The sequence below is a fragment of the Roseofilum sp. KMC-1 genome (assembly GCF_057802075.1).
The window spans coordinates 1-57,098 of record NZ_CM173605.1 but is presented as its reverse complement, the minus strand read 5'-3'; the positions used below and the strand labels follow the sequence as shown (position 1 = coordinate 57,098).

Genomic DNA, 57,098 nt, shown 5'->3' with positions numbered 1-57,098 from the left:
CAATTTAAGCAAGTTTTAATCAACGTGAAAATTGTGAATCTGATTGATCTTAAAGTTCATTCACATCTTGTAACCTAACTTAGGGATTCTGGTCAACCGATGTCTGATTTTCGCCACAAAGCTTAACATTTAGTCACGACGAATCAGAAATTCATCGAACTTCACAACTTCAGACTCTGGGTTACGAGTATCAAAAATATAGCTGCTAATGGTTCCCTCTCCTGTATCTAAAAGACTAAATACCGTTAAATCATTACTGGCAATATAAGGTAAAAATCGATCCCGATCCTGAATCGGATTGAGATTGGGAATAATCGCCTCTAACCCATTTGGATCGCCCACAGGTGCATATTCTGGCTGATAGGCTGGGGGAACATAACGGCGAGATTTCTCCATATAAGCGCCGTAAGTATTACCCACATTAGAAGTTTCTAAAAAGTTCATTCCCTTGGGGCTGATAAACCGGTTCCAGAGATGGGAATGGCCATATAATACTAGGTCAACCTTCGCTTCTTCTAATAAAGGAATCACATCTTGGATCAGATAATCCTTTTCTTGGGGATATTCATAGCGAATCACCAAAGAATTCCCCATCCTATCTTTATCTATAATTTGCACCGGATCGGTATAAGCCGGTACAATATTTTCCCCTAGGGAATGGGGGGGATGGTGAAACATGACTATTTTATATTTGGCCTGTTGAAATTCTGGAGAATTAAGCTCTTTTTTTAACCATTCATATTGGGGAGTCCCCGGAGTAATGGGTTCAAAAATATGTTGCCCATAGCCCCAATTTTGAGGTTGATTTAAGTCCTGATCGCGCTCCCGGAAGCGTCCTTGAGTATTAGCGGATAAATTCGGCGATCGCCACATATTCGTAATCTGGGGAACCACCAAGCGAATATCGCCAAAACTCACGGCATAATAGCGCCCATTTCCTGGACTTTCTGGTAAACTAAAAATCTGTTGGTAAGTATCGCTATTAAAGCTGTGGTCTTTAATCCAAGCCTCTTTGATATTCGGGTCACCACTGGGATTAATTTGATCCGCTTGCCGTTCATAATCAGCTTCTGCCACTCTCCGAGGATAGGAACCATCAAATTGGTGATTTAATCCTTGTTCTTCAGACCATTTTCCCATAATTTCATGATTGCCCAAAGCAGGAAATAAAGGCGCATTTTGGATTAAAGCAGCTCCTGTATAGGTCGTTTTTTTGCCCTCTTTTTCCAACTCGTAATTCGCCCGTCCTTGCAGCACTGGAAAAAAAGCATTTCCCCGGCGATCGTCAAACCATTCAGAAGCGCGATCGGGAATATTCACCAAATCTCCAGCCAAGAAAATAGCATCAACCGATCCCACCAGTTCCCCGACTTTCTGGATATTTGCCGCAGTCATGGGCTTAAGCTGGTGGTCTGAGGTGAGTAATATTTTTAAGGGTATTCCCGGTTGAGGACTTGGAGCTAAGGTAAAGCGATCGCTCCTAAGTTCTTGACGATTATCATGGACACTAAGGACTTCATAGGGCAATTTTTCCCCAGGCATTAATCCCGTAATTTCCCCTTCATGTCGCCAAATATCTCGGAGTACCGGTAACTCCCCTGGTTGCTCCAGCACCGTTTCTCGAAGATGGGATAACTTATCCTCGCGGGTGCGGGTTAACTTCGTCGTTGTTGCCATGACTTGATGCTCTAAGTTTTCCCCATAAATGACGCGATGTTCATATCCCGGAAACGGGGTAAACCAAACGACTCGCACTGTATTTTCAGTGGGGAATTGCAAAAAGGGATCGGTTAATAGATATTCAGGAAACATAAAAACTGGAGGAGAGATGAATATACCACTGAGCCAACCTAAAACCATTAACACTAACGTGCTAATCAACAGAATTTTACCGTTATTCCACCGCCTGTTTCGAGTCATTGGTTCAAAATGATAGAAATGGTTAGTCAGTTACAAACACTTCGCCCTCATCCCCTAACCCCTTCTCCCACAGGAGAAGAGGAAAAGTCCCTCTCCCGTGGGAGAGGGATTGAGGGAGAGGGCAAAATTTAATCGATCAAGCGATCGCCCAACCGAAACTGTACAATCTGGGCAATCTCCTCTAGCGCTCGTTCCCGCTCTACCTGGCAATTGTGACTTAACCGTGCTTCAAAAGCCTGTAAAATCCTATCCTTGGTCTGTCCCTTCACCGCCATAATAAACGGAAAGCCAAACTTCTGTTTATACGCTTGATTCAAAGCCACAAACCGATCGTACTCCTGGGCACTCAATCGATCTAATCCGGCTCCTGCTTGTTCAGCGATCGAATCGGGAGCCATTTTGAGCCGACTCCCCAAATCAGGATGCGATCGAATAAGCGCCATTTTTTCCCCATCGCTCAATTCCAGCATCTGGGAGATCAAGCTTTGATACAGATGTTCCCCATCTCGAAAAGGCCGCTGATGCCAAGTTTGAGCGGCGATCGTTGGAGTATCTTCAAATAAGCTACCCAAAGCCTCCACAAAATCCTCCTGACTCATTTGGTTAATTTGCGCGATCGTATAGGTCATCTTTTCACTCCCTGATGCTGAACCTTATCACTTCATCGGCAATTAGCTCCCCCGATAGATCGTATAAGACCAAGGAGAAACCAACAAAGGCACATGATAATGGCTATGAGGATTAGATACCCCAAACTGAATGGGAACTTGATCTAAGAATACGGGTTCCGGTAAATTGACCATCACCCGCTGAAAATAATCACCGACAAAAAAAATTAATTCGTAATTGCCAACTTCCAACTCTCCATCGTCCAATAAAGGAACATTGGTTCGGCCTTGCTCGTTGGTTTTGGTCTGTTTGAGCAGAGTTTTAATCGGCGACTTGCGATCGACTGCCCATAACTCCAATACCATCCCCACAGCAGGAGATCCTTGTGCTGTATCTAATACATGAGTTGTTAATTGACCGACCATATCCTTATCCTGACTCCATTTCCTGGGTTACTCAATCTTCCGTTCATTTTGCCTGTCTCCGTTAAGATAAACAAGGACGATCTACACAAACTAAGAGAATGGCTTCTAAAACTCCCGTTCAGGTCGGAAGCGGTCGGAAATCTTGGGATTTCAATCGCTTGATCGATACTCTAAACACCTTTGAAGTTTTTCCGATTCTCAGTAGTCTTCAACGTGGGTTACGAACCCTTACTGGTCAACCTCAACTGCCAAAAGGACGAGCTATGGGTACAATTCTAGTTGTTGGAGCGACTGGTGGAGTGGGAAAACGGGTGATTCGCCGTTTAGGAGAACGCCAGATCCCCGTCCGCGCTCTGGTACGCGATGCTCAACGAGCCAAGTCTATTTTAGGTAAAGGCATTGAATTATTTGAAGCGGATTTAACTATTCCAGAAACTCTGAAGCCGGAAATGATGCAAGATGTGATTTCTGTAATTTGCTGTTCCGGTACTCGCGTGCAACCCGTCGAGGGCGATACCCCCAACCGCGAAAAGTATTATCAAGGGGTGAAGTTCTATCTGCCAGAAGTGGTGGATAGTCCGGAAATGGTGGAATATAACGGCATGAAAAATCTGATCCGCAAGGTTGGGCCCTATTTAGGCCAGGCTAATGAGCGCATGATTTTTGATTTTACCAATCCTTCACCGAGTTTAAGAACGACTTGGGGCGTAATTGATGATGTGGTGATGGGGGGAGTCAGTGCGAGCCAGTTACGCATTACTCCCAACTGTGGTTTATTTACCGGAGAGGTTTCTACCGCTAATTCTGGGGGTTTTGTGTCCATTCGCACCAAAAACTTTGAACCTTGCCTGAATCTGGCTAGATACGAGGGGATCAGTCTGCGAGTGCAAGGGGATGGTAAGCGTTATAAGTTTATTCTCCGCAATGAGGCGCGATGGGATGGCATTAGTTATTGCTATTCCTTTGATACGCTCAATAATAGTTGGATGACGGTGGATATTCCGTTCGATCGCCTGATTCCTGTATTTCGCGCCAAAACCCTACCCAGCGCTCCCCCATTTGACCCCAGTCAGACCTATGCCATTCAACTGATGCTCAGTAAGTTTGAGTATGATGGAGAACTCAATCCTCGCTTTTCTCCAGGGGGTTTTGGTCTGGAAATTGGCTCCATTCGCGCCTATGGAGGGCCGCCGTTACCCAAATTTGTGCAGATTAGTTCGGCTGGGGTGACTCGTCCGGGAAGACCGGGGTTAAATTTGGAGGAGGAACCGCCCGCAGTAAGGCTTAACGAGCAACTTGGGGGGATTTTAACCTGGAAGTTGCGGGGCGAGGATGCCATTCGCGAAAGTGGGATTCCCTATACGATTATTCGCCCCTGTGCCTTGACAGAAGCACCAGGGGGTAATAGCTTAGAAGTCTCCCAAGGGGATACGATTCGCGGCCAAGTCAGTCGTGAGGATATTGCCGAATTGTCTATTCAGATGTTGTCCCAACCGCAAGCTTGTAATTTAACCTTTGAGGTGAGAGCTAAGGAGGGTGAAGACATCCAGGATTGGGATCGAGTGCTGCTGGGTTTAAGTCAAGGGAAGTAAGCAGGATGAATGGTGAATGGGAATTTCAATGATAAATTGGGTTCCCTCCCCTAGGGTAGATTGGCAGAAGATTTGACCGGCATGGGTTTGGGTAATAATTTGATGGCTGATGGCTAAACCCATACCGGTTCCTTGGCCGATGGGTTTGGTGGTGAAGAAGGGGTTAAAAATATTGTTGAGGATGGTTTCAGGAATTCCTGCGCCGTTGTCGGAGATGGTGATTTTTATCCAGTCGGAGTTGATTCTCTTGGTGGAGATGATGATCTCATTGCTTTTATCAGAGGGGTGTTCTTCTAGGGCATCGATGGCGTTGGCGAGAATGTTCATGAAGACTTGGTTGAGCTGTCCGGGATAGCATTCGATTAGGGGGAGGTTGCTATAGTTGCGGGTGACTTGGATTTCTGGGCGATTGGGTTGTTCTTTGAGGCGATGCTGGAGGATCATGAGGGTGCTATCGATGCCTTCATGGATATCGACTTCTTTAAAGTCGGCTTGATCCATACGGGAGAAGGTACGCAGGGAGAGGACGATTTCACAGATGCGTTCTGTGCCAATTTTGATGGATTTGAGGATTTTGGGTAGGTCTTCTTGGACAAATTCTAGATCGTGGCGATCGGCATAGTCTAGGATAGCTTCTTGAGGATCGGGATAGTGTTGTTGATAGAGATGAATCATTCCGAGTAAGCCTTGAAAATAGTCTTCAATATGGCTTAAATTGCCGTAAATAAAGCTAACGGGATTGTTGATTTCGTGGGCGACTCCGGCGACTAATTGACCCAAACTGGACATTTTTTCAGCTTGAATGAGTTGGGCTTGGGTGCGTTTGAGTTCGTTTAAGGTTTGTTCTAACTGGCGCTTTTGTTCGACTTCGGCTTGGGAGTTTCTGAGTTCAACAATGACTTGCCTAAGTAAGGATTCTTTTTTCTGGTTGGTTTCTTCGAGTTCTAGACAGTTTTTTTCCGATCGCTGTAATTTCTTCCGCAATATTCGGTTTTCTTTTTCTAGTTGTGCAATGTATTCTCCCCTGTCTAGGCTGTCTAGGGCTTGCGAGATCATGCTATTCTTCCCCCAGGAGTAAAGTAATAAATGTTTCATTATGAAAATAGGAGATGCCCTGCTGTTCTAAGGGTGCAATTTCACCATTGGTATAGAAACCACAGGAAGATAAGGTTTGAGTTAGACTGTTTTGAGTTAAATTATACTCTTCAACTGTGCGACTGCCTAGGATTTGTCGCCGACTGGCACAGGAAAAGAAGATAGCTGTACTGGGTGTTTTTCCTGGATAGTTGGCGATCGCTTCTTGCATGGACGCTTGAGAGGCTGAAAGAATATTATCACGGGTTGCTTCTGTAATTTGCACGATCGCCTGTTCGGGGATGTCGCCAAAGAAGGTTATGCTTCCTAAAGTGGGATCGCAGGAGCCACTAGGCGCTCGCATGTAAGAATACTGCCGTGTGGGGTCAAATACCATGAGGGGGTATTCGGAGGAGGGGGGACTCTCTCCTAAGTAGCGAGAGTAAAAGTCTAGGGCGGGCTGATTATCGATTTGATAAACAATATTATCTTTGACTTGGGTGACTTGACCGATTTTGCCAATGGGGTTCCAACCACTGGCTAATCCATGGGAAAAGAGCAGGGGCCCGGAAAAGAGCAAAATGGGAATGGCATCACTATAGACTTCATTCTTATAAAACTGATAACTTTGCTTAAAGCGCCATTGATCGGCAGTGAGGCCACCAAAAAGGGGTACTTTCTTGTCTAATTGTTGATTGAGGCGATCAACTAATTTAACGGCACTGATGGAGGTGAGTCCTTCAGGTAGGGTAATGCAGAGTTTAATGGGTTCGGTTACACCTAGGGTTGCTTGGGCGATCGCCTCTTCTAGGGCTTTGTCCAAGTTTTCCGAGATGTTTCGGCCTATTCCGGCCCGGATTTGCAGGCGATCGCAGCAAAATAACATGAGTACCAGGGAATCTTGTTGAAATCCGAGAACTGAAGACATTTCTCCATCGGTTGTGCCGCCAATTAATTCGATTTCCGGATAGGCAGCACCGATTTTTTGCATGATTTCCGGGTGATCGAAGTCAATCGCGGCTAACAGAATTCCTGCTTGTGGTTTTGCTCCGGATAAGGCCTGATCGCATTGATGGAGAACTTCTGCAATGGCTGACTCTGTGTCTGGATCGTTGCTATGGCCGACTACGGTTTTGAACATAGATCACTTCCCAAGAAAAGTGGATATTTTATATGATTCAACTCTCAAATCTCGATCGGATAACCCAGGGGGCGATCGCTTCAGTTTAGCCCAGGTCATTCTAGGGGTTAAGGGCTTTCTCTTTCAGACCAAAGTTAAACTACTGAAAGTTATTGAGTGTTGATTTTACCCTATATCCTAATCAGGCTTGACCTAGACTGTCAACTTTTGGGGATCGAGATAAAGCGGTACTTATTAACAATTATTAATAATCAATTAATCATGATGATTGATGATGTGGGTCAGGTCTTGACAAGCGCGATCGACTTCTGACCAAAATACCCAAGAGAAAATCAAGAGGACAATAATCGGAAGGGGAATAAAGAGTAGAGTTTCCAGCCCCATATCTTCCGAGAACAAAGTAGCAACTAGAAACAGGAGTGAAATGCTGCACCAGGAAGATCCCCAAAAGAGCAGAAAGGCACTGACGATCGGATGTAAACTGAGGGTAATATGAACGGCAGTACCATCGGGTAAGGGTTCAAATCGACCGCGAATTTGGGGTAAAAAGGAATTGCGATAGTCAATGACTCGCCGAATGTTAAAGCCATCTGGGGAAATCGTACCGCAATAGGGAGCATGATCTGGCGATCGCCTCCATTCCCAGATTTTGGGTGCTTCAATATGAGCTTCTAGGCGATGGATAATTTCTATTACGGAGTCTGATGTTTTCAGGGTCAGGCGATGGTAAGGTAAGATTCTCATGATAGATGGGGTAATGAGCCTGTTTTAGGCGATCGTACTCAAAATAAAGAAACCGGGTTTTTATGACTGAATCTTTGCCGATTCTATCATTGTAAAAACTCGGTTTCTAAGCCACAAACTCTATCAGAGGTACTGCTATTGTAGAGTTTGAGTTAAATGGGCGAGGCGATCGCAGCAATATCATTTTCGCCGATAAAGGAGTTCATGCGTTGATAAAATCGGGCATTGGTGAGGGGGGCATTGTCTTGCGCTTCCCAGTTATCTTTGAGCAGACAAGAAGCGGGTTGAATGTTTAAGGTTTCTGGGGGGCGATAGGGGAGTTTTTCAATCAATCCGTTGATCAAGTCACCTAAGTGAATGGGGGAATAAAAATGATGTTTGATTTGGACTCGCGCCAGGTTGGCGTTGATGAGTTTAGTGGGATCGAGTTCGGCGGTAAATCCGCCTAAGTTGGTATCGGATAAAATTGCGCCCAGGCAAAGAATACAATCGGCATTTTCGACGCGATCGCGGACTGTATCTCGGCTTAAGGCTCCCACATAGTTGCCGATAAATTGGGGATGCATTTCGGAAATTGCTGATTTACCGAGCATGGTGGTGGCAACGGGATAGCCGGTTTTTTCGACGAGCTGGTAGAGTTGAGATTGAATGCCGTATCGATGGAGTTCTACACCGGCTAAGATAATGGGAGCTTGGGCGTTTTGTAGGAGTTCGATGGCTTCGGCGATCGCCTCTTTTAGGGCTTCGGGTTGGCTCTGGAGTACCGATAGGGAGGGCTTCCGCAGGGGTAATACGCAGGGTTGATCGACTAAATCTGCGGGAATTTCGATGTATACGGGGCGTTTATACTGGAGGCAAGCGGCGATCGCCCGATCGATCTGAGTAATGGCATCATCGGGGGTTAAGGTGACTGCGGCAACCGTGACGTTTTCGAGGATCGAACGTTGCAAAGTATAGTCTCCAGTGGTGTGATGCATCAGTAAGGCATTTTGTTCTGCGGAGGTTTTGGGCGCACCGCTAATGGCAATGACGGGCACTTGTTCCGCATAGGCTCCTGCTAGAGCATTGACTATACTCAATCCTCCCACACCGTAAGTGACGCAAAGGGCGCTGACTCCATTTAACCGGGCGTAAGCATCCGCCGCATAGCCAGCGTTTAATTCGTTACAAGTTCCGATCAGATCCATGGAGCTTTCCACAATGTGATCCATGAATCTCAGTACATAATCACCCGGTACGCCAAAAATATGTCGAACACCGATGGATTCAAGTTTCTTGACTAAGTATTTTCCCACACTAACGGCAGTGGATTGGACGGGATACAGTCCGGATTCTGGCATTAAACTCATCAGACTCTCCTCATCAATAGGGTGTTATTATGGCTCTCTTGGTTAAAGTATCGTGAATTTTTATTAAAAAGAGTTGCTTAAAATACAAAATTATGCATTTAAAGACAACGATCACCCCAAGCACCATCTTGTATTATGATGAGAGCCATGGTCACGCAAGGAAGAGAGAAGTTGTTGTTTACTCGGTTCAGACAATCTCAGCGTTTAGGGAAATTTTTGACGATCGCCCTGGTTTGTTGTCTCATGGCGATCGCCTGTAGTCCTCAGTCTAATAATACACAAACTCCGACTAAGGAGAATCCACGGGTAATTTTAGGCACTACTCTTAAACCCCGCACCCTCGATCCCGCCGATGCCTATGAAGTTCCTTCTCTCAATGTCCTCTACAATGTGGGCGATCGCCTCTATACTTACCAAGATGGAACGTCAGATTTAGCACCACAGTTAGCCACAGAATTACCGAGTGTAAGCGGCGATCGGCTCACTTATATCATCCCCTTGCGTCAAGGCGTTATGTTCCACGATGGCACACCCTTCAACGCTGAAGCCATGGCATTTTCCCTCAAGCGGTTTATGGAAAACCAGGGCAAACCCTCCTTTTTACTCTCCGATATCGTGGAATCCATCGAAGCCACCGGAGAATATGAACTCACCATCAAACTCAAGCAACCCTTTGCCGGTTTTACGGCTCTGCTTGCCTTTAGCGGACTTTGCCCCATTTCTCCCCAATCTTATCAAATCGGGAGCGGTCAATTTCAGCCCGATACCTTTGTGGGAACTGGCCCCTATAAGGTAGCTGAAGTTACATCAGATACGATCCGCTTAGAACCCTTTACCGACTATTGGGGAGATGTCCCCCAAAATGAAGGCATTGATATTCAATGGTTTTCCTCTCCTGCTAACTTATTTAACGCCTTTCGGACTGGAGCCATTGACGTAACCCTAGGCACTTTAGACAGCAATCAAATTGAGAGTTTAGAGAAAGAAATTGACACAAAGGGATGGCGAGAAATTGCCGCCGAAGGGAATACATTGAACTATATTATTGTTAATGTTAAATCCGATCCGCTTAATCAATTACCCGTTCGCCAAGCCTTAGCTGCAATCACCGATCGCCCCACGATGAACAATCGCGTCCTTCAAGGACAAGCAGAACCGGCGTATACCTTAATACCGAAAACTTTTGCCGCTTCAGAGCCGATATTTCAAAAAGTCTATGGTGATGGTAACGTGGAACTAGCGAAAAAATTGTTAACTGAAGCCGGTTATTCCGTCGATAAACCGGCAGTTGTAGAGATTTGGTATCCCTCCAGCTCCACTAAGCGGGGACTGATTGCTAGTACCCTGAAGGCGATCGCCGATACGGAACTCGAAGGGATCTTACAAATACAACCCAACTCCGTCGAATCCACCACTGCCTTCCAAAACCTAGATAAAGGCGTTTATCCCACCTTCATGCTCGACTGGTACGCCGATTTTCTCGATCCCGATAACTACGTGCAACCCTTCCTCGAATGTACCGAAGGCTCAGAAACCGAGGGTTGTAAAGCCGGAGCAAGTCAATATCATGGCTCCTTTTATTATAATGCCCGCGTCAATGACTTGATCAAGCAACAACGGCAAGAACAAGATCCAGAAAAACGGCGCTTATTGCTAGTAGAAATTCAAGAGATATTAGCCGAAGAAGTCCCCTATATTCCCCTCTGGTTTGACAAAGATTATGTATTCGCCCAGCAAAATATTGAAGGGGTGATGATTGAAGCTAATCAATCTATTCTCTATAGCAAAATCACGCGAGTTGAGAGTTAGGGAAAATTTGCCTCTTGCCCTATGAAAACCGATACCCTCTTTTACAAAATATTCCAAGAATTTCCCCAATTCTTCTTTGAACTCTGCGGACTTCCTCCATCTAGAGCCAACCAGTACACTTTTACCTCCGTAGAAGTCAAACAACTCGCCTTTCGCCTCGATGGGCTGTTTCTTCCCAGTAGCAATAACCCCGATCTTCCCTTCTATATCACCGAGGTTCAATTTCAACCCGATGAGGATTTGTATTATCGTTTATTTAGCGAAGTTTTCCTCTATCTGAGACAATATAAACCGCCCCATCCCTGGGAAGTTGTGGTCATTTATCCAAGCCGGAATACGGAACCCGATAGCGATTTACACTTTGCTAATGCGCTCCAACTTCCCGAAGTCACCCGCATTTACCTGGATGAACTAACCCAAAATTCATTAGGGTTAGGGGTGGTTAAACTGATTATTGAAAAGGAAAGTACAGCCCCAGAAAAAGCCAAAACTCTGATTGCACGAGCGAAATCAGAGTTAACGCAACAACAGGTACAACAGAACCTGATTGATTTGATCGAGACTATAATAGTCTATAAGTTACCGACCAAAACGAGGGAGGAAATTGAAGCGATGTTAGGACTGAGCGATATTCGACAAACCAAGGTTTACCAAGAAGCTTTCCAGGAAGGAGAGCAGCGCGGAGAGCAGCGCGGGGAACAGAAAGCTAGACTGAAGGCAATTCCTCGGATGGCAAGTTATGGATTATCTCCAGAAGTTATCGCCCAATTATTGGAACTTCCGGTGGAAACGGTGACTGAAGTGCTAGAGAATTTGGATAAAGATAATCAGTGATGGGGAACTGTTAAACCTCACAGATATGAAGCAATAGAAGGAGGAAATAGTCCACTACTTTCTGATCGAATAGATCCTAGAGAGTCACTTCCAATTCAGCCGCAAAATCGGGTACAGGAAACGAATCGCGGTATAATCCATCCAGTTTGCCAGGATTCGCCGTTTCAGAATAGTTATGAATTTGACCGCTTTTACCCGGATGAAAGAGCGCCAAGGATGGGCAGGATTAATCGTTGAAATGTCCTGCTTATCTTGGGTTTGGCTGATTGGAGTATGGACGCTGTTGTGTAATGCGGTAGTGTTACATCAGGGTACATTTGAGACTTTACTCCAATTTTCGGCGATCGCCCTCATTTTAGCGGTTGTCGGTTTTTTCCTCAGTTTCCAGGCAGTGATTCCTGACTCCTTCCCCCTAGCACAAGATAGCGCAGAACCCTCCAAACCTCAGCTTGGCAAAGATTTGGCTCTTCCTTTGGCTATAGCGGTAATTTTAGTCATTATTTATGGCATAACTGATAATTTTGTCCTCTTTTGGAGTTTATCCACGTTAGGATTAGGCGTTGCCTACGGGCAAATCCTCAGTAAAGATCCAGAAAAGTTTGTCTTAAAATTACCCAAAATTGTCTCCTGGGAATGGCTGCTTGGATTAGCCGCTCTCGCCATTATTGCTACGGCGATCGTACACCGCACCCATGGGGATGATGCCTTTTATCTCAACCTGATGGTAGCTGCTTTAGATCGTCCCGATCGCCCCCTAATGGTTCATGATGCGATGCATGGGTTGCCCAATTTGCCCCTGCTTTTACCGGTTTATCGGGTGCATTCTGTCGAACTTCTAGCCGCAGTGATTAGCCAAATTACTGGTATTTCCCATCTTTGGGTGCGGAATTTCTGGCAACCTCTGGCGATCGCTCCCCTAGTCATTTTTGCCTCTGCCCTCTTTTTCCGGGTAATTACTCCCCGAAACTGGTTAAGCGTCACTACTGTTACCACTTTCTTACTGATCGTTTTCACTGCAAGTGCTGCTGGCTTAGGCAATTTCTCCTTAGCTCGTCTGCAACAGGGTAAACCCCTCTTTGTGGCTATCTTGGTTCCCTTGATTATTGTCTATACTCTCCGGTATCTAACTGCACCGAGTGCTTGGAAATGGACGATCCTCAGTTTAGCCAATATTGCCGCCGTTGGCTGTAGCTCCACCGCTCTCTATGCTGCTCCTCTAACCGTATTGCTCGCAACTTGTGGATACTGGACTCCTACTCAAAAAGCCACCTGGCGATCGGTATCGGTTTTGACCACTGCGGCTTATCCGTTGGCGATCGCCCTCCTCTTCATCACTCAAGTCAAAACTTCCTCCCCCAACATGAGCGATCCCAACTTTGAGGCGATCGTTAATAACGACTTCGAGCTACAACTCAATCATGGCATGGGAGGATACATTTTTTGGGTAGCCACTCTAGCAACTTGGGCAGTCTTAAGCGATCTAAATATGCGCCGATTTCTCCTCGGCATAATCTTCGCCTTTATGCTCATCTTCATGAATCCCTTCCTGCAAGAATTTTTGGCAGTCAACCTCACCGGAATCCCCACCTTTCGCCGCCTCTGGTGGGTGATTCCCCGCCATCTTCTCCTCGGCATCTTACTCAGTTTTCCGCTCCTGACTTATCCTTTTTCAAAACATCAAAAACAAATAAAACTCACCTTTTATGCTTTAGTTTCCACCGCATTAATTGTCCTCTCTACCGCCCTTGCCCCTAACTCCTCCTCTCCTCAAATCGACTTTAACCGCATTCAATATCGCTTTCCTCCCCAACCCAAAATCCCCCAAGAAAAACTCGATCTCATTAACCGCATCCAAGCTAAAGTTCCCCCCGGAAGCTATGTCTTAGCACCCGCTTCCCCTGTCGGTGAAGAAGTTGCAGGAGATGAATTAGCCCGATGGATAATTGTGCTTCGCACTCCCCTATATCCCATTGTCGTCACCGAAAGCTATCTACAAGTCACCAATTTCTTTCCCGAAGCAGAAGCCAATCAGCGCCGCATTCTCTCCCAATACATTAGTGGTATAAATCGTCCCCCCAACGCTCCCCAGGTTTTACAATCTGCCATTTCTGAATTATCTATCAAAGCCGTTATTGTTCCCCTTACGAATCCCTGGGAACCGGAAATTAATGCCATTCTCTCCTCATTAGGCTTTCAGGTAAGCATTATCGATCATTATGCCCTTTGGATTTTATAATTCCCTGTTGGTAGTTTGTACTTTATGATTTAGTACACTTGACAATTAGTTCGATTTTTTGTATCATTTTACTCATATAAATATAATACCATAAGAGTCTATCATGAGTAATTTAAGTAGATTCGGTGATATTGATATACTTCACTCATCTTGTCCAACGCTAGTTAATCAGTTTTGGCAGTTAGAAGCAGATGCCGGTTTCCAGCGTAAACTGTTCATTGACTTTGCACACCAAAATCCTAATGCATTTAGCTGTTTTGCAGATTTTGATGCTAAAAAAGCCCAGAGGCAATTGAGTAAAGTTTGGACAACTATTGCTTTGTTGACTTTTAATCTGGCTTTACTCTATAAATATTTATCTTTTCTTTAATTGAAAGTAAACTTAGATAGTTGTGTATACCCTTTTGTAGATAGATGAAGTATAGTAAGAAAAAAGTTAAAAATGAGTAAATACACTCTTAACTCAATCGATATCTATCAAAAAATTATCGACTTATGTCTGCTAGAGATGTTTTCCATGAAGCGGTTAAACGGGCATTGATAAAAGATCGCTGGCAAGTTACACATGACCCGCTAGAATTGGAATGGGAAGAAGTTAAAGTCAAAATTGACTTGGCGGCAGAGCGCCTCATTGCTGCGGAGCGAGAAAACGAAAAAATTGCGGTCGAGATTAAGAGTTTTATCAGCTCTTCTGCGATCAGCGATTTTCATACGGCATTGGGGCAATTTTTGAATTACCAGATTATGTTAGAAGTAAACGAGCCTAAACGGGAGCTTTATCTCGCCGTTCCAGTTGAGGCGTACAGCAGTTTTTTTCAGAGTCGTTTTGCCCAAGTGGTTGTTGAGAAACATCAGATTAAGCTTTTGGTTTACGATCCAGTTTATGAGGAAGTTGTACGATGGATAAAGTAGAATACTATCGCGCCTGTATTCAAGAGCTACTGACGAAACATAGTCATTACAGCCATGATACGGGAGATGTGGAGAGCTTGCTCTGTTTCGATGTCGAGCGCGATCGCTATCAACTGATGCGCCTGGGGTGGAAACACTTGACGCGGGTTTACCACACAGTGTTACATTTTGATATTCGAGATGGGCAAATCTGGTTACAGCAGAACACCACGGATAGTGATGTGGGTGAAGAGTTGGTGGCAATGGGAGTGCCAAAACAAGATATTGTTTTAGGGTTACAGCCACCCTATAAGCGCCCCTATACGGGTTATGGTGTGGAGCGCGATCGCGTAGCGTCTCCAGAGGAGAACCGCCATCAATATACCTGATAGCAAAGAACTATGCAACAATGCCCCGTTTGTCAAGAAACTCTCCAACCCAGGCGATCGCCAGGATTATTATACTGCCAGCAGTGCGATATCTGGGTTTCCGATTTCAGCGCTGATGTCGCACTGCACTCAGAAACCATTATTGAAGAAAATCGTGCCCAAGGCTTAAAACAACTGCGCCTGAATAATTTTAACACAATTCTCGATATTTTACAAACCTATAGCCCCTTAGAAAATCAGCGCCTTTGTGATGTTGGATGTGCCTATGGATGGTTTCTAGAAGCAGCCCAAAAACGAGGAATAGAAGCCATGGGAATTGAACCCGAAGAAGCCGTTGCCATCCAGGGAATTGCCCAAGGATTGAACATTAAAATTGGCTACTTTCCCGACTGTTTAGACAACTCAGAACGCTATGATATCATTTCCTTTAACGATTCCCTCGAACATTTACCCGATTTACCCAGAATTTTCCAAGCCTGTTCTCATCACCTCAACCCTGATGGAAAACTAATTATTAACATCCCCAACAGTCAAGGCGTTTTCTTCAAAATAGCCGAAAAACTTGCCCAACTCGGATATTCTAAACCCTGGGATAGACTGTGGCAGAAAAACTATCCATTTCCCCATCTCATTTATGTCAATCCCCAGAACTTAGAAGACTATGTAACTGCCTATGGCTTTAAGCTTCTCCATAGTCAAACCCTAGAAACCCTTCAAATCAAAGGACTTTGGCAACGGTTACGCATGGATAAAAGCTCTGGGTGGCTGATGTCCGCTATACTTTATATCGGGTTGCTTATCCTCTACCCTCTGATTCATCAATGTCCCTCTGATATCCTCTTCCAGATTTATCAAAAAGAATCATAGATGTTTATTCAACTCGATCCCAATTTTTTAGCCCAAATTGCCACCGATAACGATCGCATCCCCACCCTATACTATTCTAAAATTGATTTAGTTAGATCCATCTTTTGGATGCGACTTAGACTGATCTATTCTGCTTTACAATATCTCCATATAAAAAGAGAAACCTGCTTAGACTTTGGTGGCGGTGGAGGTATTTTCTTACCTACATTAGCCGATGATTTCGATCGCGTCTTCTTCTTAGATCTCGAAGATCGCGAAGCGCGTCAAGTCATCCATCACTACGATCTCTCTAATATTCAGATTATTAAACAAGATGTCAGTCAAGTCAACCTACCCCATGAATCCTTTGATGCCATCATTGCTGCTGATGTTCTCGAACACTTCCAAGACTTATCCATCCCCACAACCCCTCTAAAATCCTGGCTCAAACCCACAGGCGTTTTAATCACTTCTTTACCGACAGAAAACTGGATTTATCAAGGATTACGCGCCATTTTTAATATCGAAAAACCCCCCGATCATTATCATACCGGATACGAAGTCGAAACCTATCTAGAATCCCAAGGCTTTTATCCCATTCGCCGTCAATTTGTGCCCCTCATCTGGAATCTCTTTCCCTTGTTTTTAATTACCGTTTGGAAACTTAAATCTTCCCAAAAATGACCTTACAAATCATCACTTACTTAATCGCTTGTGTCTTCAGCATCAGTCTAGGGCAACTCCTGTTTAAATTAGCTGCTAACTTTAGTAATACCCACTCTCCCCAAGGGCTGACACTGATGAGCTATTTAAGCAATCCCTATCTGTGGAGCGCCCTGATCATTTATGGCTCGGCTACCCTATTTTGGATGTGGTTGTTGCGATTTATTCCACTCAATCAAGCTTACCCGTTTATGGCATTGGCATTTGTGATTGTTCCCCTATTGAGTAGCCTTTTTTTAGGTGAAAAAGTGGATGCTCGCTATCTGGTGGGAGTTGCCCTAATTATGTCCGGTTTGATTATGATGAATTATCAATAACAGAGGGGAATTGAATTGAGTTCAAAGCCGCTAATTGCTGTGATTATTCCCTGTTACCGAGTGCGCCAACATATCCAGTCTGTGTTATCGGAAATTGGCGCAGCAGTGGATAAAATCTACCTGGTGGATGATGGTTGCCCGGAAAATACGGGGGAGTTTGTAGAAAAAAATAGTCAAGATTGCCGAGTTCAAGTCCTCTACCATCGCCAAAATCAAGGAGTTGGCGGTGCAGTGATTACGGGATATCAACAGGCACTTCTAGACGGAGCCAGCATTTTGATTAAGCTAGATGGGGATGGGCAAATGAATCCCCGTTTTATCCCCCAATTGATTGCGCCCATTCTTTCAGGAGAAGCGGATTATACGAAAGGGAATCGCTTTTATCATCCGGAACACCTGCAAGGGATGCCGATGATTCGGGTATTGGGCAATGCGGGTTTATCGTTTTTAACGAAGTTATCTTCTGGATATTGGGATTTATTCGATCCCACGAATGGCTATACCGCGATTCATCATGCGGTGTTAGAACTGATTCCTTTGCGGAAACTGAGTAAACGGTTTTTCTTTGAGTCGGATTTACTGTTTCGTCTGAATACAGTGCAAGCGGTGGTGATGGATATTCCGATGGCTTCCCAATATGGAGATGAGCAAAGTAATCTGAAGATTATGAAGATTTTTTTGCCGTTTTTATGGGGAAATTGCCGTAATTTGATCAAGCGAATTTTTTATAATTATTATCTGAGAAGTTTTTCGATCGCCTCCCTAGAGCTGTTGCTAGGGTTACCTTTCTTGGGCTTTGGCGTTATTTTCGGGGGGGTGTCTTGGCTGAATAGTTTTACTACGGGAGAAACGGCAACTGCGGGAACAGTGATGTTAGCGGCTCTGCCGATTATTCTGGGTTTTCAATTGCTGTTATCGTTTATTAATTACGATATTTCGATTATGCCTCGCATCCCCTTGCAACGGAAGTTAAGGAGAACTAACAGTTGAAATGCCCTCTCCCTTAATCCCTCTCCCACAGAAGAGGGACTTTAGCTAATCATCGTGGTGGCTGATGATAATTGTTAATTGTTAATTGTTCATTATTTACGGGCCGTCTAATACGGCATCTTGGATATCTTGACGACTGAGGGAATATTTAAATCCCCGTTGAATATCGCTGCCGTCATTTCCTTCTTTTAAATAACAGACAATGAGCTGTTCGGTTTCTAAATAAATTTCGGCTTCCCAACTGTCATGTTTTAACCGCCAACAATGGAGTTCTTCTTTATCTTGTTCACCCCCAAGTTGAGATAGCCATTGTTCAATTTGTGGGAGGGGATGGTTGTATAGGGGAGTGTCGGGAGTAGGAAGGGGCATAGACAGAAAAAGAAGATCGAGAGGGTAAATTTATGGAGATGGAGGTAGGGATAGGGTGGGTGAAATCAGTTCGGGATGCAACCAGGCGATCGCGATCGCCAATCCTAAACATACCACAAACGTCAGTCCCAGAATAAATAGGGCAAACAGTTCCCCCGATGAGAGGGGGCGATCGCGCGAATCAAGGTAAGCTGAAGAGCGATAATCATGGGGGGAATTCCCGGAGCGCAAATCCACAGGAGGACGCACTACATAGAATCGAGAATAACCCATGGCGCGATCGTAGATTCCCCGGCGCTCTGGATTGCTTAACACTGCATAGGCTTCATTTAGCTCATGAAAGCGCCGGGTTGCCACATCTGGATCTAAATCCGTCGTATCTGGATGATAGCGCTTACTCAACTCCCGATAGGCTCGGCGAATTTCCAAAGCAGAAGCCAAAGGATGAACCCCTAATCGGGTATAGTGGGTGGATGAAACCGTCTGCTGATGTCGATCGGAAGAACTCGAAGAAGGATGATTCACGGATGAGGGTTTAGGTCACAACACTGAAGAACTTTAACGGATTTTAAATCATTTTACAGCCCTTCCCTTTCTTCGGGCGATCGCCAAGGAACTTTGACGAGTATTTATCGTCTGCCCTAGGCTATTATCCAAGGTATTCAGAATGCAACTTGACCCCAATTATGGTAAGTAAAATTTTTTCGTTGGCTAGGCAATTGAGAAAATCGCGGCGCTTATCTCGGTGGATATGGGTATTTTTGGCCACAGTAAGTTTAACAATTCTTGCCCAACCTTCTTTACCCCCCAGTATTGCCCAGAATGCTCGGATTACCGAAGCGACGATCGCCGAAATTGTGGACAGACAAGTATTAGTTAATCGTCGTCTCGTGGCTCCAAACGACAAAGCCAGATTAGGGGAACGGATTCAAACTACTGGAGCGAGAGTAGAACTCAAAGTTAATACGGGGGCGATCGCCCGTTTAGGAAGCAATTCCGCCTTAGTTCTGGGCAGTCAATGCTTGCAACTGCAACAGGGACAGATATTAGTCAGTGGAGCGAGTAGCGCTTGTACTCCCAATGTTGATTCAAACATACGGGAAGCGACTTATCTCCTAGAGAGACTAGACAATAACCAAACCCGTTATGCCGTTTTAGAAGGAGAAATTGAAATCAGCAATCCTCAAGTTCCCAATTTAGCCCCAGTTTCCGTGCAGCAGGGGCAAGACATCATCATTGAATCAGATGGTCGTTTTAATCCCGTTCAACCCCTCTCTTCTAGCGGTTATGCAGAGATTCTCAACGGAGAATTGATGAGGGATTTTTCCACCCCATTACCCAATCTGATTGCCATTAAACAAACCTTTGAAACCCTATATCCCGATCAAACTTTTCCCCCCTATCTCTCCCAACTGATTGTCGATAAATCGTTCCGTTGTCCCTCTAACTTTGTCGCCGCTTCTGCACCAGTAGAAACCCAACAAAATTGGACAACTCAACTGAGTTTAGCCCGCCTAACTTCAGCCCGGCAAGGGGGATTACTGATTCAACTCAAGGTGTTAGATAAACCTCTGACTCGATATGCCAATGCTGTTTATCAGATTTATGCTTTACGGGAACAGAGTTGGGTTCCCTTGTATACTAGCATGGGGGCTAGATTAATTAATAATCAGAATGGGACTTTACCCCCAATGTCCGAAACTATTCCGGTTGAAGCTCTGCGACTGCAAGCATTAGGGGAAAAGGTCAATATAGAGAATTTGGAGTTAAAAGCGGTGGTGAAAATTCGCTACGACTTATCGATGGAACAACGAGATCTTAACCTAGAGATCGAGCAAATAAAAGCTTATCCAGACATTCCCATTAGTCATTGTTTATCCTAGGAGTCAGTTGGCGATCCGCTTCGAGTTGGTTACGCCGACGGTTAATCCGTTTTTGGGCAATTTTCCAAGCGCCAAAAGAACAGACAGAACTCAAGAGTAAAGCAATGAGAAAGGGATGGGGTAATTGCAATTCTAGTTTTTGGCTATTGGGTAAAGACCAGGGTTGGGTGATTAAACCGGAACTGGAAGCAACGATCGCCCCCGCAGCGATACCCACACCCACGGCTTGAATTTGGTCTTGGAGGTCTTGATCGCTTTTCGCTTGCTCGATTTCCGCCGTCGCTCTAATGGTGTTAATCAAATCGCTAAACAAATCCTTCCCCGGTTCTAAATATTCTAAATACCGCTCAACTTTTTGGAGATAGCGAGGGTAGGTTTTATCGGCGAGAGTTGACCAGACCTCTAGTTTATTTCCAGCAGCGATTAAATGCCCTAAAGCCGTTTGGAAATTCTGAATATTGGTTTTAATCGTTGTGTGGTGCGCCTTGAGATCGCGTAAACAGCAGTGATAATAGAGCAGCTCTTGGGGGACAGATTGGATCAGACTATCTAAATCCTTGAGGCGTTGGCTAGGGTTTTTTTGATTAATTTGGGAAAATTCTTGTATTTTACATTCAAGTTTGCTATAATAATCTTTGCCATTTTTATAGGCTTCCTTCGCGTCGCGGTAAGTGGCGTTTATTTTACTATAGCTCCACAGTAAACCCCTAAACATCGGCGCATTTTTGGAAAATTTATCGCTATCAAACTGAGTCGGTTTAGCTAAGAGAATCCACAGGGTTAAACCAGGAGCTTCAAACCAAAAACCCGGACAATTAAACAGGGTAAATTCTCCCCGAAATTCGGGATTGAGGTTAGTCTTATCACAGAGAGCAGTAGCCCATTTTTTTGCTTCTTCGCTGCTAGGACTTTTGAGCAAAGGCAAATAGTTTTCTTCGCCATAAAGAACCAAAACCTTGCCTAAATCTGCGGTAATTCCAGTGATTAACCGGTTAGGCTGAAAAACAGTCAGAGCGGGGATATCTAGCTCGGTGTCGCGGTTTTCAGGATTGAGCGTCAGCGTCAGGCAATAAGTATCATTGAGCAAATAGGGTTCGATTTCTCCGGTTAATTTGAAGCCTGGGGATGTGGGAATTTGACTCAGTTTAATCTCTGTTTGCTGAGGGGTTAAACATTCTCCAGTGATTGTTTCTTCCTTTTCTGGTTTATACTGATAGTTGCCTTGAGCGTCGGCGGTGTAGGAAACCAGTTGAGACTTAAGGTTTTTCAATTCGGGAAAGGGATAAACATCGCTCAATTTTACGAGGCTTTCCCACAGTTGAATACCCTGATTTTTGGTTGTTTCCAGGGAATCACCTAAGCCTTGTTTTAGGTGGAAAGCGTAAAGGGTAAGAGTGATATTTTTCACGATATTTTTTATGACTGGGTTCAGAAGCATCTGCATCAGGTAGGGGGTATTAAACCCATTTTTGGCGCATCTTTGAGAGGCATCTACTCAAGACAGTTGTAGCAGAGGTTTAATTTTTTTTAGGAGTTCGGGAATACTCAATTCTAACGTCAGCCATACCCGATCGATATCAACTCCTTCATAATCATGGATTAGCTTATAAGGTTTATTTCGGAGCATAAATAACTTGGGCAGAACTCAAAATATTAGCTTTTCTAATGGGATTAAAACTCTTTTCAATCACCTGCTTTTCTACTAAATCAACATCGCGATTGAAACAAGCAGCCAACTCCTGTTCCATTACAACTAAATCCAAGATTGTCCAAGGACTATCGGCGGCAAAAGACACCAAAATATCAATATCGCTTTGGGCATTAAAATCTTCCCGCAACACTGAACCAAACAAAGCGAATTCTGTCACCTGCCACTTGTGACAAAATGCGGTGATTTCTGCCATTGATAGCTGAATCTGTTGAGTACCAATCATGTGCAATAAACAGTTTGTATCAAGTTGGGTAGCTAAGATTAAGGCTTGGGAGTCGGCGGTGGGGACTGCGGTGGGGGCGACGTATTGCGTCTTTTGGCATTATCCCACAACTCCTTAACCGTAGAGCCTGTGGTATTGGGTTTAGCTCCCCCAATCCCCATTTCTTTGGTTGGACCTAACAGAGGATTCTCGGCGGTTAGGGTGGCGAGTTGTTCCCGATAGGCTTGGTTGAGGGGTTCACGGTCGGCGAGCCAGTTTTCAATGGCTTGAGCGTTTTTCTCGTCATCATCCCCCAGTTGCAATTCGTCCAAGTCTTGCCGATAAGGGGCGAAGAATTGGTCAAAGTCCCCACTCAAGAGGATTTTAAAGGCTTCGATTTTGTCTCTGTCCCGTGCCATTTTTTGTTCTCCTTGTCCAACCACACAGAACGCCGCCCAGTGATAGGGGGACTCGTAGGGGGGGAAATCTGCCCCTTCTTTATTTTGCCTGTTTTGGAAAACTTTAGCCAGCGTTTTTCGCCAATAGTCATCTAGGAGGGGGGATTTTTGCACCCAGTCATAAAATCCGGCGTTGCTGGTTTCTCGGAGCCACTTTTGCGCCGCTTGCAAGGCTTGGGCGAGTTGGCCCGGTTGTTGTTGCAGCAGTTCATAGGTTTTAATCAGCAGCAGGGCGGTAGAGGCTTCATTCACAGACCAGAGGCTCATTAGGACCCTGGGACTCCCCGCCAGGATGAAACCACTGGCGATGCTGATATATTCGTCGGTTCGATCGAGGGCGACTTGTCCGGTTTCGCAGGCGGAGAGGGTGACAAGGCTGCAATTGCTGAGGTTCAGCTTGGCGATGATTTCTTCTAGGGTGAGAACGCCATCAGCCAGGAGTAAACCGGAGTCTAGGGGGGAGTTGGGGTTAAAGCTGCCGTGACAGGAGAAGAATAGATGATGGGTTTGGGAGAGGTTTTTGTTGAGGAAGGTGGCAAGGCGGGCGTTTTCTCTGGTGAGGATTTCGCGGTGGGGGTGGGGGAAGATGTTGCGGATGGTTTCTACTCCGATTTCTGCCCAGGCGAGGTCGTTGGTAGGGTTTTGGATGGCCAAAAGGCGGTTAAAGTTCAAGCGGGGGCGGCTTTGGGCTTGTTGCAGCAGTTGGCAGTTGGGGGCATAGGCGACTCCCTTGGGGAAGAGGTCTTGGAGGAAACCCTCACCCCCAGCCCCTCTCCCAAGTGGGGAGAGGGGAGAATTGGGGAAATTAGCCCCCTTCTCCCCATCTGGGAGAAGGGGGTTGGGGGATGAGGGAAGATGAACAGGTAAGGCATGGAGGGGGAACAGGTGCAGGAACAGGTGAGGGATGAGGATGAGTTTTTGGCAGTTGGGGAAGTTTTGCCGTAGGTTTTGCAGGATTTCATCGAGATGCAGGATTTTGGCCAGTTCCTCCAGGCGTTGGGCTAGGGTATTGCGCCATTGGTCTTTGTTGGTGCGATAGTCGGTGAGGTAGGCGTTTCCCCAGTCGCCTAGTTGCTTTAAGTCTTCCTCAGAAGATGTCCAGAGTTGGATCCCCCCTGCCCCCCTTGATAAGGGGGGTTCTGATTCTCCCCCTTGACTCGGTTCCGATACAGCAGATATCACAGGGGTTTCTTGTTCCCCCCCTTGACAAGGGGGGGCTAGGGGGGGATCGGGCATTAGGGTAAACGTGAGGAATTTATCCCCCAAGATATACCATTCCAAAATGGCGGTTTCCTCATCCAGTAACTCTTGCATCCCTTGGAAATGCAGGGGTTTGTAGGGTTCGAGTTGTTGTTTTTCTTGCCGGAGTTGCTTGATGTCGGTATAGTCCGGGTTCTTCCCTTGTTGCAGGCGGCGTTCTGCTTGGGCAATGGCGATTTTGAGTTCATCCAACTGTTGGCGGATGTTTTCGGGAATCACGCCGCCGGGATATGCGTCACGGGTGGCCATGAGTTCGACCAAGTTCCGGGCTTTGCTGCGGTCTGCGTATTCAATCGCATCCTGGTATCGACCTAATTCTAGGCAAACTTCCACCATGCCGCGATAAACTCGGTTCCATTCTTCATTAAAGTTGCGTTTATAGCCCTCACTATCTGCGCCAATTTCACCCCGGAGATATTCCACCTGGTCTAGGGCTTCTTGGAAACTCTGGTAGGCTTTCTCTAGGGCTTGTTGGGTCTGGGTGGAACTGTTCCCAGTTAGGCGAGATTGAGCTTGGTAGGCAAAACCAAAGTTATTTAGGGTTCCTGCTAAGTCGCGGGCTAACTCCAACCGCCGCCGAATCTCTGCTGCTTCATCGTAGGCGGCGATCGCACTTTCGAGATTGGCGGCGGGGTTGATGCCCATCTCGGCTTGGGTGAGGCGGGCATTTCCGAGGTTATTCAGGGTTCCGGAGAGGTCTTTTTCTAACTCCAACCGCCGCAGAATCTCTGCTGCATCATCGTAGGCGGCGATCGCACTTTCGAGATTGGCGGCGGGGTTGATGCCCATCTGGGCTTGGGTGCGGCGGGCATTTCCGAGGTTATTCAGGGTTCCGGAGAGGTCTTTTTCTAACTTCAACCGCCGCCGAATCTCTGCTGCTTCATCGTAGGCGGCGATCGCACTTTCGAGATTGGCGGCGGGGTTGATGCCCATCTGGGCTTGGGTGCTGCGGGCATTTCCGAGGTTATTCAGGGTAGAGGAGAGGTCTTTTTCTAACTCCAAGCGCCGCCGAATCTCTGCTGCTTCATCGTAGGCGGCGATCGCACTTTCGAGATTGGCGGCGGGGTTGATGCCCATCTCGGCTTGGGTGAGGCGGGCATTTCCGAGGTTATTCAGGGTAGAGGAGAGGTCTTTTTCTAACTCCAAGCGCCGCATAATCTCTGCTGCTTCATCGTAGGCGGCGATCGCACTATCGAGATTGGCGGCGGGGTTGATGCCCATCTGGGCTTGGGTGAGGCGGGCATTTCCGAGGTTATTCAGGGTAGAGGAGAGGTCTTTTTCTAACTCCAAGCGCCGCATAATCTCTGCTGCTTCATCGTAGGCGGCGATCGCACTTTGGAGATTGGCGGCGGGGTTGATGCCCATCTCGGCTTGGGTGAGGCGGGCAACTCCGAGGTTAGTCAGGGTTTGCGCCCGTTTTGGGGGGTTATCCGCCCGCAGTTCCAGCACTACCCCATAGCCCCGGATAGCAATCTCTAACGCTTCTGCATACCGACCATAGGGAAATTGCCAAATACTGGTACAGGTATCTTCTACTAAGCCTGCTATCCCCTCTGCTTCGTCGGGATTCTCAGCCAGATATCCTTGCACAAACTGGGCAATTGTATCCCCCAAGGCGGGAACAATCAACCCCATATTTTGCCGCATTACCTGATGGACTGCAACCTCATCCCCCCCGCTTTCCATTTCCGCTTGCAACAGTTGTACCCAAAATTGCTGTAATGCCCCTTGCTCATTTCCCCCCGTCCCCTCCCTCCCCAAAAACGCCCCCACCTGTTGCGCCACATTCCGCAAAAACCCCGCCGCGTTCTCCTGCCCCTCCCCCTGCAACCGTTCCGCTACCAACCCGCACACCTGCACAAACCCCTCATCCACCAACTCCAGATGAGCTTCGAGGATTTGCGGTTCCTCCCCACTGGGACATTCCAGGAGTTCTTGAATTAGGGAGAGATAAGCCTGTACTCTTTGTTCGTTCATAGGGGCGCACCCGGAGATAGTACACCGAATTTTACCCCATGCCCAAACCTCAGAAACCGGGTTTCTCGCTTAAATCTTTGTAAAGAAATAAATAAGATCTTCCCTATAAATTGTTTAGAGTATCCGTTTCATCCTCAGAAACAGCTTGCAAAACATTGTCATACAGAGATTGATTAACCCAGTATTGAGCTTCCGTTATCATTGAATCTAATAGCGGTTTCACCTTGAGGATAATCTGGTTTTGTTTGGCTAAAATCAAAATTCCTAAAGTGCCAATCACATTCAAATTTAAACCTTGAGCCACTTTCCTGGCTCTTTTTTCATCCAAGACAACCCTAGTTTTTTGTTGAGTCAGTGCTAAAGCAATCACCTCCCTTTCCCCAGCATCTAATTCTAAAGGGATGGAGTCTGGAATTTCCGGCACGGACTTAACTCTAAGCCAACCGGCTTCAATTCCCTTAACAATGGTTTCAGAACTAGGAAATCCTGATTCAACAGTTTCTGAGTAAACCGCTTCGGGAATGACCATCTCAACAAACAGGGATTTTAAGATATCTAAGCGGTTAATACTGGCAAAATTAATCAAAGGTGTAGCATTACAAATGATTTTCACTATCCCACAATCCTGATTTTACCGCTTCAATATCCTCGGCTAAATCATCCTGGTCGTATTGCCGAACAATATGATTTTCACCCAACAGTTTTTGAAATTCCCACACGGAATAATTCAATAACCGACGGGCTTGACTAAAAGTAAATATCTTGTTTTCATAAAGTTGCATAGCAACTTGTTCCAAAACTGCTCTTTCTCCTTGCTCAATTAGTTCGAGAGGAATTTTTATATTAATAGCTGGCATTTACCATCACCTCATCATTTTAAAAGACATTCATTAATCACTCTCGCTACCTCCACCGAATACCTCACCCGGACAGCCGAGGCGTTCTTGAATCAGGGATAAATAAGCCTGCGATCGTTGTTCATCCATAGCCGCGCACCGGGTAGGGGATAGCACACCGATTTTACCCCATGCCCACCACTGAGCAACCCGGTTTCTCCGAGAGGCTCTGAGAATTGGTATAAACTGCAAAAATACTGATTCAAAAGAAAATTCAATATACAGCAAGCATCTAAGTAAATTCTCAGGCGATCGCTCATATTCGGCGAGTTCTCCCGGTTAATAATTCCTGCATCATTCCCGGTTTGATGGCTTGGGAACACCATCCCGATTTTACTCATCCCCCCGACTGAGAAACCGGGTTTCTTTCTCCCAAGTTCTCGGAGAATCTTAGTACCTTAATCCTCTATACGTTGCTACCGTTAACCCTAATAAAAGGGCTGTCCACACCCATCCAGGGATATCTTCAAGGAGGAAAAAAAGTGCGGTTAAGGCCATACCCATTAACCCCAGAAGATAGGCTAGGGCAAAGGTGGCAATCGAAAAGATGATGATCGCAATGATTTCTAACATCTAAGGCCTCCCATACTCTCTCTCATTGTAGCCAAAGGGGGGAATTTTGAGGGATGATTAGGGAGCTTTGCCATAATGGGCGATCGCCTCTGACTGATGCCAACTGCCTTCTTGCACCTTCAGCCATACCCAGAGCTGATCCCCATGGGAAAAATGCCACCATTCACGGGGATGACGCTTAAACCCAGCAAACTCCATAATCCGATCCAGCAGTTGACGGTGTTTATGATAACCCTGCTCCTGGGCAGTCTTCCCTTGAGCATAATAATCGGGAAAGGAACGGGGAGAAATTTCATCAATGGGCGATCCCATATCTACCGGGACTCCCGTCTCATCCACCAGGGTAACATCCACGGCAGCCCCCGTACTATGGGGGGGAGGAGTCGCCGGATCGGGGGAAGGAGCCGCCCAAAACTGATACACCTCCTCTAAGAGGGTTTGCCGTTGCTCCTTGGTGAGGGTTTCCGGATCGAGACCTTGATTTTGGGCCAACTGGATTAAGCTATATTCAACCATAAACTCTTGAACGGCGATCGGTCGATAGGCATCAAAAATCTGAATCTTCCAGCCCGGATGATGGGTTTGCAATTGCTTTTGAGCCATCAAGAGGCGATCGCAAACTGTTTTCCGCAACCAATAGGGGGATTTATCCCCATAGGGTGCGCCCAACTCCTCATAAGGATGAGGTTTAACCACCGCAAAGCACTCTAGAGGAATAGGAACCAAAGGCTCTTGATGATCGGCAATCGGAATCTGCTGATAAGGTTTTAATATCATAAGCCCAATTGTTTCATGACTCACTTTTTCTAGTTCTGGAACCGGATCGTAGCCTCCGGGATGAAATGGATTACACCTTAAAATCCGCGCTCCTGCCAATTGTAACCCCCGCATCGCTCCAAACCGTTCCACTGCTGTCAATGCATATTGGGAGCAAGTGGGATAAAATCGACAACTTGGAGGAAATAGGGGCGAAATTCCCCACCGATAGGCTTTAATGGCGCGAATGAGTAACCTTTTGAGCAGTTGAGTTTCCCAGAGTTTCAGTTTGAGCATCAGCTTCAAGATCGGGGAACGGAGAACAGGAGACCGGTAAAATTCTATCTTGGCCACAGTTAAAGAGCAAAATTATTTTACACTCTAGGTCTCTCCTCTAGACGCTATAGATCTTATCCATTTTGCTTATTCTTTGTCCTTCCCTCTCTGGGAAAAAAATATATCTAAGGTTATATTCTTATTGAACCAGTGTTTGATATAATCAACGCATTTAGTCATTTTATCGGAGAGATAAACCCGTTATGACACTATTGGGTAACCTAATCTGGTTGATTTTTGGTGGCTTAGTCTCTGGATTGGGCTATATTATCGGTGGCATTGGCATGTGTATGACCATTATTGGCATTCCCTTTGGTCTACAAACCATGAAAATTGGTTTTGCCACCTTTACTCCCTTTGGTAAGGACATTGAGGTGAGTCCCCGTGCTTCTGGAGTGATTCCCACAATCTTGAATATTATTTGGGTGATTTTCTTTGGTTGGGAAATTGCCCTGTCTCATCTCCTCCATGGGCTAATTTTGTTCATTACTATTATCGGTATTCCCTTTGCCCAACAGCACTTTAAGTTAATTCCTTTAGCTCTGTTTCCCTTTGGTCGGGAACTTCGTTAGAGTCGGGGATTCTAAGAAAATACCGAAGCTGACCTTCTCGATCGATCCTCTTAAAGTAGACAGTTGCAATTCTGGAATACCCTACTAGGGTTTTTGCTTGTTTTTTCTTCAAAATTAGATTATAACAGCTAACGAACAAGGGATCAGATCCAAAGTAATTGCAGATTTATCCATGGAGACAGTTAGCTAAAGCAGCAAACGGAGATATAACACAATGCATGTAAGTTTTATGGTTTTAACCTTTTCTACCTTGATAGCTGCCTTGTTTAACCCTCTAGTGTCCGATCGGGTATTATCAGAGCAGTCGAAAATGTCGCTATTAGAACAGCTTGAGCAAGATCGAGTGGAGTGTAATCTATTTATGGTTGAGGATAATACTCTACAAAAAGTGTGTCAACTTCGTTAAGGAGGATGAATAAGGGTGTGAAGCTGTTGAGTGAGTCGCGGATACTCAGTAACGGGTAATTCTGGAGAAATGGGTAAATATAGCAGGGTTTTGATCAGTTGTGCAGATTGGGGTAAAGGGTGGCCTTCTGCTGTGGGAATCGCGATTAAACTGGTATTTCCTTGGGTGGCATCAAAGCCAGAAGTCCGCAATTTTTCCATCAGGATTTCAGGGGATGATGTTTGTATGGGAACCAGCCAAAAAGAATGTTGATTAGCGCGATATCCTGGCCAGAATATAGAGTTATTGAGTTGATTTAAAAAGGTTTTTGCTCTAGCGATCCGATCCTCATAATTGGGACAAGTTTGTAGTCGGTGAGCCAGGAATTTTAATAACAGTTGCGGCGGTTTTCGTCTCAGTTGGGGGATGAGTTCTCCTGATTGAAATCCTCTTGCCGTTGCTGCAATCACCCGATCGACATCTTTACCGAGATGTTGGATGAGTTTGACTAAAGCATGATATAGATATGGGTTAGAGATGGCTTTAAGGGCACAATATTTGAGTAGGCGTTGTCGATACCAGCGATCGCCTTTTCGAGGATAGCGATCGCCAATTTTCCTCATTTTCTCCGCCAGCGTATCATCACTAACGATCGCCACACCACCTCCCAACGCGGTACAAGTCTTGATCGGGCCGAAACTAAAGAAACTCACATCAGCCTGTTCATCCCCTAAATAATACGACCCTGCAAAGGCTTGGGCACAATCTTCCACCAAGAGGATCTGATATTGGCGACAGAGGGCAATATAGGGCGCTAAAGGAATAATCGATCCAAACAGGTGAGCAATCACAAAAAGACCGGTCTGAGGCGAAATAAGGCGGCGCAAATGGTCTAAATTCGGAGCTAAGGTATCTAAATCTAAATCAACGGGGACAGGGACTAACCCATGAAATTGGACAATATCCACCATGTGACGTATATTTACCCCACTCATCAGAACTTCAGTTCCTGGGGGTAAGGCCAGTGCTTGCAAGAGTAAATCAAAGGCCGTTCTGACCGATAGGGTAACCTGGATTGAACGGGAAGTAGGCCAATAGGAAGCGATCGCCGCTTCTAATTCTACTTGAGACTCGAACCCCCCCCAAAATCCCCCGATTAGATCGCGCCATTGTACATCTAACCTCAAGCGTGGATAAGTTTTCAATAGCCCGTTCCTATCAGCCAATAGGTCGTCATCATGCCTTTGCCCTTCACTTCAATCTCACCCCGTTTTTCAAATAAATAACGATGTTTGAGCTGTTCATAAGTAGCTTGAGTAACCTGAATTTTACCCGGAACCCCCAAAGACTCCATCCGTGAAGCCACATTCACCGCATCTCCCCACAAGTCATAAATAAACTTGGCAACTCCAATTACCCCAGCCACCACAGGGCCCGTACTCATGCCAATTCGCAATTGTAAAGGTTGACCATTAGGTTGACGGAATTTACTGATTTCCCGTTGCATCTCTAAGGCCATTTGGGCGATCGCCTCCGCATGATCCCGACGAGGAGTAGGAATACCGCTAACGACCATGTAAGAATCCCCGATGGTTTTAATCTTTTCTACCCCATGCAATTGAGCCAATTCATCAAACCGGGAAAAAATCTGATTGAGCAAATTAACCAATTGAGTTGCGGAAATGCCCGAAGACATGCGGGTAAACCCAACAATATCAGCAAACAAAATCGTCACCTCATCAAAGCGATCGGCGATCGCATGTTGTTCCTGCTTCAACCGTTCGGCGATCGCCCCCGGCAACACATTCAACAGCAACTGTTCCGACTTCTGCTGCTCCGCCCTCAACGCCGCTTCCGCCTCCTTGCGCTTCGTAATATCTTCTACCGTGCCCTCACAGAACAGCAAATTCCCCTCCTCATCCCAAACCCCCCTGGCATTCTCAGAAGTCCAAATCACCGTCCGATCCTGACGATACACCTGGGACTCAAAATTAGAGACCGCATTTTCCTGCTCGATCAGCATCATAAACTCCTGCCGACGGCCCGGATCGACATAAAGATTCGTCCCCACATTTCGTAACCGTTCCATTAACTCCTCTGGAGAGCCATAACCATACATGCGAGCCAAAGCCGGATTCGCACTCAAATAGTGTCCATCGGGAGTCAGTTGAAAAATTCCTTCAGCCGCATTCTCAAAAATACTGCGATACTTCTCTTCCGCCGCCCGCATCGCATCCACCACCCGCTTGCGTTCCGTAATATTCCGAGCCACCCAAATCACACAATTATCTGGCATCGGCGAAACACTAGCAGCAAACCACACCTGATTATCCTCATTTTCCCCCATCTCCTGAGAGAAAAATTCTCGATCCTCCTCCATCGCTCCCGGCATCAAAGCAACTGGCAAAGAATACTCCAAATTCATCGTTTGCCCCGTTTCCACCACCCTTTGAATCTGCTGGGCAAAAATCTGGGCTTGTTCTGGAGGAAAAATATCATATACTGTTTTCCCCATGCGATCGGCCGTCGGACTAAACAGCGTCTCCGAATTCGTCGAAACCACCCGAATAAACCGACCTTCAGCATCAAACACCGTAATAATATCCGTCATCGCCGCAAACAGCGCCCGCAGTTCCGCCTCAGACACCCGCAGTGCCGCTTCCACTCGTTCCCGTTCCGCCACCTCCACCGTGAGCTGATCCACCGCCTGCTTTAACTCAACCGTTCTTTCCTCAACTCGTTGTTCCAGCTCCTCATTCAGCCGTCGTAGTTGTTCCTCAGCGTGCTTACGCTCCGTAATATCCTCAACCGTACCCTCGTAATAGAGTAAATTTCCTACCTCATCCCGTACCGCTCGCCCATTCTCGGAAATCCAAGTTAACTCTCCATCCAGCCGACGAATCTGGGACTCAAACCCCACCACCGAATCATACTGTTGGAGCAAATTAATAAATTCTTGCCGTTGCTGAGGATCGAGATAAAGCCGATCTTGAACATTAATTAAAGTATTTTTCAACTCCTCTGGGGAAGCATAACCATAAATCCGAGCCAACGCCGGATTAGCACTCAAATAGTGCCCATCTGGAGTCATCTGAAAAATTCCCTCTACCGCATTCTCAAAAATAGTCCGATACTTATTTTCTGCTTCCCGTAGGGCTTCTTCTGCTTCTTTGCGCTTGGTGATATCAATTCCAACTGTAAAAGCAGCCTGATTATTATCATACTTTTGAGCCACAATCAAAAAGATTCGGTGTTTTCCCTTAATCCGCATCGCCACTTCCCGGAAGGCTTCTTGAGCATCACTAGCAAAGAAATCTTGCACAAACCCATCAAAGCCATCGCTACTGCCTAAAAATCCTAAAGGTTTGCCTGCAAATTCTTCGGGTGGCAAATTAAATATTTCTGCTAAATGTCGATTGACTCCCAGATAGCGTAGATCGTGACTAATCCAAGAAACAGTACCCGGTACAGCTTCTAAAATGGCTTCTAATTGGTCTTTGGCAGTACGCAGAGCATGAAGGGTTTGATAGCGTTCGGCAATCTCTGCTACAAACTGATCGTTAGATTCTTTAAGTGCTGCCGTGCGAGCATCCACCTCAGCCTTGAGTTCGCTGGCAGTCTTTTCCCATCGTCTTTCCCAGTCTGCCTGAGTGGACCGTAGTCGATCTTGCAAGTTCGCTACTTGCTGGCGCAGGGTAACTAATTCCTGCACCAATTGTTCTTTTGTTTTATCATGGTCTCTCATCGGCTGGTGTTTCGGACTGAGTCCGACATGAACAGATACCTCTAAGGAACGGTGCATCATGTTTTTAGGGTTGATAGGGTTGGTATTAGCAAGGCCAATTGGCTTGCTACTCATTGCACCCTGTAGCTTCTGGAGTTCTAGTCATCAGATGGCTCAATGGCAGAACTCATTTCAGAGGGAGTACAGTTACATCCGCTCAGGTCAGGACTGAGATTTGCTCTAATATTGAGCTATGATAATGGATTTTATGATGGCTTAGGGCCATAGAGTTCTCAGTCTATTTAAGTTTTGCTCAAAGATAAAAGGGGTTTATTATCCTCTCTCCGAGGAGATTGTTTCACCAACCGGATAATCTTAGAGGATAGATTAACCTCTGTTGCAATTGAAAGGGCCATGGTAGGATAAGCCTCCGATCGCCTAACTGTTCTATTGTGTCTTTTGACAAGGCTCAACGCCAAGGGGCGATCTGCAAATGGTGTTGGTTTATTTTATAATTCAGGAGTTGACGATGAGCGATCAGCCGATTCCGGTAATTGTCAATGGTGCAGCCGGGAAAATGGGCCGAGAGGTGGTTAAGGCCGTTTCTCAAGCTAAGGATATGAAGTTGATTGGGGGAGTGGATCTCAATCCGGCTCATAATGGTCAGGATGTGGGGGAGGTGGCCGGATGTGGCCCTCTGGAGGTTCCGATTCTGAATCAGTTGGAGTCGATGCTTGCTTATGCCACCCAAGAGCGTGAATTGGGGGTAATGGTGGATTTTACGCACCCGGATTCGGTCTACGAAAATGTACGGAGCGCGATCGCCTACGGAATTCGCCCTGTAGTCGGTACAACAGGCTTGAGTCCTCAACAGTTGCAAGAGTTGGCGGAGTTTGCCGATAAAGCGAGTACGGGATGTTTGGTGATTCCCAATTTCTCGATTGGTATGGTTCTCTTACAACAGGCCGCTATCCAAGCATCGAAGTATTTCGATCATGTGGAAATTATTGAACTTCATCATGACCAAAAAGCCGATGCTCCCAGTGGAACGGCGATTAAAACGGCTCAATTGTTGGCTGAATTAGGCAAATCTTATAATCCTCCCAAGGTGAAGGAGAAGGAAAATTTGGCGGGAGCTAGGGGAGGTTTGGCTGATGAAGGAATTCGGATTCATAGCGTGCGTCTTCCGGGATTAATTGCCCATCAGGAGGTGCTGTTTGGGTCTGGTGGAGAATTGTATACTTTGCGCCATGATACCAGCGATCGCCTCTGCTATATGCCTGGCGTACTTCTAGCCATCCGTAAAGTCTTAGAACTGAAAACCCTAGTTTATGGCTTAGAGAAAATTCTTTAGTGGGCAATAGGGAATAGGGCATCAGAAAAACTGAGTTTTGCTCTTTTTCCCATTCCCTATTACCAGAGCAATCGGGTTATGGAGGTTCTTTAGAGAGGAATGGATGAAAAAAAGTGTAGTGTGATACTAGAATTAAGCCATTTTTCTACGGAGACTTGATAAAAACTAAGTAAACCTAGGGAGAAATATGTAGATTCCGTAAAGATTAAAGAATTGATGAAGACAAATGAACAAGTGGTAAATTAGGATCGGAACAGGTGTAGGTAACAGGGTGAAGCCGTAAAAAGGCTGACTCAAGCCCCCAAAAACTTGCTCGCAGATGATTGAGGTCGGGAGAAAAACGGAGATGGTGTGCAATGAAAGCCATAGAGAATCCATACCCAACGATATCGAATCCTGGGAAATCAAAGGAGTTTTTGCCATTTCTCCCCAGAAAAAAAGTGCATTAATCCTTTGTACCGATTATTATGCTGAGTTTCTCGGCCCAGGAGCGGCAATTACCTCCCACGAACAAGGCCGAGAATTGGTTTTTATTGGTTCCCCCGAACTGTTACCGATTACCAACCGCCAAGACTACCATCGAGCCTATAGTATGCGTCTGCAATGGATGCGCTGGTTGCATAAACTCACTTGTTTTTCTCCTAATCCCTTCTGTCGAACCGAAAAACTGCTATCAAGTCTAGAAGCGTTCTTTGGCCAAGAAACCGTTCAAGAGATTAATCATCAAGTGCTGGCTCAACTGATTGGAGTGTTACCTCAAACGGTTACGCAAGTGTGTAATAGCCGGTATTTTACCTCAGAAACTGATGTCAAAGGGGTCTCCTATTGGCGAAAAATCAATTTCGATCGTGCCCTAGAAATTCATACCCTTAAACCTCCATCAAAGAAAGAACTTTCAATTAAAAATTAGGTTTTAATTTTTAATTATTTACGATAGAATAGGAAAGTTGGCGAAAATCACCCTGGATGGATAATGTCTAGTTCTGTCCCTGAAGAAGTTAGTTATCCGCGAAGACAACGGCAGTTGCAAAGCGTCATTTTGAAGCTGGGGTTATCGGAAAGCGCCCCGGTACAATGGCACTTACTTGATAGAGCGCTCACCCATCCAAGTATGTCATCGACAGACAACTATGAGCAGTTGGAGTTTATTGGCGATGCAGTGGTTCGGATTGCGGCTTCAGAATTATTAATGGAATTGTATCCGAATGCATCAGTTGGGGAGTTTTCAGCGATTCGGAAAATTTTGGTGAGCGATCGCACTTTAGCCCAATTGGCCGATAGTTACAGTTTAGAGCAATACTTGCTCATGGATCGAGGAACAGCCAGCGATAAACTCGGCCGTGCTTCCCGTCTAGCCGATGCTTTTGAAGCGATTTTAGGGGCACTGTATTTGAGTACCCATACCCTGGAGTTGATCCGACCTTGGCTCGATAGCCATTTTATCACCCTGTCTACGGAGATTCGTAAAGATCCGGCTCGCCGAGATTATAAATCAGCTCTGCAAGAATGGACTCAAGCAGTTCATAAAGTGTTACCAGAATATAAACTGATTACGGTAGAATCGCAAAAACGGACAGCCGAACCGTTTACAGCTCAGGTTTGGGTGCAAGGAGAACCCTATGGTATGGGAAAAGGGCGATCGCGTAAAGCAGCCGAACAAGCAGCCGCTAAAGATGCCTTATTCAAGATACAAACGATTGAAGAGGGGGAAAATAAGTAGAGCGTGGAGAAACCATCTAAAATTGCCATTTTAGGCGCGGGTCGATGGGGCAACCATTTAATCCGTAATTTCTGGGAGCATCCCCAGACGGAAGTAGTGGCGGTAGTAGACCCCAACCCTAGCCGACTAGAGGCGATTCAAAATCGGTATAGTTTACCGGACTCCGTGGAGTTAACCCACGACTGGCAGGGGATTTTAGCTCGTCCAGAAGTGGAATTAGTGGCGATCGCCACCCCCGCCTCCACCCACTATGAGATCATTAAATACGCCCTGACTCAAAATTGTCATGTATTAGCGGAAAAGCCCCTCACCCTCGATGCCACAGAATGCATAGAACTGTGCCATCTCGCGGAAAATCAACAACGCCAGCTTGTAGTCGATCATACCTATCTTTTCCATCCTGTGGTGCAACGAGGAAAAGAACTCCTCTCTTCTGGAGCAGTTGGAGAGCGACGCTATGGATATGCCACCCGCACCCACCTCGGCCCCGTCCGTCAAGATGTAGATGCACTCTGGGACTTAGCCATCCACGATCTGGCCATCTTCAACCACTGGTTAGGCGAAACCCCCGTAGAAGTTGACGCTACCGCCGACACCTGGTTACAACCGGGTTTACCCGATGTAGTTTGGGTCAAACTCATCTATCCAAGCGGCTTTAAGGCTACCCTCCACCTCTGTTGGCTCAACCCCGATAAACAAAGACGGTTAGCCCTAGTTGGGTCTCAAGGAACCCTAATTTTTGATGAACTCAGTTCCGATCCTCTGGTGGTGCAACAGGGACAGTTTGAAGCTCAAGACGAAAATTTTACCCCTGTAGGGATGAACCGGGAAGTCATCTCCACACCGCCAGGAGAACCCTTAAAAGCAGTCTGCGATCATTTTCTCCATTGTGTACGCTATAATCAACCCTCTACCCACTCCTCCGGATGGGTGGGAGCCGACTTGGTTCGCACCCTGCAACAAATTCAATTAAAAATTAACAGCTAATCCGGTTAAATTGTTAATGATTAATGGTTAATTGATATCACTGTAGTAGGGTGAACCCGCCCCTACAAAACAACTTTTTCCCAGGTAACCGGCAGGGTGGGTAGGAGATCTCACCCAAAGTTGAATCCGATCGCTCTTTCTCCTACCCAGACTAGAATTCTCATGACTTAAAATTTTTGATAGACTACCGTTAAGATACTCAGGAGTGCCAACCTACCCATGACACAAGTTCAAGCCAAGGCAGCCCAAGCTGCAAAAGCCGCCCTAGAATCCTACCAATTTGAGGTCAGTTCCCCGCAAGACTATGATTGTCTGATTAAAATTCAATCCTGTGGGCTTTGTCATTCGGATCTGCATATCATAGACAATGATTGGGGCGTATCTCGTTATCCCGTGGTTCCCGGCCATGAAGTCATTGGAGAAGTGCTGGAAGTCGGGTCTCAAGTCCAACACCTGAAAGTCGGCGATCGCGTAGGAGTGGGTTGGCAAAAAAGCTCCTGTCTCCAATGTCCCCAATGTCTCAAAGGCAACGAAAACCTCTGTAAACAAAACCGGGCCTTAATTATCCCCGGCCCCGGTGGTTTTGCCAGCCACCTCCTCACCGATGCTCGCTTTGTCTTCCCCATTCCCCAGGAGATTGACCCCACCCATGCCGGGCCCCTACTATGCGGGGGAATCACGGTATATTCAGGTCTGCGTCATGCAGGGATGACTTCCGGACAGGAAATCGGCATCATTGGGGTTGGCGGTTTGGGCCACATGGCGGTTCAGTTTGCCCATCGTTTAGGAAACCGAGTGACGGTTTTCACCACGTCTGAAGATAAGGCGGAATTTGCCAAGGAACTCGGAGCAGATGAAACCATTGTCGTCGGTCATGGCGAAAGTCCACCGGCTCCTAAAAACCGCTTGAATATCCTGTTGAGTACCGCTCCCGCTAACTTGGATTGGGCCGCTTATGTGGAATACTTAGATGCAGATGGCACGCTCTGTTTTGTGGGAGTGAGTGATGCTCCCTTAACTCTGCCTCTATTTTCCCTACTTCCTCAGCGTCGTCGGATCATGGCATCTCCTATCGGTGGCAGAGCAATCATGAATGAAATGCTCAATATTGCCGCTAAACAGAAAATTGCACCCATTATCGAGACCTATCCCCTAGAAGAGATTAATATAGCATTGGATCGAGTGCGATCGAATCAGGTGCGATATCGTGCGGTACTCACCATGGATTAAACTTAAACAGTCTAGATCCTTTCTGGCTGTTCCTGCTTACCTCCGAACTCATTGCTCAGGGTTCTCACTATGTCTCAGACCGCAACTAATCAAATTAATCGGGAAACCAATGTCGAATTAGATGTTGAGCTTCGCAAAGTCTTTAAGGTGTTTGGCTCAGAAACGGCTGTCCGAGGTGTAAACTTAAATATTCACTCTGGTGAATTTTTTAGTATCCTCGGGCCCTCTGGGTGTGGAAAAACCACGACGTTAAGGCTGATCGCTGGCTTTGAAATGCCCTCTGCTGGAGAGTTATTGCTTCAAGGGCAGTCAGTGAATCATGTGCCCCCTTACCGTCGTCCGGTGAATACCGTGTTTCAAAGTTATGCCCTGTTTGGACATATGAATGTTTGGGAGAATATTGCCTTTGGACTGCGATTGAAAAAGCTGACTAAAGCGCAAATTGAAGACCGAGTGAAGGAAGCGCTGCGGTTGGTGAAAATGGAAGCGTTTGCCCATCGTTTGCCCAAACAAATGTCAGGGGGACAGCAACAACGGGTGGCTCTAGCTAGAGCATTGGTGAATCGACCGGCGGTGTTGTTATTGGATGAACCCTTGGGAGCGTTGGATCTGAAATTACGCAAAGAGATGCAGGTGGAATTGTCTAATTTACATCAGGAGTTAGGGCTAACGTTTGTGATGGTTACCCATGATCAGGAAGAGGCTCTTTCTCTTTCCGATCGCATTGCGATTATGCGGGATGGTAAAATCGAGCAAATTGGCTCTCCGAGCGAGATTTATAATCGCCCAGCGACTGCCTTTGTGGCTGATTTTATTGGCGATACCAATTTGTTTAAAGGTCGCAGCGCCTCCCTAAGTTCAGGAGCGGTTGAGGTGCAAACTGAGAAGGGATTGAAGATTTGGGCAGCGTCAGAGTTAAATGGTAGTAAAGGTGCAGGCGATCGCCTGGTGGTGAGTGTGCGACCGGAAAAAATCCACCTCAGTTTGACTCCTCCAGAGGGCGATCGCAACTGTTTTGAAGGCCGCATTAAACATACGATGTTTATGGGAACCCATATTCAATGTGTGGTGGAATTGGTTTCAGGAGACCAAATTACTGTATCCCAACCGGTTCGTGAGGGAGGGGCTTATTCTGAAGCTTTGTCGAATCCCGAAACTGCCCTATATGTCAATTGGCAGCCGATGGATTGTTTGGCTTTGCATGAATAATACCATCTAAACTGTATTAAAAGTAAGGGTTGCCCATGCATCAACAGGATAAGCCGGATCGTCTTTCATCTTCTCGTCCGATCAACCGTCGCCGCTTCTTGCAGGGGGCCACTTCTGCTTTAGCTGGTTTAGGGTTATCCTCTTGTGGTTGGACATTGGCAGATGTGCAAACTCGGAGCCTGCAACAAGGAGAGAGTAATAAACTTTATATTTATACCTGGGCGGGTTATACCGATGAAGATTTGCTGACCCACTTTGAGCAACAAACGGGGATTCATGTGATTGCCGATGTGTTTGATTCTAATGAGGCAATGCTGGCGAAAATTTTAGCTGGTGGTGGTGGTGCTTATAGTATCATTTATCCCTCGGATTATATGGTACTGAAAATGGTGGAGGATAATTTATTAACTACTCTAGATCTCAGTCGTATTGAAGGCTTAAATCAGCTTTTTGATAATTATCAGAATCCGCCCTATGACCCTGGCAATGCTCATAGTATTCCCATTAGCTGGGGGACAACGGGGTTAATCTATAATCGCCAAGCCTTAAATGGGGAACCGGAAAATTGGGAATATTTGTGGCAGAATCAATCCCAATTAACTCGCCAAGTGACGCTGCTTAATGATGTGCGTGAGGTGATGGGGGCAACCCTGAAACATTTGGGCTATTCGCTCAATTCGGAAAATCCCCAGGAGATTGAAGAAGCTTATAGAGCGCTGGTGGAACTGAAACCGGCGATCGCCTCCTTTACCTCTGACGCTTGGCGACCCCAAATTCTCACCGGCGATCTGAAAATTGCCATGGGCTATTCCGTGGATGCTAGTGAAATTATGGGAGAAGATGAAAACTTGGGCTATGTAATTCCTGAAAATGGTTCTTCTCTGTGGACAGATACCCTGGTCATTCCTAAAACCGCACCCAACCTCGATGCCGCCTATGCTTGGGTTAATTTTATGTTACAACCGGCAGTGGCCGCAGAAATTACTAAGCGTCTCAGTTTTGCTACAGCCAACCGAGTAGCCTACGAACAATTGCCAGAGGAGATTCAACAGGATACCACCTTATTTCCGGCTCCAGAGATTTTAGCTAAGTGTGAAAGTGTCTCACCGGTGAAAGAGGATATTACTCAACTGTATGACCGCTATTGGACTCGATTAACCAGTGGTTAAACGAGCTATGAAAGATTAAAGCTAAAATTTCTTGCCTTACGTCTGATGTGAATTAAATGCTCAAAGCCTTGATTTACGGTTATATCTTCTCCCATTCCCCATTCCCCCATTCCCCATTCCCCCATTTCCTATAATCTACATTAGCCGTAACTTCTGGTATGTCTTCCTCTCCTCCAACTGTTCCTTCTGAATCCAACTCAACTGAAATGCCGATTTCTAAACGCCGTTGGTCAACTTGGATTGGCCCCAGCGTCCTCCTAGGGCCTGCTGGTTTGTGGCTCTTGATGCTTTTAGTATTACCCACTCTGGTGATTTTTGAGTTAAGTTTAGTACCCAATATTCGACCAGGGGATGTGGTCAATCCTTCCGGATTGGAGAATTATTGGCGGGTGTTTCAACCGGTGTATTTGCAAGTGATTGGGCGATCGCTCTTTTTTGCGATCGGAACAACCCTAATTTGCCTGCTCTTGGGTTTTCCGGTTGCCTACTGGATTGCCCTGAATGCCCCCAAACGCTGGCAAAATTTAATCCTCTTGGGCTTTGTCTTGCCCCTCTGGACTTCTTCCCTGTTGCGCTCCTATGCTTGGATTACTATTCTCCGACGGACAGGGGTATTTAACAGTATCATTACCAGTATCGGCTTGCCTCCCTTAAATCTCCTCAATGAATGGCCAGCCGTTCTCATTGGCATGAGTTACAGCTTTTTGCCCTATATGGTGTTAATTCTTTATTCAGCCCTGGAAAAGCTGGATAAACGGTTATTAGAGGCTTCCGCCGATTTGGGGGCAACTCCCATCCAAGGATTCTGGAAAATTACTGTTCCCCAAACCTTCCAAGGGATTGCTGCCGGAAGTTTATTGGTTTTTATTAGTAGTTTGGGCGATTTTGTCAATCCAGAGCTACTCGGAGGGGCATCGAGTATGACGGCTGCTCGCTTGGTTTATAACCAGTTTCTGGGGGCGACTCAGAACTGGGGGTTTGGCTCGGCGCTCAGTATGGTGGTCATTTTAGCCGTCAGTTTGGCGATCGCCCTTTTAATCAAATATGGTGACCCCACCCCCCAAGCCTAGAGAGCTAAAGACCGGGATAACGCGACCGAGTGAAAATTCACTCAGAGCAAGGATGATGGGCAAAACCCATCATTTTTAATGTCTAAATGGTTCAGCGATCGGGGCGATCTGGATCACAGTCCCCTGTGACTAACATCATATTGACAAATATTGCAAGATTTTGTTACATTAGTTTACAAGAAACGAAACAAAAGTTCACACAAAGGAGAACACCATGGTTAACTTAGTCATTCTTTCCTTACTCTTCGTCGCTGGTTGGGTCGCTGCTTCCGTCATCGGAACTCAAGCCTACTTCATGGGCGAACAAACCAAATCCATCCACGAACGCAATTGGGATTCCGACGGCTTCAATAGCATCGCCAAATCCGTAACCGGTCAAGAAACCGACTACACCAACCGCGTCCCCGGATACAGCTTAGATAGCTATGGCAGCAACAGCCTGTCCAGCTAGTTATGCTGGTAGCGTGAGTTCCTTAACTTCCCGTACTCACCTCCATTTCATAACGCTAACTCCTTTTCTGGAGTTAGCGTTTTTTGTCTCTAAACCCCTATTCCCCATTCCCCATTCCCCGACTTCATGTTTGAATAAAAGCAGAGAGAATAAACTTTTGTGAACCGAGGAGTGAATATGTACATCGTGCAGATCGCCTCTGAATGCGCTCCAGTTATCAAAGCTGGAGGTTTAGGGGATGTCGTTTACGGACTGAGCCGAGAATTAGAAATCCGAGGGGTAGGCGTAGAAATCATCCTCCCCAAATACGACTGTATGCGCTACGACCAAATTTGGGGTTTGCACGAAGCCTATCACAATCTAGAAGTGCCTTGGTATGGAGCGGCCATTTCCTGCGATGTTCTGTGTGGTTGGGTTCATGGACGGTTGTGTTTCTTCATCGATCCCCATTCTGACGATCTGTTCTTCAATCGTGGCTGCTACTATGGCTGCAAAGACGATAACATGCGCTTTACCTTCTTCTCCAAAGCGGCTCTCGAATTCCTTCTCAGAACCAACAAGCGCCCTGATATCATCCATTGTCATGACTGGCAAACCGGTTTAGTGCCGGTACTGCTCTATGAAATGTATAAGTATCATGGCATGGAAAATCAACGGGTTTGCTATACCATCCACAACTTTAAGCACCAAGGTATTGGTGGTGTTGATATTCTCTGGGCAACAGGACTCAATCGAGAGTCCTATTATTTTGAATACGATCGCTTGCAAGATAATTTTAATCCCTTTGCTCTTAACTTAATGAAAGGGGGTATTATCTATTCTAATTTTGTCAATACCGTTTCTCCTCACCATGCTTGGGAAGCTCGCTATTCTGATATTAGCTATGGTTTAGGGCATACCCTAGACCTGCATAATTATAAGTTTGGTGGGGTTCTGAATGGGATTGATTATGATGTATGGAATCCAGAAATCGATCGCTTTATTCCCTATCATTATGGCCCGAACACTCTAAAGAACAAAGCGAAGAATAAGAAAGCGTTGCGCGAGCGGCTCTGGTTATCCCATGATGATAAAAAGCCTCTGATTGCGTTTATCGGTCGCTTAGACGATCAAAAAGGGGTACATTTGGTTCATCATGCTATTTATTATGCTCTGCATCGGGGAGCGCAATTTGTGTTACTGGGATCGGCAACAGAGCAAGGAATTAATGACTGGTTCTGGCATGAAAAGCTATTTTTGAATGAAAATGCGGATTGCCATTTGGAACTGGGCTTTAATGAAGAGTTATCTCACTTAATCTATGCGGGTGCAGATATGATTGTGGTTCCGAGCAACTATGAACCCTGCGGATTAACTCAGATGATTGGTTTGAAATATGGTACTGTGCCCATTGTGCGCGGGGTGGGCGGATTACAAAATACGGTATTTGACCGGGATTACGATCAGGACAAACCTTTAGAAGAGCGCAATGGTTATGTGTTTTATCAAACGGATTATAGCGCCATAGAATCTGCCCTGGATCGGGCGATCGGTTTGTGGTATGAGTATCCTCAAGAGTTCCAAAAGTTAGTTCTTCAGGGTATGGCCTACGATTATTCTTGGAAGCATCCCGGCAGTCAATATTTAGGACTCTACGATTATATTCGTCATAAATAGTTGATTTTGCCCTCCCGCAATACAGTGCTTCACGCTGTATTGCGGGAATGGAGGAATGGGTTCATGAACAGCCGACTCAATAAGACTTTGAGCTGTTCTGGCTATCTGCAAAAACTGAGTGTCTTTGTGGTTTGATAGCGCCATCATTGTATATGAATGGCTAACCAAATACAAGGTGTTTCACTGCTGGTATAACTGACTCGATGGCGTTGATGGGCAGGGATAAATAGCCAATCTCCAGGTAATAAGTTGATGGTGGAATTGTCTTCATACATGAGTTGGGCTTCTCCTTGGAGTAATAGCACCCATTCATCTTGTTTTTGGTCATACCATTGTTCTTCTGGGGTGGTTTGTCCGGTGGAAATAATGCGTTCAATTAATAGATGTTCGCCTTTGTACAGAGGTTCAAATTGTTCTGTGGTGGGTAAGGGGTGGGGCAACTGAAATAGATTTTTGGGCATGATGGGTTGAAGTTTTGAAGGGTGTTAGTGGGGTAGGGAGATGGGTTCAGAGTCGGTGTGTAATCCTTGGGTTAAGGTTTTGCTATCAAGATTAGTCCCTAGATGTTGCCGAGCTTCTAGCTGCCAGAGGTCGAGTTCTGGCGATCGCCAGGGAGCATTGATCGAGCGCGCTCGATGGGTATCACATTCGAGACATTTTTGCCAATAGGGAGTGGCTTCAAGGGGTTTTTCTTGGGCTTGGAGGACTTGAGCGAGGAGACAGTGGGGAGCGGCACGATCGCTGTTTAATTCTATGGCTTGGCGTAGCCAGCGTTCGGCTTGGGGAAGGTCTTTTTGCAAGAAGTAAGCCCATCCCAGGTTTTTATAGAGGGTGGAGAGAACGGCTTGATTCTTCACTTGGTCGAGAATGGGGGTAATGCGGTTAATCGCCTTATCCAGATTATGGCTCAAAATGTCTAGGCGGGAAAGGTTGCTGATGGCAGCATGGGCAGCATGAGTGTCAGCTTGTGCCGCTAGATTATAGTGATGGTAGGCATTGGGAAAGTCGCTGAGTTTTTCGTAGGCTGAGGCGAGGTTATAGCGAATGGCTGGAGAGTCTATCTGGAATTTGAGCGCCCATTGCAGATAGAATACGGTTCCTGGGAAGTCGCCTTGCATATAGGTGTCGTATCCGGTTTTTTTGAGGCGATCGCCAATTTGTTTCTTTTGGCTGCTGTCACTACTTTCTTGCCAGAGTTGTAGTTTGGGTTCTAGATTATCGTGAATGGATTGAATGGGCTGGATCTCTTGCAGTAGCTCTAGGAGAGAGTCCTCCTCCTCATTTTGGACAGGTAATGGCATTTTCAGCAGTTCTGGCTTATATCGAGCCACCAGGGAAACCAGATCGGAGCGCTTAGAGCGGCGCTGTCCATTCTGTGACTCGGAGTTGGCTAAACCGAATTGATCGACGATGCGCTCCACATGCTTGCGGATAGCCGCTTCGCTAATGCCGAGTTGATGGGCGATCTGTGCGTCTGCCTCACCGGAGAGGATGCCGTGGAGGACTTGTTGACGGCGAGGGGTTAGCTCACCATAGACTTGTTCAAATTCTTCTTGATTCATTGGGTTCGGGTTTATCGGCAAAGTCACAATTAGTGACTACAATTAAGCTTTGTGATTTTACTTGTGCATCTAGGCAAAATCGGCTTGACAATCCATCCAAAAGAGGTAAACTAGATTTACAATACTCACAAAAGTGAGTCAAAGTCACAAAACACAGAGATTGCGGGGAGGCTTCCATGGATCTATACACAATGCCTCATTTTACGGCAAATCAGAAGTTGTTCTCAGATCAGATCTGGCGCTTTGTCCTCGCTCTACTGGCTAGATCCCCCAGAAGACAAACGCCATCATTTCCTTGGACAACCTCTGATCCAGTGGTTCAGCTCGAAGGTGAAGCCTTGGTTGAGCAACCTATTCCTCCCTATGGACGGGGGCGAGTGTATTACCGAGGTTCTTGGTGGCCAGCGATTTCTGTGGAGGAAGTCACCCTACTCAAGGGGCAAGTTGTCAGAGCAGTTGAGCGGCAAAACATTACTTTATTAGTCACACCAGTGGCTTCTTCTCTAGTCTCTAGAAATATCCTCTAAGCATTGAGGATGGTTTGGCTGATTTGCATTTTCAGGGGTAATCATCATGGTTTCAAGCATTCTATCTCGGAGCTTCATTGCTCAAGAATGGGCACAAGGGTTGGATTATGTGCGATCGCTTCTTGCTCAACCGATGAAAGAACAGATTTACGTCGATTATCACTTTATACTATTAAGCTACTTAGGCGAAGATTGGTTTGACTATCATCGTCTCAATCCAAGTGAATTAGCCATTTACCTGATCGATGCCGCAAGTCATGGCATCAGTTCAACTCTATTATCCATTTCTATCTTAAATTTACTGTGATCGCAGTCGTATACAGGGATCGCCTACCATCCCTGTATGCGACTGCGGAAAAGGACAGAAACCTGGTTTTTCCAGGTTTTTATTTTTAGCCCAAACCTACTGACAAAGTTTATAGGGATCTGCTTTAAGATTGGCACACACTTTTTCTTTCCCAAGCTCTTTCATTAATGTCCCTTCAATATTTTCAGACGTTACCCGTTCTGGGGGAAATAAATAAGCAGGGATTTCTTGAGGATGTTCAGTTTCAGTTTTGACTTGGTTGTTGGCTAAACCATCGAGATCATCACCAGCTCGCAAGGCATTAATAACTGCTATGGTTTGCTTAGAAAGCCTATCATCGATAGGCTTATAAAGAGTGATTCCCTGAAATCCTTCTACTATATATTTAGCACTATTGAGGCTTCCATCTTGTCCTGTTACCAAAACTTCACCTTGTTTTTGTTTCTGCTTTAAAATATCAATGATCTTCTCTGCCATTCCATCATTCGCCACCAGTATAATCGGGATGTCATTTTGATATTCATCTAATAGTGACTTAACTGTTTCAGCAGCTTGATCGCCAGACCATTCTTTCATAAAATAATTAGGATCGCCTTTTTGTTTAGGAAAAACTAAGTTTAATTTTTTGATATCATTTTTGATATCAAATGATGGCTGCAAAACTTCAAACCAGCCCTCCTCAATCATCTTGGTATTTCCATCTCCCGCATCACCATTAATCATTACCACGTTAGCGCCTTTTTTCAGTTTATATTTTCCTGTTGCACCTGCTTCCAATTGCTCAAGAACATATTCCGCTTGCAATTCGCCCACTGTCTTACTATCAAAAGACACATAAAAAGCTAAATCATCATCATCAATAAAACGATCGTAGGCAATCACGGGCACTTTTTTAGCTTTAGCTTTTTGAACAATTTTACTCGCTCCCTTCGTATCAACAGGAGCTACAACCAAAATACAACTCCCTTTATCTAAAGCAAAATCAGCTTGTTCATTTTGTTTCTCTAGGTTGCTATTAGCATTAAAATAGCGAATCGTCACACCATCAATTTGTGCGATAAGCTCTCTCTCCAAATAATACCCATCCTTTTCATCCCATCGAGATGCTTCCCTTGCCGTTGCTGGCAAGAGAATAGCAATATCATTACAGCCTTTACCAGGTGGCCCTTGACTGATTATATTAAATCTTATTACAATTCCTATTGTAATAACGAAAATGCAACCTATAATAAGTTTCATCCACAGGGAACGAAAGAAAAACATAATTAGTATGAGTAATAAAAATAATAAGAGGACTCAAGCGACTCGAAGAAAAGTCATTAAACTGCTTATTCTTTTTTTTTCAGTGTAGTAGTTTTTGGTTTGTACGCTTTACTTAAAATACGAAGTGCTTTCCAAAAAACACCTAAACCTACACCAGACAAAGAATCTGAGTTCAGGGTAGCCACAATTGACCCAAAATTTGCTCTAGTTTTTAGTTCAGGAGTGTATAAGTATAAAGGATACCAGTTGGATTTAGGAAACCAAGTCGATATAGAAATGATATCCATTCCTGGAGGAAACGTCAAGCTTGGTTCTCCTGCGGATGCGGACGAAGACCGAAGAAATTCAGATGAAGAACCTCTTGATGTACTGGTGGAACCATTCTACATGAGTCGATACCCCATCACCCAGGCACAGTGGAAAAGAGTTGCGAAACTGCCAAAAGTAGATCGAGAACTTCAGGATAATCCTTCAACGTTTGAGAACAATTTTAAACCGGTAGAGACTATTTCATGGGAAGAAGCTCAAGAGTTTTGCAAGAGAATAAACAAAAATTTTGAAGGGCACTATCGATTACCAAAGGAAAGGGAATGGGAATATGCTTGTCGTGCTGGAACAACGACTCCTTTTCACTTTGGTGAGACGATTACGCCAGAAGTAGCTAATTATGATTGTAGTTATTCATATCGTAGTGGGCAGGAGAAGCAACCAGAGAAATATAGGGGAGAAACTGCATTAGTTAAGGATGATCTTTTGGTACAGTCGTCAGCCAATAAATTTGGCTTAGAAGGTATGCATGGTAATGTTTGGGAATGGTGCGAAGACGTTTACTCTAAGACTCATAAAGAAGCTTTAAACAATACCAGTTCTCAAGGTAATCGAGTGATCCGTGGAGGAGCCTGGAATAGTTTTCCCAAAGATTGCCGTAGCGCCAAGCGCAATTCCAAGCCGCAAACCTTCAGAAGCAACACTATTGGTTTTCGTATTGTTTGTACTTTTAAGGAATCTTGAAACTCAACTCGTTAAAATTTAATCAGAAGAGGCTTTATCAGTTAGAAACATAAACATAGTCGATAAAACGCTATTCGATAGAGTGAAAACAAAAAAGAATAATAATGGTTTTTCTGCCACTAATTCTGATTTACTGAGGTCAGACTGGAATATCAATAACCCTAAATTAGGCAGCAGAGGAATCATGAGTTGATAAAACTCCTGCTCTAGCGACATCTTATTCTTTATTTTTAAACTCGCCAACAAAACCACCCCTAAAACAACAATCCATCTAAACCATAGCACATCATGATAAATCATCCCCAACATAATCCAACAGATAGCCATACTCATCAAAGCAGTTCTCGTTAATAACTCTAGAGTAGAAAGTAACTCCAGAGTAGAAACAGAATTCAGAGCTTCGAGAATATCACTTTCTTTATCAGAGTCAATCAAGAGGATTAGCTTGACTAATATTTCCGCTAAAGTCAGTTCACCATTACTAAGATCTAGAATTTTTTCACCGACGATGTACGGATTTTTAAACTTTCCGCTGTCACTCAAACCATCAAGAATTTTATTGATTTTATTAATTTTTTTCCGTTTAGAATTCATCAGGACTCACCACTATTCATGATTTTTTGATAAACCATACACCTCATTATATACTTACAATCGGTTATATCAACATCATCAAATTTCTCGATCCACTTCTGTGCTTCTTCTAATTCATCTCCCACTAATAGCAAAGATTTATTCATATCTTTCAATTTATCATCGGATTTTAACCATGCTGTTAATTTTGTTCCATAAGGTTTTAAGGCATTCAGTTCTTTTTTTACCCAGTCCTGATTAAAAACTTTTTCATAAATCAAATTGTGAACATTGAATTTTCCTTGCGAATCTTTATAAACTAATCCTATCTTTTCCAACTCATCCAGTTCTTTTGTCTGAGATTGTGGAAGATTAAGCAAAATTTTCTCATATTGCTTGATGAGACGATAAGGCTCTTGATTCTTGATAATCGCTTGTCGAATGTTCTGGAAATGTTCTGCGCCGATATGGGTTTGCCAATCATTGATTAAGTTGTCGTGAATTATTGTAGGAAGTTCACTGGTAGCAATTACTTTCTTCTGCTCCAAAAGAACCTGAATAATTAATTGAATTAAAACTGGATGATTATTAGTCAACTCCATAATTGCAGAAACAATCAATAGAGGATGTTTTACAAATAATTTAGACTCAATAAACTTATCAAACGAATGAATTATTTTTTGGATATCTTCCTGTGAAAACATACTTGCCTCCAGTATACTTGATAGTGTGTTCTTCATTAATAAGCGATAATCATTTACATCTAGCTCTATACATTCCGTTATAATTTTATCTACTAAATCCCTTTCTTTATCCTCCTTATTAATAGGAATACGGTTTCTATGATCATCCAAAAAACCAATAACTTTCTCATCTAGATTGTTATCGCCTTTTGTCCATTGCCATATAGCTCTCATCACTTGTTCATAATCAAGATTATACTTTTCTAGATAATTCATGCGCCCTTTTAAATTACCATCAAATTGGGCACTTTTATGATAAAAATTATTTAACTCTTGATCTAAGTCTTTTCCTTCTTTCCATTGCTCTGCATCCTCAAGAACTTGACCAATCAACAATTGAGATTGATCTTTTTTCTGGGATTTAATCCATTTATTAAATTGTACACTATAAGGAAAATAATTATTAATTTCTTCCTCAATCCAATCCAATTTATATATATGTTCATAAATTCGATTAAATACCCTCAGATAGCCTTGTTGATTAATTGCTAATCCAGATACAGTTAACTGTCGATGTACTGGATCTGAGTCTTTATAAGGTACAGATTCTTTCTGTAAAACTTTTTTGCAAATTTCTAGTCTTTTAATGAAATACTGATCTTTGTTAACAATTGTATTGCCGATAGTCCTAAAGTGTTCTGGACTATCTGAAGTACGCCAATGATCAATCATTTTTTCTTGTATTAACTCACCGATCCATTCCCCTTCTTTACCCAAAGGAATTTCATCTGTAGACTGTTGAATAAGTTGACAAATCTTTTGAGTTAAAAATGGCTGACCATTAGTCCATGTTAATACTTCTTTAACAGCTTGTTGAGCCGTATAACTGGGATCTCTAAATTTTTGAAGTAACCCTTGAGCTAATGGCTCCAGTCCATCCGTCTCTTTAAATCCTTCTAGATAAATAGATTTACCAATATTAAACTTGTAATCTTTGCTGGGAAGTAAATCTGTAGGATGGGCATTGCCAAACAAAGAAAAAACCAAAGTTTGATCGGGTGATACTTTGATTTTGTTGTTATAATAAGTTTGAATAAATGCAAAAAAGTCATAGTAATCAAAATTGAATTTTTTGATTGTATCGATTTCATCTATGAAGATAAAAAATTTATTTTTTTTGGGTTTTATTTCTTTAAATAAAAACCGAGCAAGATCCATAAATCTCTGGACAATACTGGGTTGATTCTTTTCAAGTTTTTGCCAATATTTATCCATCTCTGTATTATTGCAATTTTTAGCTAATTCTTTGACGATGGCTTTATACCAATTCTCTTGAATAATACTAACACCAATTGCCTGTAAATCAAGAACAGGACAATCATATCCTTCCTGTTGTAATGTTTTTCGGGTACGATTTAGCAAGCTTGATTTACCCATCTGCCTAGCATTAATCACAAAACAAAGTTCTCCTGCTTTTAATTGTCTTAAAAGTTCATCGTCAGCCATCCTTTTAATATAGGTAGGATGATTATCGTTGAGACTACCCCCCACTTGATATCCCTCTGGACTTTCTGTATCAGTCATAATTGATATTCCAATTAGAAAAATATCGTTGATATAATTTACATCGTGGAACGATGATTTTATTCTCGAATTTTACTAATCCCATGCTATATAGCTGAAAATTTAATTCTTGTTCAGTAAAACTACCTCCTTGAATACCTGGATCATTAATGACATTTTTCATGGCTCCCACCAGCTCTAGATTAGGCTCAATTTTTTCTCGAAGCTGAGTTAAATGACTATAATAGATACCAGAGGGAAGCTCGGCTTCACTTAAAAGTTCATTAATGCTCTTATTCTTAGATTTATGGTGATGGATAGCAAGGGCCACCAGATTGGGTAAACCTCCTACCATATCCATTAGAGTACGGACTTCTTCCTGAGTCCATTTTATGTCGTTGAGTTTCACTAACTCAGAAACTTCTTCCTCCGTAAACTCCCTTAAATCAATGGGAGTTCCTACGTTGAAAGGAGAACTTTTTGCATCAATAGGAATATAAGAATTTGTAGAGTAGGCGAGAATTAATCTGAGTTTTTTCCAGACAGGATAAATTTTTGCCCGTTCATGCCAACTGCGTAACATACCCAAAAACTCTGTCGCCATAGGGCAAGAAAAAATCTCATCAATTGAATCTAAACCCACAATTAATGAAGAGTTTATCTTTGTTAAAATTTCATCTTCAAAGTAATTTTTACATTCAAAAATACCCATTATTTTATGTATTTTTTCTAATTCAATTGGCAACTCCAACTCTTCAGATACCTGCTTACAAAAAGAATGCAAAAAAGAATTAAGATCTGTAAAGTTTTCACTCTTATCTGGTTTTTTAACAGGAATATATACTGTTCTGTATTTTTCTCGATAATGTTCTGAGTTTTCAAATTCTTCAAGAATATGGAGGAGTAGCGAAGTTTTTCCAAATCCTTCAGGAGCTTTAATGCGGAGCAAGCAAGCTGGTCGCTCTACTAATTGTCTACACTCACGCTCAAGAGGGGGACGCTCTACATATGGCTCATCTGGCATGGTATCCTCATCTGTATTTTTAGGGTTATCTTTAGCTTTGATCAGCTCTATCTCTAATGGCTCTAAACCTACAGATTTAATGATCTGGATCGCTGTTTCTTCATCTACAGATTTACCTTGAAAAAACCGTTGTACTGTACTCGGACTGAGGCCAGTTTTGTCAACAATTGCGTCACGAGTCATGTTCTTCTGACTTTGAGCTTCTCTTAGTTTACTCCGCCCTTGCTCAGTGGTAGTTACGCCTCGATTTCGTCTTGGACTCATAAACGATACAGCTAAATAGCAGTTGAGTTGTTAAATAATTTTACACACTACAGTTTAAACCATCCTCCGTAGAATAGATACAATAACTTAACAAATTGTCAGAAAAGCTCACTTAAGGTCACTTAAGAAGGATCAATGTCATTTTAGTTCACTTTAGACACAGTTAAGTATGACGAACGAACTAGATAAAACCACTTGCTTAAGTGACGTTATCTGGTCTTACTTTTTACATTTATTTGGATTATTTTTTTATTAGTAAGATTTAACTAGGTGATCGAACAATGAACTATCAAAATATCTGTCTCTTTGGTGTCTTGAGTCTTTTATTGAATTCTTCTCTTCTTCTTCTAGCCCCAATAACACCGACCAGCAATCGGACTGACGGAGCGACTTACAAGGAAACTACTTCCACTAATGTAGAATCCGATCAAGAACCAGAATTGGTATCAAACGCCCAAGACAAACAGAATAGCACAGAGAAGGACGATGATCCTACTGTACCGCCTAATTCGTCACCTGCTTCCAGCGTGTAATTCATTTAGAAGGGTTCTCCCTAGCTTGATTAAACGCACACAAATCAGCTAACACACAATTGCCACAATCGGGTTTTTTCGCCTGACAAACGGCACGACCATGGTAAATTAAGCGGATTGACCAATTTTCCCAATCGGGTTGGGGCAAAAGGCGCATTAAGTCTCGCTCGACCCGAATGGGATCTTCATGTTCCGTTAAGCCTAAGCGGTGACTTAAACGCTTAACATGAGTATCAACCGTTACCCCCATATTGATGCCGAAACCGTGAGCAAGGACAACATTGGCGGTTTTGCGAGCCACCCCTGGCAGTTTGAGCAGTTCCTCCATTCTTTTAGGCACTTGGCCAGCAAAATCTTGCACAATCATTTGACAAGCCCCTTTGATATTTTTGGCTTTATTGCGATAAAATCCGGTCGATCGCACCAAATCCTCCAATTCCTCTAACGGCGCATCAGCTAACCTGGGGGCATCCGGATAGCGCCGGAATAACTCCGGAGTCACTTGATTCACCCGCTCATCCGTGCATTGGGCGGATAAAATGGTCGCCACCAGCAATTGCACGGGAGTTTCATAGGTTAGGGTACAGGTGGCATCAGGATACAAACGCTTCAGCCGGATGAGAATTTCTCTGGCTCTTTGCTGTTTGGCTGACCATTTGCGGGTGATATTCATTGATACGCTAACGAGTTGAATGGATCTGTATTGCTATCTTACTGATTCTAGAGACTCTGGCGATCGCCCCAGCGATGGGTCGCATTATCGCCCCATCAAACTAGAAACTTGGCCGAAATCCAACTTCAATGCCATCATGAATCATCCATAATTAAGTATTGCTTTCTTATCCAATATTTCTGGTGATTCCCCACCCTCTCACTTCCCATCTGCTGGCAACGGCTGAAAGCGGCCCTTTACTTGGCTCCATCTGGCTCGATCTAACAGCCTTAGTTGTCATGTTAGCCCTCTCAGCCTGCTTCTCTGGCTCAGAAACCGCCATTACTGCCCTCGATAACTTCAAACTCCGCGCTCTGATTAAGGAACAAGGAGACCCCCAAGGAATTTTTCGCCTGGTTCTAGAACAACGAACCCGGTTTATTACCACCCTGCTGGTCGGTAATAACATGGTGAATAATTTTTCTGCCGTCCTCACCAGTAACCTATTTGCCCTCTGGTTAGGCAATGCAGGGTTAGGAGTCGCCACCGCCTTAATTACATTTCTGGTACTGATTTTTGGTGAAATTACCCCCAAATCCCTAGCTATTAACAATGTTTTACCCTTGTTTAAGGCAGTAGTGCAACCTATTTATTGGCTATCCCGCGCCTTATCCACCATTGGCATTATCGATTTTCTCGAATGGATTACCCAAAGTGCCATTCGCTTTTTCCATAGCAATACCCCCCAGGAGGATGCATCGCTGCAAGACTTGCAACTGATGATTGAGATTTTGGGGGGTAAGGGAAAACTGGATTTCTATAAGCATGAGTTGCTCAATAAGGCCCTGATGCTGGATGAGTTGACGGCTAAAGACGTGGTTAAACCCCGGATTGATATGCGGACGATTTCCCATGAAGCCACATTGCAAGAGTTGGTCAATCTTTGCTTAGAAACTGGATTTTCCCGCATTCCAGTTCAGGAAGAATCCAAAGATCAGATTGTGGGTGTGGTTCACCTCAAACATGCCCTGCAAACCCTGAAGAATTTGCCCCCAGGAGAGCGCAATTTAGCCCCAGTAACGGCCGGAATGGATGCCCCAGTCTATGTGCCAGAGGTGAAAGGGGTGAGTGATTTGTTGAAGGAAATGCTCCACAGTCGGATTCATTTGGCCATTGTCGTTGATGAGTATGGCGGAACCGTAGGACTGGTTACCCTCGAAGATGTCTTAGAAGAGTTGGTGGGCGAAATTTATGATGAAAGTGACTTTCCCCATCGTCCTCCCCGTTCCAGTCGCACAGGTAAACCCGCTAAAGATCGCCGATGGATTCCTGGACTCCCTCCCAGGGGGCGATCGCCCCGACCACCAGCATCTTGAGAAAATTCCTTCGATCGATAACCCCCATTTCCAAAAAAGTTTTCTTAGGGGGTTGTGTTTTTCCTAAATCTTATGCTAAATTAGGAAGTCGGTGAGCGAAAGGGTCGATGCCCGAGTGGTTAATGGGGGCGGACTGTAAATCCGCTGGCTACGCCTACGCTGGTTCAAATCCAGCTCGGCCCATCACCGCCTCTTCTGACCGAAAGTCAGAATCAAAATTGAGTTAATCAATTGCCCGTGTAGCTCAGTGGTAGAGCACACCCTTGGTAAGGGTGAGGTCACGAGTTCAATCCTCGTCACGGGCTTGTTAATAGAGTTAATTAATATAGTATATTCTATGGGTTACCCAGTGTACTGTATAGTTTGCTTTGCCTCTGTGTAAGTAGCTTAAACCCTTACAGTGCTTCGCGCTTCGCTTTCCTTCAGAATTCAATCTGTTAGCCGCCATTTCCTCTTTAAGAAAACGAGCATTAATTCAAAAATCTCTAGACTCTAAACACTTCCCGTTAATTCTAGAACCTGTAATTCAACACTATAGCGCTTCGCACGGTAATGGGTAATCGGCAAGGGGAAAATCGTTTTTCATCCTATAGTGCCCAAAAGCCCATCGCCCTAGATTAGGCTACGATTAAGTCTAGATCATTCAGGAGGTAACTAAATATGGCTGTCCTCATTCCAGATGATATTCTCCAAGCTGCCGAAATGTCTGAAGCACAGTTGAAACTGGAAATTGCAATTATGCTCTTCCAACAAGACAGAATTAGTATAGGCAAAGCCCGTCATTTAGCCGGGATGCATTTGTTAGAGTTTCAGAAAGAAATTGCTAGTCGCGGTATTTGCATTCATTATGATGTTGAAGAATTTGAAGAGGATCTGAAAACCTTGCAAGCTCTCGGTCGTCTATGATTGTTATCAGCGATACTTCTAATTTCAATTGGTTTGGATTAACAATTCAGCCATTGCTTTTGCCATAGGTAGTTTCGTCAATTCCTCAATCCAATACCATTGACCATTTGGGTTACATTCTAAAAAGTAGTATTCTCCTTCAGGTGTTAGAATCAAATCGAATGTAGAGAAGACCAAAGAATAATGACGGTTAAAAGCCAACAGTTTCTGAGCGATGTCGTCTGGGAGATCGTAAATGGTATGTTTGATTTGGTAAGTGTCTATAGCTCTCCAGTCAGACTTGGTTTTTTCAATCTCCTGCGAGTGAATAGCAGCCGTGAAAACTTGTTCTCCAATAATAGTCACCCTTAATTCTATAGATTTATCTATATATTGTTGTAAAAAAGTAGGCGCAAAATGTATGGTTTCTGCAAATTGGAGAAACTGATCTTTATCAATTTTCTTTGCAAAACAATGCCACGCTTCTGTTTCATTCACAACAAAACCAGAAAAATAGAAGGTTTTGACCAGTAAATTCCAGTTGCAATTTTCGCCAAACTCTCTAGCTACTTCTGCATTGTTAGTAATTAAAGTTTTAGGAATTTTTAAGCCTAGTTGTTCTGCAAGTTCTAGGTTTGGTAACTTTTGGCTGGAGTGTCTTAAGCTCCAAAAAGGATTAACCCACCTCTTGTGAGCATAAAGCGTATAAAATGACCGTAAAAAATATGCATATTCTTCCTGAACAAAAATCTGCGCGTGTTCTTCAGCAACACTGGGATCTGAATTGACAGGTTCTGGTTTTCGATACCAAATTGTATCAAAACTATCTGCTGTTAGAGTTTTGTTAGAATCTTTGAAATGGAACTGTAACTTCCAAGGTTCTTGTAAATCTGACTTTCCTAGAAAGAAATCTGAGTTATGCCCCATATCTTGAGTATTCATGCGAATAATATCACCACCCATTTTCCTAAGTTCCATGGTGACAAAATCCGCGTGAACATCACATTTATCCGTGATAATTAAAATTGGCTTTATCAT

At 44.6% G+C, this 57,098-nt stretch carries 56 protein-coding genes, 2 tRNA genes and 1 pseudogene; 31 read left to right on the top strand and 28 right to left on the bottom strand.

The annotated features are described in order from the left end of the window. Window positions 1–129: 129 nt before the first annotated feature. From AC3FZD_RS00295 to uraH, 3 genes are all read right to left on the bottom strand, one after another. Window positions 130–1,920, bottom strand: a complete 1,791-nt coding sequence (locus AC3FZD_RS00295) for a metallophosphoesterase family protein (protein WP_488738214.1) — start codon at window positions 1,918–1,920, stop codon at window positions 130–132. Between the two features lie 128 nt (window positions 1,921–2,048). After that, window positions 2,049–2,549, bottom strand: coding sequence for a 2-oxo-4-hydroxy-4-carboxy-5-ureidoimidazoline decarboxylase (gene uraD, locus AC3FZD_RS00290; RefSeq protein WP_488738213.1), 501 nt, complete (start codon window positions 2,547–2,549; stop codon window positions 2,049–2,051). Between the two features lie 42 nt (window positions 2,550–2,591). Next, window positions 2,592–2,954 (bottom strand): hydroxyisourate hydrolase, encoded by a 363-nt coding sequence (uraH, locus tag AC3FZD_RS00285; RefSeq protein WP_488738212.1) that lies wholly within the window; start codon window positions 2,952–2,954, stop codon window positions 2,592–2,594. Between the two features lie 98 nt (window positions 2,955–3,052). Here uraH and AC3FZD_RS00280 point away from each other — a divergent pair, with 98 nt between their 5' ends. Further along, window positions 3,053–4,546, top strand: coding sequence for a CIA30 family protein (locus tag AC3FZD_RS00280; RefSeq protein WP_488738211.1), 1,494 nt, complete (start codon window positions 3,053–3,055; stop codon window positions 4,544–4,546). Here the strand turns inward: AC3FZD_RS00280 and AC3FZD_RS00275 are convergent. The 4 genes and pseudogenes from AC3FZD_RS00275 to AC3FZD_RS00260 all read right to left on the bottom strand — a co-directional run. Further along, the gene (locus AC3FZD_RS00275) at window positions 4,529–5,602 is read right to left on the bottom strand and encodes a sensor histidine kinase (protein WP_488738210.1); all 1,074 of its coding nucleotides are present in this window, start codon (window positions 5,600–5,602) and stop codon (window positions 4,529–4,531) included. The two genes, AC3FZD_RS00280 and AC3FZD_RS00275, sit on opposite strands and share 18 nt — an antisense overlap. Before the next feature lies 1 nt (window position 5,603). Beyond that, complete coding sequence (locus AC3FZD_RS00270) at window positions 5,604–6,761, bottom strand: FIST signal transduction protein (RefSeq protein ID WP_488738209.1); 1,158 nt, start codon at window positions 6,759–6,761, stop codon at window positions 5,604–5,606. Window positions 6,762–7,016: 255 nt separating this feature from the next. Continuing rightward, complete coding sequence (locus tag AC3FZD_RS00265; RefSeq protein WP_488738208.1) at window positions 7,017–7,505, bottom strand: hypothetical protein; 489 nt, start codon at window positions 7,503–7,505, stop codon at window positions 7,017–7,019. Window positions 7,506–7,690: 185 nt separating this feature from the next. After that, window positions 7,691–8,845 (bottom strand): annotated as a pseudogene (locus AC3FZD_RS00260) (alpha-keto acid decarboxylase family protein); the annotation flags it as partial. A 147-nt stretch (window positions 8,846–8,992) separates the two neighbouring features. On the opposite strand from AC3FZD_RS00260, the gene AC3FZD_RS00255 reads away from it, so the two are divergent. The 10 genes from AC3FZD_RS00255 to AC3FZD_RS00210 all read left to right on the top strand — a co-directional run bounded on the left by AC3FZD_RS00255 (window position 8,993) and on the right by AC3FZD_RS00210 (window position 17,889). Further along, window positions 8,993–10,663: an ABC transporter substrate-binding protein gene (locus tag AC3FZD_RS00255; protein WP_488740413.1), complete on the top strand. Its 1,671-nt coding sequence runs from the start codon at window positions 8,993–8,995 to the stop codon at window positions 10,661–10,663. A gap of 21 nt (window positions 10,664–10,684) precedes the next feature. Then, window positions 10,685–11,497 carry an Rpn family recombination-promoting nuclease/putative transposase gene (locus AC3FZD_RS00250; RefSeq protein WP_488738207.1) on the top strand — a complete coding sequence of 271 codons (813 nt, stop codon included), beginning with the start codon at window positions 10,685–10,687 and terminating at the stop codon, window positions 11,495–11,497. A gap of 175 nt (window positions 11,498–11,672) precedes the next feature. Further along, window positions 11,673–13,733 (top strand): DUF6077 domain-containing protein, encoded by a 2,061-nt coding sequence (locus AC3FZD_RS00245; RefSeq protein ID WP_488738206.1) that lies wholly within the window; start codon window positions 11,673–11,675, stop codon window positions 13,731–13,733. A 103-nt stretch (window positions 13,734–13,836) separates the two neighbouring features. Further along, a complete protein-coding gene (locus AC3FZD_RS00240; protein ID WP_488738205.1) occupies window positions 13,837–14,103 on the top strand; it encodes a hypothetical protein in 267 nt (88 codons plus the stop codon). Between the two features lie 125 nt (window positions 14,104–14,228). Beyond that, window positions 14,229–14,645 carry a XisH family protein gene (locus AC3FZD_RS00235; protein WP_488738204.1) on the top strand — a complete coding sequence of 139 codons (417 nt, stop codon included), beginning with the start codon at window positions 14,229–14,231 and terminating at the stop codon, window positions 14,643–14,645. Further along, on the top strand, window positions 14,633–15,013 hold the full coding sequence (locus tag AC3FZD_RS00230) for a XisI protein (RefSeq protein WP_488738203.1): 381 nt from the start codon (window positions 14,633–14,635) through the stop codon (window positions 15,011–15,013). The genes AC3FZD_RS00235 and AC3FZD_RS00230 overlap by 13 nt, the downstream gene beginning before the upstream one ends. A gap of 12 nt (window positions 15,014–15,025) precedes the next feature. After that, window positions 15,026–15,880 carry a class I SAM-dependent methyltransferase gene (locus AC3FZD_RS00225; protein WP_488738202.1) on the top strand — a complete coding sequence of 285 codons (855 nt, stop codon included), beginning with the start codon at window positions 15,026–15,028 and terminating at the stop codon, window positions 15,878–15,880. Next, window positions 15,881–16,543, top strand: a complete 663-nt coding sequence (locus AC3FZD_RS00220) for a class I SAM-dependent methyltransferase (protein WP_488738201.1) — start codon at window positions 15,881–15,883, stop codon at window positions 16,541–16,543. After that, on the top strand, window positions 16,540–16,899 hold the full coding sequence (locus tag AC3FZD_RS00215) for an EamA family transporter (protein ID WP_488738200.1): 360 nt from the start codon (window positions 16,540–16,542) through the stop codon (window positions 16,897–16,899). The genes AC3FZD_RS00220 and AC3FZD_RS00215 overlap by 4 nt, the downstream gene beginning before the upstream one ends. Before the next feature lie 15 nt (window positions 16,900–16,914). Beyond that, complete coding sequence (locus AC3FZD_RS00210; protein WP_488738199.1) at window positions 16,915–17,889, top strand: glycosyltransferase family 2 protein; 975 nt, start codon at window positions 16,915–16,917, stop codon at window positions 17,887–17,889. A gap of 96 nt (window positions 17,890–17,985) precedes the next feature. On the opposite strand, the gene AC3FZD_RS00205 is transcribed toward AC3FZD_RS00210, so the two are convergent. Further along, entirely contained in the window at window positions 17,986–18,258 is a 273-nt protein-coding gene (locus AC3FZD_RS00205; RefSeq protein ID WP_488738198.1) for a DUF3143 domain-containing protein, read from the bottom strand. 30 nt (window positions 18,259–18,288) lie between these two features. Beyond that, the gene (locus AC3FZD_RS00200) at window positions 18,289–18,783 is read right to left on the bottom strand and encodes a J domain-containing protein (RefSeq protein ID WP_488738197.1); all 495 of its coding nucleotides are present in this window, start codon (window positions 18,781–18,783) and stop codon (window positions 18,289–18,291) included. Window positions 18,784–18,944: 161 nt separating this feature from the next. Here AC3FZD_RS00200 and AC3FZD_RS00195 point away from each other — a divergent pair, with 161 nt between their 5' ends. Further along, a complete protein-coding gene (locus AC3FZD_RS00195) occupies window positions 18,945–20,141 on the top strand; it encodes a FecR family protein (RefSeq protein WP_488738196.1) in 1,197 nt (398 codons plus the stop codon). Here the strand turns inward: AC3FZD_RS00195 and AC3FZD_RS00190 are convergent. The 9 genes from AC3FZD_RS00190 to yidD all read right to left on the bottom strand — a co-directional run bounded on the left by AC3FZD_RS00190 (window position 20,122) and on the right by yidD (window position 28,328). Then, entirely contained in the window at window positions 20,122–21,549 is a 1,428-nt protein-coding gene (locus AC3FZD_RS00190; RefSeq protein ID WP_488738195.1) for a hypothetical protein, read from the bottom strand. The genes AC3FZD_RS00195 and AC3FZD_RS00190 overlap by 20 nt on opposite strands. A gap of 87 nt (window positions 21,550–21,636) precedes the next feature. Then, window positions 21,637–21,768, bottom strand: coding sequence for a hypothetical protein (locus AC3FZD_RS00185; protein WP_488738194.1), 132 nt, complete (start codon window positions 21,766–21,768; stop codon window positions 21,637–21,639). Continuing rightward, a complete protein-coding gene (locus AC3FZD_RS00180) occupies window positions 21,755–22,075 on the bottom strand; it encodes a nucleotidyltransferase family protein (protein WP_488738193.1) in 321 nt (106 codons plus the stop codon). Before AC3FZD_RS00180 ends, AC3FZD_RS00185 begins: the two co-directional genes overlap by 14 nt. Window positions 22,076–22,113: 38 nt before the next feature. Next, window positions 22,114–25,749, bottom strand: coding sequence for a CHAT domain-containing protein (locus AC3FZD_RS00175; RefSeq protein WP_488738192.1), 3,636 nt, complete (start codon window positions 25,747–25,749; stop codon window positions 22,114–22,116). Between the two features lie 103 nt (window positions 25,750–25,852). Then, a complete protein-coding gene (locus tag AC3FZD_RS00170; RefSeq protein ID WP_488738191.1) occupies window positions 25,853–26,362 on the bottom strand; it encodes a PIN domain-containing protein in 510 nt (169 codons plus the stop codon). Further along, on the bottom strand, window positions 26,346–26,606 hold the full coding sequence (locus tag AC3FZD_RS00165) for a UPF0175 family protein (RefSeq protein ID WP_488738190.1): 261 nt from the start codon (window positions 26,604–26,606) through the stop codon (window positions 26,346–26,348). Before AC3FZD_RS00165 ends, AC3FZD_RS00170 begins: the two co-directional genes overlap by 17 nt. A 92-nt stretch (window positions 26,607–26,698) precedes the next feature. Then, a complete protein-coding gene (locus tag AC3FZD_RS00160; RefSeq protein ID WP_488738189.1) occupies window positions 26,699–26,986 on the bottom strand; it encodes a hypothetical protein in 288 nt (95 codons plus the stop codon). Between the two features lie 49 nt (window positions 26,987–27,035). Next, window positions 27,036–27,218: a hypothetical protein gene (locus AC3FZD_RS00155; RefSeq protein ID WP_488738188.1), complete on the bottom strand. Its 183-nt coding sequence runs from the start codon at window positions 27,216–27,218 to the stop codon at window positions 27,036–27,038. Window positions 27,219–27,275: 57 nt separating this feature from the next. Further along, complete coding sequence (gene yidD, locus AC3FZD_RS00150; RefSeq protein ID WP_488738187.1) at window positions 27,276–28,328, bottom strand: membrane protein insertion efficiency factor YidD; 1,053 nt, start codon at window positions 28,326–28,328, stop codon at window positions 27,276–27,278. Between the two features lie 185 nt (window positions 28,329–28,513). Between yidD and AC3FZD_RS00145 the strand changes: the two genes are divergently transcribed. Beyond that, window positions 28,514–28,882, top strand: coding sequence for a YccF domain-containing protein (locus AC3FZD_RS00145; protein WP_488738186.1), 369 nt, complete (start codon window positions 28,514–28,516; stop codon window positions 28,880–28,882). Between the two features lie 214 nt (window positions 28,883–29,096). After that, window positions 29,097–29,288 carry a hypothetical protein gene (locus tag AC3FZD_RS00140; protein WP_488738185.1) on the top strand — a complete coding sequence of 64 codons (192 nt, stop codon included), beginning with the start codon at window positions 29,097–29,099 and terminating at the stop codon, window positions 29,286–29,288. Here the strand turns inward: AC3FZD_RS00140 and AC3FZD_RS00135 are convergent. Beyond that, window positions 29,285–30,472 (bottom strand): aminotransferase class V-fold PLP-dependent enzyme, encoded by a 1,188-nt coding sequence (locus tag AC3FZD_RS00135; RefSeq protein ID WP_488738184.1) that lies wholly within the window; start codon window positions 30,470–30,472, stop codon window positions 29,285–29,287. The two genes, AC3FZD_RS00140 and AC3FZD_RS00135, sit on opposite strands and share 4 nt — an antisense overlap. Beyond that, window positions 30,469–33,072, bottom strand: coding sequence for an adenylate/guanylate cyclase domain-containing protein (locus AC3FZD_RS00130; RefSeq protein ID WP_488738183.1), 2,604 nt, complete (start codon window positions 33,070–33,072; stop codon window positions 30,469–30,471). The genes AC3FZD_RS00135 and AC3FZD_RS00130 overlap by 4 nt, the downstream gene beginning before the upstream one ends. A gap of 448 nt (window positions 33,073–33,520) precedes the next feature. On the opposite strand from AC3FZD_RS00130, the gene dapB reads away from it, so the two are divergent. The 10 genes from dapB (at window position 33,521) to glgA (ending at window position 43,837) form a co-directional block, all read left to right on the top strand. Next, complete coding sequence (gene dapB / locus AC3FZD_RS00125) at window positions 33,521–34,345, top strand: 4-hydroxy-tetrahydrodipicolinate reductase (protein WP_488738182.1); 825 nt, start codon at window positions 33,521–33,523, stop codon at window positions 34,343–34,345. 346 nt (window positions 34,346–34,691) lie between these two features. Next, the gene (locus tag AC3FZD_RS00120) at window positions 34,692–35,255 is read left to right on the top strand and encodes a hypothetical protein (protein WP_488738181.1); all 564 of its coding nucleotides are present in this window, start codon (window positions 34,692–34,694) and stop codon (window positions 35,253–35,255) included. 63 nt (window positions 35,256–35,318) lie between these two features. After that, window positions 35,319–36,065, top strand: coding sequence for a ribonuclease III (gene rnc / locus AC3FZD_RS00115; protein WP_488738180.1), 747 nt, complete (start codon window positions 35,319–35,321; stop codon window positions 36,063–36,065). A 3-nt stretch (window positions 36,066–36,068) separates the two neighbouring features. Further along, on the top strand, window positions 36,069–37,052 hold the full coding sequence (locus AC3FZD_RS00110; RefSeq protein ID WP_488738179.1) for a Gfo/Idh/MocA family protein: 984 nt from the start codon (window positions 36,069–36,071) through the stop codon (window positions 37,050–37,052). Window positions 37,053–37,271: 219 nt separating this feature from the next. After that, a complete protein-coding gene (locus AC3FZD_RS00105) occupies window positions 37,272–38,282 on the top strand; it encodes an NAD(P)-dependent alcohol dehydrogenase (RefSeq protein ID WP_488738178.1) in 1,011 nt (336 codons plus the stop codon). Window positions 38,283–38,351: 69 nt separating this feature from the next. After that, window positions 38,352–39,491, top strand: coding sequence for an ABC transporter ATP-binding protein (locus tag AC3FZD_RS00100; RefSeq protein ID WP_488738177.1), 1,140 nt, complete (start codon window positions 38,352–38,354; stop codon window positions 39,489–39,491). Window positions 39,492–39,526: 35 nt separating this feature from the next. Beyond that, complete coding sequence (locus tag AC3FZD_RS00095) at window positions 39,527–40,660, top strand: ABC transporter substrate-binding protein (RefSeq protein ID WP_488738176.1); 1,134 nt, start codon at window positions 39,527–39,529, stop codon at window positions 40,658–40,660. A 206-nt stretch (window positions 40,661–40,866) separates the two neighbouring features. Further along, complete coding sequence (locus AC3FZD_RS00090; RefSeq protein WP_488738175.1) at window positions 40,867–41,730, top strand: ABC transporter permease; 864 nt, start codon at window positions 40,867–40,869, stop codon at window positions 41,728–41,730. Between the two features lie 214 nt (window positions 41,731–41,944). Further along, the gene (locus AC3FZD_RS00085; protein WP_488738174.1) at window positions 41,945–42,181 is read left to right on the top strand and encodes a photosystem II protein, Psb35-related; all 237 of its coding nucleotides are present in this window, start codon (window positions 41,945–41,947) and stop codon (window positions 42,179–42,181) included. 177 nt (window positions 42,182–42,358) lie between these two features. After that, complete coding sequence (gene glgA / locus AC3FZD_RS00080; RefSeq protein ID WP_488738173.1) at window positions 42,359–43,837, top strand: glycogen synthase GlgA; 1,479 nt, start codon at window positions 42,359–42,361, stop codon at window positions 43,835–43,837. 143 nt (window positions 43,838–43,980) lie between these two features. Here glgA and AC3FZD_RS00075 read toward each other — a convergent pair whose 3' ends face one another. Both AC3FZD_RS00075 and AC3FZD_RS00070 read right to left on the bottom strand, forming a co-directional pair. Continuing rightward, complete coding sequence (locus AC3FZD_RS00075; protein ID WP_488738172.1) at window positions 43,981–44,298, bottom strand: cupin domain-containing protein; 318 nt, start codon at window positions 44,296–44,298, stop codon at window positions 43,981–43,983. Between the two features lie 24 nt (window positions 44,299–44,322). Then, the gene (locus AC3FZD_RS00070) at window positions 44,323–45,399 is read right to left on the bottom strand and encodes a tetratricopeptide repeat protein (RefSeq protein ID WP_488738171.1); all 1,077 of its coding nucleotides are present in this window, start codon (window positions 45,397–45,399) and stop codon (window positions 44,323–44,325) included. Between the two features lie 176 nt (window positions 45,400–45,575). Here AC3FZD_RS00070 and AC3FZD_RS00065 point away from each other — a divergent pair, with 176 nt between their 5' ends. Next, window positions 45,576–45,926 (top strand): NfeD family protein, encoded by a 351-nt coding sequence (locus AC3FZD_RS00065; RefSeq protein WP_488738170.1) that lies wholly within the window; start codon window positions 45,576–45,578, stop codon window positions 45,924–45,926. A gap of 46 nt (window positions 45,927–45,972) precedes the next feature. Continuing rightward, entirely contained in the window at window positions 45,973–46,233 is a 261-nt protein-coding gene (locus AC3FZD_RS00060) for a hypothetical protein (protein WP_488738169.1), read from the top strand. A 96-nt stretch (window positions 46,234–46,329) separates the two neighbouring features. On the opposite strand, the gene AC3FZD_RS00055 is transcribed toward AC3FZD_RS00060, so the two are convergent. Beyond that, a complete protein-coding gene (locus AC3FZD_RS00055; RefSeq protein ID WP_488738168.1) occupies window positions 46,330–47,496 on the bottom strand; it encodes a substrate-binding domain-containing protein in 1,167 nt (388 codons plus the stop codon). Between the two features lie 99 nt (window positions 47,497–47,595). Between AC3FZD_RS00055 and AC3FZD_RS00050 the strand changes: the two genes are divergently transcribed. Continuing rightward, window positions 47,596–48,507 (top strand): formylglycine-generating enzyme family protein, encoded by a 912-nt coding sequence (locus tag AC3FZD_RS00050; RefSeq protein WP_488738167.1) that lies wholly within the window; start codon window positions 47,596–47,598, stop codon window positions 48,505–48,507. A gap of 18 nt (window positions 48,508–48,525) precedes the next feature. Here AC3FZD_RS00050 and AC3FZD_RS00045 read toward each other — a convergent pair whose 3' ends face one another. The 4 genes from AC3FZD_RS00045 to nth all read right to left on the bottom strand — a co-directional run bounded on the left by AC3FZD_RS00045 (window position 48,526) and on the right by nth (window position 53,820). Next, window positions 48,526–49,101 (bottom strand): hypothetical protein, encoded by a 576-nt coding sequence (locus AC3FZD_RS00045; RefSeq protein WP_488738166.1) that lies wholly within the window; start codon window positions 49,099–49,101, stop codon window positions 48,526–48,528. Then, a complete protein-coding gene (locus tag AC3FZD_RS00040; RefSeq protein ID WP_488738165.1) occupies window positions 49,101–51,347 on the bottom strand; it encodes an AAA-like domain-containing protein in 2,247 nt (748 codons plus the stop codon). Before AC3FZD_RS00040 ends, AC3FZD_RS00045 begins: the two co-directional genes overlap by 1 nt. Beyond that, on the bottom strand, window positions 51,340–52,533 hold the full coding sequence (locus AC3FZD_RS00035) for an AAA-like domain-containing protein (RefSeq protein WP_488738164.1): 1,194 nt from the start codon (window positions 52,531–52,533) through the stop codon (window positions 51,340–51,342). The genes AC3FZD_RS00040 and AC3FZD_RS00035 overlap by 8 nt, the downstream gene beginning before the upstream one ends. Before the next feature lie 615 nt (window positions 52,534–53,148). Beyond that, entirely contained in the window at window positions 53,149–53,820 is a 672-nt protein-coding gene (gene nth, locus AC3FZD_RS00030) for an endonuclease III (RefSeq protein WP_488738163.1), read from the bottom strand. Between the two features lie 182 nt (window positions 53,821–54,002). On the opposite strand from nth, the gene AC3FZD_RS00025 reads away from it, so the two are divergent. The 4 genes from AC3FZD_RS00025 (at window position 54,003) to AC3FZD_RS00010 (ending at window position 56,081) form a co-directional block, all read left to right on the top strand. After that, a complete protein-coding gene (locus AC3FZD_RS00025) occupies window positions 54,003–55,175 on the top strand; it encodes a hemolysin family protein (RefSeq protein ID WP_488740412.1) in 1,173 nt (390 codons plus the stop codon). 101 nt (window positions 55,176–55,276) lie between these two features. Further along, a tRNA-Tyr gene (locus AC3FZD_RS00020) sits at window positions 55,277–55,358 on the top strand. A gap of 50 nt (window positions 55,359–55,408) precedes the next feature. Continuing rightward, window positions 55,409–55,480 (top strand) — tRNA-Thr (locus AC3FZD_RS00015). A 355-nt stretch (window positions 55,481–55,835) separates the two neighbouring features. Continuing rightward, complete coding sequence (locus AC3FZD_RS00010; protein ID WP_283766583.1) at window positions 55,836–56,081, top strand: UPF0175 family protein; 246 nt, start codon at window positions 55,836–55,838, stop codon at window positions 56,079–56,081. Window positions 56,082–56,105: 24 nt separating this feature from the next. On the opposite strand, the gene AC3FZD_RS00005 is transcribed toward AC3FZD_RS00010, so the two are convergent. Continuing rightward, window positions 56,106–57,098: an MvdC/MvdD family ATP grasp protein gene (locus tag AC3FZD_RS00005; protein WP_488738162.1), complete on the bottom strand. Its 993-nt coding sequence runs from the start codon at window positions 57,096–57,098 to the stop codon at window positions 56,106–56,108.

What these genes read in the sequence shown, in the direction of transcription:
- AC3FZD_RS00295 (WP_488738214.1), bottom strand. Translation starts at nt 1,920, where the DNA reads ATGACTCGAAACAGGCGGTGGAATAACGGTAAAATTCTGTTGATTAGC.
- uraD (WP_488738213.1), bottom strand. Translation starts at nt 2,549, where the DNA reads ATGACCTATACGATCGCGCAAATTAACCAAATGAGTCAGGAGGATTTT.
- uraH (WP_488738212.1), bottom strand. Translation starts at nt 2,954, where the DNA reads ATGGTCGGTCAATTAACAACTCATGTATTAGATACAGCACAAGGATCT.
- AC3FZD_RS00280 (WP_488738211.1), top strand. Translation starts at nt 3,053, where the DNA reads ATGGCTTCTAAAACTCCCGTTCAGGTCGGAAGCGGTCGGAAATCTTGG.
- AC3FZD_RS00275 (WP_488738210.1), bottom strand. Translation starts at nt 5,602, where the DNA reads ATGATCTCGCAAGCCCTAGACAGCCTAGACAGGGGAGAATACATTGCA.
- AC3FZD_RS00270 (WP_488738209.1), bottom strand. Translation starts at nt 6,761, where the DNA reads ATGTTCAAAACCGTAGTCGGCCATAGCAACGATCCAGACACAGAGTCA.
- AC3FZD_RS00265 (WP_488738208.1), bottom strand. Translation starts at nt 7,505, where the DNA reads ATGAGAATCTTACCTTACCATCGCCTGACCCTGAAAACATCAGACTCC.
- AC3FZD_RS00255 (WP_488740413.1), top strand. Translation starts at nt 8,993, where the DNA reads ATGAGAGCCATGGTCACGCAAGGAAGAGAGAAGTTGTTGTTTACTCGG.
- AC3FZD_RS00250 (WP_488738207.1), top strand. Translation starts at nt 10,685, where the DNA reads ATGAAAACCGATACCCTCTTTTACAAAATATTCCAAGAATTTCCCCAA.
- AC3FZD_RS00245 (WP_488738206.1), top strand. Translation starts at nt 11,673, where the DNA reads ATGAATTTGACCGCTTTTACCCGGATGAAAGAGCGCCAAGGATGGGCA.
- AC3FZD_RS00240 (WP_488738205.1), top strand. Translation starts at nt 13,837, where the DNA reads ATGAGTAATTTAAGTAGATTCGGTGATATTGATATACTTCACTCATCT.
- AC3FZD_RS00235 (WP_488738204.1), top strand. Translation starts at nt 14,229, where the DNA reads ATGTCTGCTAGAGATGTTTTCCATGAAGCGGTTAAACGGGCATTGATA.
- AC3FZD_RS00230 (WP_488738203.1), top strand. Translation starts at nt 14,633, where the DNA reads ATGGATAAAGTAGAATACTATCGCGCCTGTATTCAAGAGCTACTGACG.
- AC3FZD_RS00225 (WP_488738202.1), top strand. Translation starts at nt 15,026, where the DNA reads ATGCAACAATGCCCCGTTTGTCAAGAAACTCTCCAACCCAGGCGATCG.
- AC3FZD_RS00220 (WP_488738201.1), top strand. Translation starts at nt 15,881, where the DNA reads ATGTTTATTCAACTCGATCCCAATTTTTTAGCCCAAATTGCCACCGAT.
- AC3FZD_RS00215 (WP_488738200.1), top strand. Translation starts at nt 16,540, where the DNA reads ATGACCTTACAAATCATCACTTACTTAATCGCTTGTGTCTTCAGCATC.
- AC3FZD_RS00205 (WP_488738198.1), bottom strand. Translation starts at nt 18,258, where the DNA reads ATGCCCCTTCCTACTCCCGACACTCCCCTATACAACCATCCCCTCCCA.
- AC3FZD_RS00195 (WP_488738196.1), top strand. Translation starts at nt 18,945, where the DNA reads ATGGTAAGTAAAATTTTTTCGTTGGCTAGGCAATTGAGAAAATCGCGG.
- AC3FZD_RS00185 (WP_488738194.1), bottom strand. Translation starts at nt 21,768, where the DNA reads ATGCTCCGAAATAAACCTTATAAGCTAATCCATGATTATGAAGGAGTT.
- AC3FZD_RS00180 (WP_488738193.1), bottom strand. Translation starts at nt 22,075, where the DNA reads ATGATTGGTACTCAACAGATTCAGCTATCAATGGCAGAAATCACCGCA.
- AC3FZD_RS00175 (WP_488738192.1), bottom strand. Translation starts at nt 25,749, where the DNA reads ATGAACGAACAAAGAGTACAGGCTTATCTCTCCCTAATTCAAGAACTC.
- AC3FZD_RS00165 (WP_488738190.1), bottom strand. Translation starts at nt 26,606, where the DNA reads ATGCCAGCTATTAATATAAAAATTCCTCTCGAACTAATTGAGCAAGGA.
- AC3FZD_RS00160 (WP_488738189.1), bottom strand. Translation starts at nt 26,986, where the DNA reads ATGAGTAAAATCGGGATGGTGTTCCCAAGCCATCAAACCGGGAATGAT.
- AC3FZD_RS00155 (WP_488738188.1), bottom strand. Translation starts at nt 27,218, where the DNA reads ATGTTAGAAATCATTGCGATCATCATCTTTTCGATTGCCACCTTTGCC.
- AC3FZD_RS00145 (WP_488738186.1), top strand. Translation starts at nt 28,514, where the DNA reads ATGACACTATTGGGTAACCTAATCTGGTTGATTTTTGGTGGCTTAGTC.
- AC3FZD_RS00140 (WP_488738185.1), top strand. Translation starts at nt 29,097, where the DNA reads ATGCATGTAAGTTTTATGGTTTTAACCTTTTCTACCTTGATAGCTGCC.
- AC3FZD_RS00130 (WP_488738183.1), bottom strand. Translation starts at nt 33,072, where the DNA reads ATGATGCACCGTTCCTTAGAGGTATCTGTTCATGTCGGACTCAGTCCG.
- dapB (WP_488738182.1), top strand. Translation starts at nt 33,521, where the DNA reads ATGAGCGATCAGCCGATTCCGGTAATTGTCAATGGTGCAGCCGGGAAA.
- AC3FZD_RS00120 (WP_488738181.1), top strand. Translation starts at nt 34,692, where the DNA reads ATGGTGTGCAATGAAAGCCATAGAGAATCCATACCCAACGATATCGAA.
- rnc (WP_488738180.1), top strand. Translation starts at nt 35,319, where the DNA reads ATGTCTAGTTCTGTCCCTGAAGAAGTTAGTTATCCGCGAAGACAACGG.
- AC3FZD_RS00105 (WP_488738178.1), top strand. Translation starts at nt 37,272, where the DNA reads ATGACACAAGTTCAAGCCAAGGCAGCCCAAGCTGCAAAAGCCGCCCTA.
- AC3FZD_RS00100 (WP_488738177.1), top strand. Translation starts at nt 38,352, where the DNA reads ATGTCTCAGACCGCAACTAATCAAATTAATCGGGAAACCAATGTCGAA.
- AC3FZD_RS00095 (WP_488738176.1), top strand. Translation starts at nt 39,527, where the DNA reads ATGCATCAACAGGATAAGCCGGATCGTCTTTCATCTTCTCGTCCGATC.
- AC3FZD_RS00090 (WP_488738175.1), top strand. Translation starts at nt 40,867, where the DNA reads ATGCCGATTTCTAAACGCCGTTGGTCAACTTGGATTGGCCCCAGCGTC.
- AC3FZD_RS00085 (WP_488738174.1), top strand. Translation starts at nt 41,945, where the DNA reads ATGGTTAACTTAGTCATTCTTTCCTTACTCTTCGTCGCTGGTTGGGTC.
- glgA (WP_488738173.1), top strand. Translation starts at nt 42,359, where the DNA reads ATGTACATCGTGCAGATCGCCTCTGAATGCGCTCCAGTTATCAAAGCT.
- AC3FZD_RS00075 (WP_488738172.1), bottom strand. Translation starts at nt 44,298, where the DNA reads ATGCCCAAAAATCTATTTCAGTTGCCCCACCCCTTACCCACCACAGAA.
- AC3FZD_RS00070 (WP_488738171.1), bottom strand. Translation starts at nt 45,399, where the DNA reads ATGAATCAAGAAGAATTTGAACAAGTCTATGGTGAGCTAACCCCTCGC.
- AC3FZD_RS00065 (WP_488738170.1), top strand. Translation starts at nt 45,576, where the DNA reads ATGGATCTATACACAATGCCTCATTTTACGGCAAATCAGAAGTTGTTC.
- AC3FZD_RS00060 (WP_488738169.1), top strand. Translation starts at nt 45,973, where the DNA reads ATGGTTTCAAGCATTCTATCTCGGAGCTTCATTGCTCAAGAATGGGCA.
- AC3FZD_RS00055 (WP_488738168.1), bottom strand. Translation starts at nt 47,496, where the DNA reads ATGTTTTTCTTTCGTTCCCTGTGGATGAAACTTATTATAGGTTGCATT.
- AC3FZD_RS00045 (WP_488738166.1), bottom strand. Translation starts at nt 49,101, where the DNA reads ATGAATTCTAAACGGAAAAAAATTAATAAAATCAATAAAATTCTTGAT.
- AC3FZD_RS00040 (WP_488738165.1), bottom strand. Translation starts at nt 51,347, where the DNA reads ATGACTGATACAGAAAGTCCAGAGGGATATCAAGTGGGGGGTAGTCTC.
- AC3FZD_RS00035 (WP_488738164.1), bottom strand. Translation starts at nt 52,533, where the DNA reads ATGACTCGTGACGCAATTGTTGACAAAACTGGCCTCAGTCCGAGTACA.
- nth (WP_488738163.1), bottom strand. Translation starts at nt 53,820, where the DNA reads ATGAATATCACCCGCAAATGGTCAGCCAAACAGCAAAGAGCCAGAGAA.
- AC3FZD_RS00010 (WP_283766583.1), top strand. Translation starts at nt 55,836, where the DNA reads ATGGCTGTCCTCATTCCAGATGATATTCTCCAAGCTGCCGAAATGTCT.
- AC3FZD_RS00005 (WP_488738162.1), bottom strand. Translation starts at nt 57,098, where the DNA reads ATGATAAAGCCAATTTTAATTATCACGGATAAATGTGATGTTCACGCG.